This is a genomic window from Bacteroides sp. OM05-12, assembly GCF_003438995.1.
In the GTDB taxonomy this organism is placed as follows: Bacteria; Bacteroidota; Bacteroidia; order Bacteroidales; family Bacteroidaceae; genus Bacteroides.
Genome location: NZ_QSUN01000001.1, coordinates 173,015 through 230,685, shown reverse-complemented (window position 1 = coordinate 230,685; position 57,671 = coordinate 173,015). Strand labels below are relative to the sequence as shown.

29 protein-coding genes and 1 pseudogene (2 of these 30 running past the window's edge) are annotated in these 57,671 nt (G+C 38.6%); 10 read left to right on the top strand and 20 right to left on the bottom strand.

Translation table 11 applies throughout. The features are described from left to right. The 14 genes from DXB63_RS00800 to rpsO form a co-directional block, all read right to left on the bottom strand. Positions 1-304, bottom strand: the 5' portion of a protein-coding gene (locus DXB63_RS00800) for a hypothetical protein (RefSeq protein ID WP_122124463.1). Its footprint begins 242 nt before the window's first position; only the first 304 of its 546 coding nucleotides appear in the window; it begins with the start codon at positions 302-304; its stop codon lies off the left edge, out of view. 72 nt (positions 305-376) lie between these two features. Continuing rightward, on the bottom strand, positions 377-1,249 hold the full coding sequence (locus tag DXB63_RS00795) for a hypothetical protein (RefSeq protein WP_122124462.1): 873 nt from the start codon (positions 1,247-1,249) through the stop codon (positions 377-379). 26 nt (positions 1,250-1,275) lie between these two features. Next, positions 1,276-1,839, bottom strand: a complete 564-nt coding sequence (locus DXB63_RS00790) for a hypothetical protein (RefSeq protein ID WP_122124461.1) — start codon at positions 1,837-1,839, stop codon at positions 1,276-1,278. A gap of 23 nt (positions 1,840-1,862) precedes the next feature. Next, positions 1,863-2,441, bottom strand: coding sequence for a hypothetical protein (locus DXB63_RS00785; protein ID WP_147332239.1), 579 nt, complete (start codon positions 2,439-2,441; stop codon positions 1,863-1,865). A 274-nt stretch (positions 2,442-2,715) separates the two neighbouring features. After that, the gene (locus DXB63_RS00780; RefSeq protein ID WP_122124459.1) at positions 2,716-3,072 is read right to left on the bottom strand and encodes a DUF3244 domain-containing protein; all 357 of its coding nucleotides are present in this window, start codon (positions 3,070-3,072) and stop codon (positions 2,716-2,718) included. A gap of 226 nt (positions 3,073-3,298) precedes the next feature. Further along, positions 3,299-5,068, bottom strand: coding sequence for a tetratricopeptide repeat protein (locus tag DXB63_RS00775; RefSeq protein ID WP_122124458.1), 1,770 nt, complete (start codon positions 5,066-5,068; stop codon positions 3,299-3,301). A 686-nt stretch (positions 5,069-5,754) separates the two neighbouring features. Beyond that, positions 5,755-6,891, bottom strand: a complete 1,137-nt coding sequence (locus DXB63_RS00770; RefSeq protein WP_122124457.1) for an OmpA family protein — start codon at positions 6,889-6,891, stop codon at positions 5,755-5,757. 15 nt (positions 6,892-6,906) lie between these two features. Continuing rightward, entirely contained in the window at positions 6,907-8,385 is a 1,479-nt protein-coding gene (locus tag DXB63_RS00765) for a hypothetical protein (RefSeq protein ID WP_122124684.1), read from the bottom strand. Between the two features lie 5 nt (positions 8,386-8,390). Beyond that, a complete protein-coding gene (locus DXB63_RS00760) occupies positions 8,391-18,239 on the bottom strand; it encodes a LamG-like jellyroll fold domain-containing protein (RefSeq protein ID WP_122124456.1) in 9,849 nt (3,282 codons plus the stop codon). 15 nt (positions 18,240-18,254) lie between these two features. After that, positions 18,255-22,661, bottom strand: a complete 4,407-nt coding sequence (locus tag DXB63_RS00755; protein ID WP_122124455.1) for a hypothetical protein — start codon at positions 22,659-22,661, stop codon at positions 18,255-18,257. Between the two features lie 1,225 nt (positions 22,662-23,886). Continuing rightward, complete coding sequence (locus DXB63_RS00750; RefSeq protein ID WP_122124454.1) at positions 23,887-25,464, bottom strand: S41 family peptidase; 1,578 nt, start codon at positions 25,462-25,464, stop codon at positions 23,887-23,889. A gap of 18 nt (positions 25,465-25,482) precedes the next feature. Continuing rightward, a complete protein-coding gene (coaD, locus tag DXB63_RS00745) occupies positions 25,483-25,935 on the bottom strand; it encodes a pantetheine-phosphate adenylyltransferase (RefSeq protein ID WP_122124453.1) in 453 nt (150 codons plus the stop codon). Between the two features lie 4 nt (positions 25,936-25,939). Beyond that, positions 25,940-27,841, bottom strand: a complete 1,902-nt coding sequence (locus tag DXB63_RS00740) for a DNA topoisomerase IV subunit B (RefSeq protein WP_122124452.1) — start codon at positions 27,839-27,841, stop codon at positions 25,940-25,942. Positions 27,842-27,968: 127 nt separating this feature from the next. Then, complete coding sequence (gene rpsO / locus DXB63_RS00735) at positions 27,969-28,238, bottom strand: 30S ribosomal protein S15 (RefSeq protein ID WP_122124683.1); 270 nt, start codon at positions 28,236-28,238, stop codon at positions 27,969-27,971. 154 nt (positions 28,239-28,392) lie between these two features. On the opposite strand from rpsO, the gene typA reads away from it, so the two are divergent. Further along, on the top strand, positions 28,393-30,189 hold the full coding sequence (gene typA / locus DXB63_RS00730) for a translational GTPase TypA (RefSeq protein ID WP_122124451.1): 1,797 nt from the start codon (positions 28,393-28,395) through the stop codon (positions 30,187-30,189). Between the two features lie 69 nt (positions 30,190-30,258). Here the strand turns inward: typA and DXB63_RS00725 are convergent. Both DXB63_RS00725 and DXB63_RS00720 read right to left on the bottom strand, forming a co-directional pair. Then, positions 30,259-32,395: pseudogene (locus tag DXB63_RS00725) on the bottom strand (alpha-N-acetylglucosaminidase). Positions 32,396-32,454: 59 nt separating this feature from the next. Next, entirely contained in the window at positions 32,455-34,053 is a 1,599-nt protein-coding gene (locus DXB63_RS00720; RefSeq protein ID WP_122124450.1) for a DUF6377 domain-containing protein, read from the bottom strand. Positions 34,054-34,302: 249 nt separating this feature from the next. On the opposite strand from DXB63_RS00720, the gene DXB63_RS00715 reads away from it, so the two are divergent. The 8 genes from DXB63_RS00715 to DXB63_RS00680 all read left to right on the top strand — a co-directional run bounded on the left by DXB63_RS00715 (position 34,303) and on the right by DXB63_RS00680 (position 49,426). After that, a complete protein-coding gene (locus DXB63_RS00715) occupies positions 34,303-36,147 on the top strand; it encodes a glycoside hydrolase family 13 protein (RefSeq protein ID WP_122124449.1) in 1,845 nt (614 codons plus the stop codon). A 206-nt stretch (positions 36,148-36,353) separates the two neighbouring features. Continuing rightward, a complete protein-coding gene (locus DXB63_RS00710; protein WP_122124448.1) occupies positions 36,354-38,564 on the top strand; it encodes a glycoside hydrolase family 97 protein in 2,211 nt (736 codons plus the stop codon). A gap of 30 nt (positions 38,565-38,594) precedes the next feature. Then, the gene (locus DXB63_RS00705; RefSeq protein WP_233522713.1) at positions 38,595-41,711 is read left to right on the top strand and encodes a TonB-dependent receptor; all 3,117 of its coding nucleotides are present in this window, start codon (positions 38,595-38,597) and stop codon (positions 41,709-41,711) included. A gap of 12 nt (positions 41,712-41,723) precedes the next feature. After that, positions 41,724-43,121, top strand: a complete 1,398-nt coding sequence (locus DXB63_RS00700; protein WP_158563602.1) for a RagB/SusD family nutrient uptake outer membrane protein — start codon at positions 41,724-41,726, stop codon at positions 43,119-43,121. 6 nt (positions 43,122-43,127) lie between these two features. Further along, complete coding sequence (locus DXB63_RS00695; protein ID WP_122124445.1) at positions 43,128-43,583, top strand: DUF5004 domain-containing protein; 456 nt, start codon at positions 43,128-43,130, stop codon at positions 43,581-43,583. A gap of 29 nt (positions 43,584-43,612) precedes the next feature. Then, complete coding sequence (locus tag DXB63_RS00690) at positions 43,613-44,749, top strand: hypothetical protein (protein WP_122124444.1); 1,137 nt, start codon at positions 43,613-43,615, stop codon at positions 44,747-44,749. A gap of 24 nt (positions 44,750-44,773) precedes the next feature. Further along, a complete protein-coding gene (locus tag DXB63_RS00685) occupies positions 44,774-46,405 on the top strand; it encodes a SusF/SusE family outer membrane protein (RefSeq protein ID WP_122124443.1) in 1,632 nt (543 codons plus the stop codon). A gap of 273 nt (positions 46,406-46,678) precedes the next feature. Further along, positions 46,679-49,426 (top strand): alpha-amylase family glycosyl hydrolase, encoded by a 2,748-nt coding sequence (locus DXB63_RS00680; RefSeq protein ID WP_122124682.1) that lies wholly within the window; start codon positions 46,679-46,681, stop codon positions 49,424-49,426. A gap of 109 nt (positions 49,427-49,535) precedes the next feature. Here the strand turns inward: DXB63_RS00680 and DXB63_RS00675 are convergent, their stop codons facing one another. The 4 genes from DXB63_RS00675 to dusB all read right to left on the bottom strand — a co-directional run bounded on the left by DXB63_RS00675 (position 49,536) and on the right by dusB (position 56,524). Continuing rightward, positions 49,536-52,700 (bottom strand): T9SS type A sorting domain-containing protein, encoded by a 3,165-nt coding sequence (locus tag DXB63_RS00675; protein ID WP_122124442.1) that lies wholly within the window; start codon positions 52,698-52,700, stop codon positions 49,536-49,538. A 108-nt stretch (positions 52,701-52,808) separates the two neighbouring features. Continuing rightward, positions 52,809-54,530: an AraC family transcriptional regulator gene (locus DXB63_RS00670; protein WP_122124441.1), complete on the bottom strand. Its 1,722-nt coding sequence runs from the start codon at positions 54,528-54,530 to the stop codon at positions 52,809-52,811. 260 nt (positions 54,531-54,790) lie between these two features. Beyond that, on the bottom strand, positions 54,791-55,522 hold the full coding sequence (locus tag DXB63_RS00665) for a bifunctional 2-polyprenyl-6-hydroxyphenol methylase/3-demethylubiquinol 3-O-methyltransferase UbiG (RefSeq protein WP_122124440.1): 732 nt from the start codon (positions 55,520-55,522) through the stop codon (positions 54,791-54,793). Positions 55,523-55,531: 9 nt separating this feature from the next. Continuing rightward, on the bottom strand, positions 55,532-56,524 hold the full coding sequence (gene dusB, locus DXB63_RS00660; RefSeq protein WP_122124439.1) for a tRNA dihydrouridine synthase DusB: 993 nt from the start codon (positions 56,522-56,524) through the stop codon (positions 55,532-55,534). Positions 56,525-56,602: 78 nt separating this feature from the next. On the opposite strand from dusB, the gene DXB63_RS00655 reads away from it, so the two are divergent. Further along, positions 56,603-57,671, top strand: the 5' portion of a protein-coding gene (locus DXB63_RS00655; RefSeq protein WP_122124681.1) for a peptidase U32 family protein. Its footprint extends 191 nt past the window's final position; only the first 1,069 of its 1,260 coding nucleotides appear in the window; its start codon is at positions 56,603-56,605; its stop codon lies off the right edge, out of view.

Sequence of the window (57,671 nt, the reverse complement as noted above, 5' to 3'; positions counted from 1 at the left end):
ATATTTGCATCATCATGTAATAATGTTTGCCACTGCTAGCTTGCAACGACATCCTAGTATATTCTGAAAATTTATGCCAATCTCCATTTACGAAAAAAGATTCTTCTTCTTGATAATATCCCTGTGCGGCTATTAGTTTTCCATTAATATAATATCCAAATGTATTTGCACCAATACTTGTTTCTTTCGGCATCTGATTAAGATATCCAGGTTTTGGTTTATCTGGATCATACCAATGAATATCACAGCTATAGATATTTAGAATTAATAAAATAATTCCTATTAGTTTTGTTGATTGTTTCATAATCTATTTTTTAAGGTTGTAGAGAGTTTTATTGTATTTATATTGGTTGTTTATTTATGTGTGAGAATAAAATTAAAAGATCTTTCCCACTAGTCGGAGAGATATAACAGGTAAAATAGACCAATCTAAGAAATTTGTTATTCGTGGGTCTTCAATATAATATTTACTAGCTATTTTTTGTTTTCCTAAAAATAAAGCGCCCAAATCAAATTGACAACCAATTCGTTTATGAGGAACAGCTCGGCCAAAGCCAATACCGATATAAGGCCGTATGGGAGTGATTTGGCGTGAGTACTTGACTTTTCCTGACTGGGAAGCTTCTACTAAACAGTCATTTATTAAAAAATCTCCTCTCCAAACAGCCGGCATGAATTGAGTATTCCCAGGAAGATATTGATTTATCACATGAATAGCTGCAACATACTCTGAAGGTAATTGTCCTTTAGAAGTGATTATATTTCTACTTCCAAAATATATTCCTGTCGTAATGTGAAAACGATCTTTTAAAAAAGGATAATAATCAATTAGAATTTTTCCATTATATAGTTTAAACTTATCCGTCATTGGTATCTTTTCGGCTATTTCCTGAGATGAAGTTGGAAGTTTCCTATCTTCTAGTGCAGTTTTTATTTGCGGAATTTGTCTAACAATATCATTAAAAAGATTATTTCCTCCTCCATAAAAATTGATATAGGCATCTCCTGATTTTTCTAAAAAAGGAAAGATAACAAATCCTGCCCGAAGCATAAAATTAGGATGTAGTGTTGTGGCTACTTCAAATCCGAATCCTGTTGTTCCTGCCTCTATGCTTACGGATAAATGGTCCATAAACTTGACTTTCTCCATCTTTTCTTTTGAAATAATATCTACGTCCTGTGCCTGCAAGAAATTAAAACTGAGAGATAAAAACAATATAATCCCTGCAAATTGTCTGAAGCGTTTCATGATAGTATTATTTAAAAGGTTAATGATTAGAAGTTCTGACCGTATTTTATATCGAATTGACCATCTGTGAGATGAACTATAGATTCTGGAAATTGCATTGGAATTGTGATGTCATTAAAACGGCCAGATATAATATGAGAGATAGTATCAAATTTGAGTATATCTATACTCGTCGTATCAATACTTCCAGATCCTTGTGAGACTGATTGAAGACTTAAATAGAAGGAACAATTATTATCTCCTAGATGTGGGCATTTATGCAGATGTATATAAAAGGTAGCTTGTTTTGAGATAATATGTAGTTTTAAAGTAGTGTCGTTTTTATACTTCTCCCAAAAGCCGTTGACATAAGATCCAAGATGTGGTGCTATTCCTTCTTTTTGAAATCGACCTCGTACGGCTTCTAATTTTCCATTTACATAACATCCAAAGGTATTGGCACCGATATTCGTTTCTTCCGGCATATAATCCAAATAAGCAGCTTTAGGTGGCTTATTGGGATCTTCGGGGAAAAATTCACAACTAGTAATAGTAAATAAACATAAGAGAACGAATAACATAATTTCAACTAAGTGTCTGGAGTGTTTCATAATCTATTGTTTTTTGGGGGTTACTAAAAGTTTGTTCCGTATTTTATATCAAATTGTCCTTTTGAAATATATACTATAGAATCCGTAAATTGAATTGGAACTGTTATGTCATCAAATCGTCCGGATATAACATGCTCAATTGTGTCGAAATTTATAATGTTAATAGTATTGTCAATATAGCCATATAATGTTTTGGGGCCACGAAGTTCTAAAATAATAGAACAATCATTATCCCCTAGATATATAGTATCATAAATTTTTATATACATATAGTATAATTCGCCATTAGCCTGTAAATTCATGCAAGTATAAATATTATTTCCATCTAATGATTTAGAATATTCACCCCAAAATCCGTTGACATATCTTGTATATGCTCCCCAGAAATTAGTTGCTATACCTTCTTGTTGAAAAAAGCCTTGAAGAGCAGCTAACTCTTCATTAATATAGCATCCAAATGTATTTGCGCCAATACTTGTTTCTTCCGGCATCTGATTAAGGCATCCGGGCTTTGGTTTATCTGGGTCATACCAATGAATATCACAGCTATAAATATTTATGATTAATAAAATAACCCCTATTAGTCGTGTTAATTGTTTCATAGATTTGAGATTTTAGTTTGGTTGTGATATAAGAGAGTTAGTATCTTATGTTATGGTGAAAGTGAAGGGATATTTTGTGGATGTTTCATAATATTTTGTATTAAAAGATTATTAATGAGTAACTAAAAAATAGTTTGTTAAGTCTGGTTCAGTTTTTTAAATAGAGATTTATGATTTAGAGATAAAAGCTATGTAGCATTACATATAATATTGAACCTGACCTGATTTCATTTCTACATAATGTACATAGCTTTTTATATTGGAATTTCAACGTTTATTCTTTTTCATTCGTAAAATCTCCGGTAGCTTCATTTCCTTTAGCATCCTGAATATATATAGTATATTCTCCTTCTTGATGTGGCGCCAAGTTTACATAAACAGATTTTGCTGTTGTAGAAGTTACTTTTTGTTGATAGACCACTCCTTCCGGTCCGGTTACTGATACTGTTGCATCACTGGCTTTCTCAAAATGAATGCCCAATAAAGAATCATTAATACCTGCATGAACAGGAATTTCAAATTGTGTACCTTTATTATTGGGAGTCTTATGCAGTATAACATTTCTCTCGTCGGCCCAAGTATTGGAAAAAGAAACTAATATTACAACTATGATAATTAGGATTTTTTTCATTTTTATTTCCTTTTAATTAGTACTGTTTTACATAATCGTTTGATGCAAATGTAGTACGTATCTTTTGGGAAACCAAAAAAAAGGATAAAAATGAGGGGGACATTTTGATTCTTGTCAAAGATGATAAACTGTTGATTTACAATATTATAAATGATTTATGAAAATAAATTTGGGGGACATTTCATTTTTATGGTTAAAATACAGGTATAAAATCGCTATTTCTTGCTTAATAATTATATAAATATTCTTCTAAAGAAAGACCATCCTTGTCCAGATTCATTTTTTCACACTTAATACGATATTTCCGTTTTTTCAATGTACTTTCATTGATTCCTACTAAAAATAGAATGTCTTGTGTGGGTACTTTCAGTTTAAGGAGACAACAAATATAGAGATCTACCTTAGTGAGTAGTGGATATTCTTTGGAAAGTCGTTTAGCAAAATTCTTGAAATTGATATTAATGGCAGAAATCATGTTGTCAAATTCCTGTTTAGATAAGACTAATTCATCTTTTGAGTTTATTTTTTTGCAAATATCCATCCTCCTAATGGTTTCTATTTTTTGTATGACTTCATTGGTCTTAAATATCTTATCTCTCAATTCTTGTTGCTGTTGCATATAGTGTTGCAGTTCATCCTCTTTACCGGAAATATCTTCCTGCAATTCTTTTTCTTTTAAGATATATGCCCTCAAATTATTTTCTTTTTCTTGCAGTTCCTGCCTGCTTAGCAGTAATTCGTTTGTTCTTTGCTGCAACTGCCTGACATTTTGTTGTAATAAAGCATCTTTTGCCCGGATGATATTTTCTTTTCTGTTTTTTACCTTATTATATAGAAAGAAGAAAATAGAAATGAAAATGATTAATGCGATAACGATTATCAGGGTAATGATTTTGTGTGTCTGATTTTTTATTTTTAATTGATGATTGTCATTTTCTACCTGTGAATAATTATATTTTTTCTGCAAGTCCATCAGATTTTGATCTCTTTCCGAATGTTCAATGGAATCAATATAAGTGCAATAGGCATTCCGATGTTCTAATGCTTTCCGGTAATTTCCCAGTTTCTCTTCTAAGTTGGACATATCATTGTGATAGTTGGCTATGGCATAAAAGTCACGGTCGTTTTTACTTATTTCCAGATAATATTTAGCAGAATCAAGTTGATTTAATTTAATGAATAAATCTCCTTTGATGGATAAAGTAGGTAACATATTGATGGAATCAGTTTCATACGCAAGTGATTTATCGGTATATAATAAAGCTTTTGACAGCTGGTTATCCATTCTGAAAGACATCCCTAAATGGTGATATAGTAAGGATAGCATAGAATTATTTTGTACGGTTTGCGCCAATTTTATTCCTTTCTCGAAATAAATTCTAGATTCTTTGTAATCCCCTTTCCATACATAGCTCCAGCCTAGATCACTCAATGTATAAATAATATCTGAGGTATCTTTTCGAGATTCCGCATTTCCCAACGCTTTTTTAAATTTTTGTATTCCTTCTTCGTAGGGTGCTTGGTCTTGAAATAATCTTCCCCAATGATGATAGATTAAGAATGACAATCTGCTGTTTTCATCATCCTTTGCGGCGATGGCTGCTTTCTGAAAATAAGCCAATGCTTTTTTCTTTTCATTCATATCCCGAAATACTTGTGCTATATAAAGATAGGTCCATGCTTTTCGGGTAGAGTCTTTGCTCGTTTGGTAATATTGTTCCGCGAAGCGTATGAGCGAATCATTTTCTACCGGAATTTCGTTTTTATATTTTGCTTGTGTAAGTAACAGGGCGTACAAAGCGAGGTTTTCTTTCTGAAAATTTTGTGGATTTTCTATCCTTTGCAGAATATGTAGTGCACTGTCAGGATGCTCTTCCATGAGTTTATCAGCCAGTAACAGATTGTCATGTATTTGGCGGTTGCTGTGATGTATGTATAGAAAGGCGGCTATGACGATAGCTACCGGAAGCAGTGAAATTAGGATTGTTTTTTTCATTAAAATGATATTATTATGCAAAAATAAGAGATTTACTTGTGATACGCAATAAACATCCTTATGTTTGAAATAATCATCTTTATATTTATAAAAACGTCTTGGTGTTTTATTACCCGATATTTATTGGGACTAAGCATCTTTCATCCTTCAGCTTACAAATTTATACTTGATTCATAACAAGTTAGGCTGAATGATGCTATCTTTCAGCTGAAGAATACGGTATTGTCTTCGACTGAATATTGCTGAATCTTTTTCATGGGAAAGGTTCAGGATAATGTACTGATAATCAAACAAGAATTTACATACTGAAGGATTGAAGGATGGATGAGAACAATATGTTTTTCTATACTGTTTTCACTTGCAAATTGATAAAAATATCAGTAAAGTCTACAGGAATCTACCTTAATGTTTTCTGAAAACACCTTGATGTTTGTAAAAAACTCTAAGGTCGTTTGTAAATGAACATACGGTCGATTGTTGGCAAACGATAGGAGTTCGTAGACAAAGGACCGTACGTTTGCATACAATCGACCGTATGTTGAATAGCATATTAGCAAGGAAAAAGAACTGAACCGAGAAATACATGATTTTATGAACAAACTGATTTAGGCTTATCCTATTAATAAAAAAGACCATGTCCGAAATTATATTCGGCATGGTCTTTCTGGTTTGTATAAGAAATAATTTTATTTGATTAATCTTATGATAGCTACACAGTTCCAAGTAGAATCGTCGTCATAAAGCTGTTCGTTGTCACCGATGCTTATTGTCTTAATCTGGTCTGCATTAACACTGTGTTTGTCTACAAGTATTTGTTTTACTCTATTGGCACGTTTCTGTCCTAACTCTTTGTTATAATGGCGTGAACCGGAAGTAGCATCGGCATAGCCTTCAATTCGGATGACTGCATCCGGATTATTATTCAGGAAGCGGGCAACTTCTATAAGCTGAGTTTCTTGACCTTTTCTCGGAATATAATCATTCAGATCGAAACGAATGGATGCCATTACGACATTAGCTCTGTTTGCAAGTACTTTTTCGATAACCTTTTCTTTGCCCGGAACTTCCCGTACGAATATTGTATCGTTTAAGTAGCGAACGGCTTCTACCGGAACATACATAACCGGTTTGCGGAACGTCCTGTGTCCAAAATAGAAACTTACTCCTGCATTTACTGCCAAAGAAGTTGCATATTTTCTTTTGACCGGATGCATATAATTGTCGGAAATTTGTCCGACAAGATCAAGATTAATATCTATGTACCGATTTATACTGAAACGGTTACGTAATCCCAAATGCCCTGTCAGCATATTCTCTTTGGTAGTTCCACGATAAGGGAACATATGCATATAACCGAATCCGATGAAAGGTACCAGATCATACAATTTATCCGGACGTTCTTTACTTGCAATCATATTGAGCAGGCTAAACTGAAAGTCAGCTCTTAATCCCATGTAGCGTAGATAATAACGGAATGTTCCATCATAATCCAAATCGACATTGTTTAATGGAGAGAAAGGCTCCATTTCACCTAAAGGAGTAGCTCTATATCCGTTGTAACTGTATCCGTAAGCGGATAAGTGAATTCCCCAAAAAGGATTTATCCATTTACCTATGCCTAAATGAAAAGAAGGAGTCAGTTGTTTTCCAAACGACAGTTCTTTCCAATCGGATGTAAAAAGTGTTTGTATACCTATGCCGCCATCTACATAGAGATTATTATCAAAGTCTTTCCAAATGGAATAGTCTTTTTCGTTTTGGGCTGAAATGCCCGCTCCTGTAATCAGGAGCAGAGCAATTATGATTATTTTTTTTATTTTCATATGTTTAGCCTGTTGTTATTCGATTACTTTCAATGTGATTCCTTGTGGAACATCCTTATTCCCTAATTTACTGCCGACTTCGAAATCGAAAGCTCTTGCGCAGGTAAACATATATTGATTTTCAAGATGATAATATTTTAAAGTAAATTGTTCATTTACTCCTAATGTTCCTAATATATCCATTTCAAAGATTAGATTTCCTTCATACATTTTCCCTGTTGCTACCCCGCGACATTCTTCATTGATGAAAGCCGCTATTAAGTCTCCTTCGGTCAATTCTGTGTTGATTGCCTTATAACTTTCCACCATAAATACAGCTTGCATATTCACCAATTTATAATCGGTTTTTAGCGGAAGCACTTGATAGTCGGTAGCACTTCCCCATGAAGAGGCATCAGTATAAGAGGTACAGTTTTCTGTTGTGAAGATATATTTCAGTTTATCGCAATAATAACGGAAAGAAACTTTATCTCCATTGCTTCCTTTCATCTTTATCAGATATTGTCCGTTAAGCTTATCCTGTATGATACTGCATGGATAGTCGTTCACAAAAGCTGCCAGATTATCGTTGTCTGAAACATAAGGTAATAAGACTTCAGGCAAACTGACATACATATCCATATAGCCTTGCTCATTTAAAGACATGGTGATATTCTTTTCTTCCGTATGTCGGAACTCTATTTTTTCTCCATATACGTAAGTGTCTTTAAGGGCTGAAGTATAATATTTCAAAGTCAGTTTTTCATTTTTATCTTTAGCCCATGTTCTGAAACTGAAAGTATATTTCCCATTCTTTTCCAGTGCATTTCCCACACCTCTGCATTCATCTCCGACGAATGCCGCGATAATATCGTCGGCAGTAACGGCACCTTGATCGAAAGAGCTCAAATCGACATCTACATTTAAATCCATGTAGTAGGGGAGATCGCTTTGTGAATCCCATGTCAAGGTCTTGGGATTGTCCACAGTACCTAAGGTAATATCCGATTCGAAGGTAATTTTGTCGGCAGCGATAAATAATTCTTTAGTGGCATTACAATAATATCTGAATTCCACATTTCTCATTTCGCTTGGCTCTCCTTTAATTTGTATCAGATAGATACCATTCCGATAAGAAGCTATTCCCCGGCATTCCTCCCCGATAAATGCACCTAATAGATCTGCGCTACTTATAGAAGGTTGAATATAATCGGACATCCGGATGATGGCAGTCATACTTGCCGGATAAATGTGCATATCAGGTACAGTCCATGTTGGTCTTTCCGCAGGAGTAGCTGCCAATTTTTGCCATTCAGGCATATTCACCCCTCCGGTGAACTCAACAGTCCAATCGGTAGGTGCGGTAGCGGGAACCGGTCCCGCTGCCACAATCCATTCCGGATTTTCAAATTTTGTATATTCCGGTACTTTAACTTTGTTGTCTTCTTCCGTACAATTGACAAAAAGAAGCGAAGCCAGACCGTACATAGCATATTTTAAATTTCTAAACTTCATATTCATCAAATTTTGATTTTAGTTACTTTATAGATATTGTTTTCGCCGTTTACATTGATATTAACGATGTACACACCCGGAGTGCAGTTAGCTGCATTTGTCCAATGGATATTTACCTGTCCGTCTTTATTACAATTTTCGAAGATTGCAATGACAGAACCCTTCACATCGCTGATTGTTACAGTGACGTTATCATCTTCGGCAACTTGCTTCCTGATGAAGAGTTCTGAAACAAATGGAGAAGGATATACCGTCATGTTGTTATTATCGACGAATGTAATTACTACCGGTGTTTCAAACGAACCTTCCACTTTATCAGCATCGAATGTAGCTGTACCGCTTGCTGCTGCGATAACTTTACCATTTCTTTCAATCGTTACGTCAATATTTTCAGGAATATTACCCGCAATAGAAAGATAGAATAACGGCTTTTCATTTTCATCACTACAAATGATCGGTGACTCACCGCGAAGTTCTCCGTTCACATAAGCCTTCAGTACATCACCTTCATTAACCTCTACTCCAGCAACAGTGGCAACCATTGACATGGTACGTGAATAATTACTATTTTCGTATCCAAGATCTTCCATAGCCTCATCTTTACTTTCGATAGCTCTTGTTGCAGCACGGTTTGTCTGTGTCTTGGCAGAAGGATACTGTAATGTAGCATCTGTTGTGCCGACACGTTGTAACATATATCCACGTCCCGGTTGCATATAAGTGAGACTACCTATCCAGCCAAGATTATTGTTGTACATTGCAAATCCGCTTTGACTCTTGATAACGTCGCCTTCATTGGCTTCGTAACCGGCAAGTGCTTCGTTTAATGTCAGATTATTCTGTGCCAGATATGGGATATAATTCCATACAGCTATTTTGTCTTTATTGACGCTGTTGATTGTAAGTATATTCTCTTCCTCTGTTACATCTACCGGTGTACCGATTACGCTTAATGTCTGTGCATAAGACGAACGAATCATAAACATACCCTTATTGTCGAATGATCGGAGTGAGTCGGTTACCCAACCGGTTTCTGTTCCATAAGTGGCAACTCCACCGTCTTCGCGCTTCACTTCGTCACCGGCAAGCCATTTGTTGTTTTTGAGTACATTTGAAATCTGTTCCATATTCTTGTTCGTCACATTAAACGAAGTCCATGTCCAACCATTGTTCAATGCAATATCTAATTGAACTAAATCAAGGTTCGAGAATACAATCGGATCAACCGGAGTACCGATAATTGAATTTGCTTTGAAGGAAATCTTCTTTTCCGGCATTGCTACATAAGTAGTTCCGGTAGAAGCATCCCACATCTTGAAATCGAGACTGTCTCTTGATGCCACATTGCTGTAGATAGTAAGCAGAGCATAATAGGTGTCATTTACCTTAATATATTGGTTGTTGGCAATACCTACACAAGTGTCATTGACAAAAGCAGCAAGTATATCTTCCGTATCATTCGAGAATTTATCATTAATCTTCATTTTACCGTATACGTTCATATTGAACTTGTAATCGGCAGGATTAACGCTCCAATCAGGTTTGATACCGTTTACTTTCAGTGTCAGGTTAAGTGGTTCGGAAACACCTTCGCTGTTAGTCAGGTAAATGACTTCGTTATAGGTTCCGATATTAACACTTTCATCAACAGTAAACTTAATAGCTTGCGATTTTGTAGCGGTGAGGGTTCCATTAGTAGGTTCTACATCCATCCATGACGGATTGTTGGAAATTGTATAATCTTCCGTGTAACCTCCCTTATTAACTGCATCGACTGTGAAAGTAAGAGGCTCGTCTACATTCTTGACAAGGCTGATTTCATCTTCACCCCATTTCAATTGGTTACGGTCAATATATGCCGTCCAAGTAATCGGTGAGGAGATGCTGTTACCGTTCAGGTCACGTACATCCGATACGGTAATCGTAACGGTGGTCTTTTCAATCTTGGCAGCATCTTCCTTGAGTGTAACAATTAAAGCATCATTGTTAACAACAAAGTCGAACAACAAATCTACTACGCCACCCTTATCTTTCACCGGAGCAATGGCCGATGTCATAAATGCATCTTCCACTGTAAGTCGGTTACTTTCGGTAATAGAAGCAAATTCTGTTTCTCCGATTACTGCGGTAGCATCAGGTGTCTTAGTCGCTGTTGCAGCAGGAACTTTTGCATCTTCCAATGAGAAGCGTACTACAGGAATGTTCTGTGAAGTAACTGTATGTTTCTCGAACGGGTAATAAGCCAACAGACCCATTTCTGATCCATCAAGTTTTGTTGTCATTCCTTCTTTTACGGAAGTTTCGTTCTTATACAGATTCCAGAAGCGTACATCATCTATGCTACCGTTGAAGTAGTTTACATAAGTATTATTCATTCCGTTAATGGCAAGAGGGGTGACACCGGCATAAATGTATGCAGAACCGATCTTACCGTATGCTGTAGCATCGGCATAAGCGGTCAAGGTTCCGTCTACATAAAGTTGTGCACGACTGGTCATTCTGTTAACAGCTACAGCTACATGATGCCAATTATCATCCAGATAATTACCTTTTCCTGTCAGATTCTGAGTGTTACTCCTATAAGTAAGTACTCCGTTCTCAAATCCCAGGAAGAACAAATTCTCAGAACCGCCCCAATCCGTACCATCGGCTTTTCCGTTGGCAAGAAGTGTTGCATCACTGTTTGTATTGTCTCCCTTGAACCAAAGCTCAATTGTATAATCGTTATCCGAATCAATAACGATAGAACCTCCAGAGTTAATCTTCAAATATGAATTCGTTCCGTTAAGTACGGCACTTCTTCCTTCCGGTAATATCCACGTACCTCCGGTCATTGCCAGATTCAAGCCTCGTGCTTTATCTTTCAGTACAGTGCCCATCGCTTCGTCCATCGGATAGTAAGAGAGTAAGTTCTCTTCATTTCCACTCAACAACTGATTGCTTTGTACTTGAATTTGTCCCGAAGAACGCGCTTCCGTCCAAATACGGATATTGTGTATCTGTCCGTTCAACCTGTTAGCTATGCTGTATGTGGAAGTCTGCGTGTAAGCCGGTACTCCGGTTACTTCCAGATAAGATACGAAATTGCAGTAAAGTGTAAGTTTTCCTGTTGAAACTCCGTCTTCTTGCTGATCCAATACCATGGCTACATGTATCCAATTGTCCAAATAATCATTGGTCGTAATTATTTCACTTGTATAAACTTTGCCATTGACGGTTGCTGTCAGTTGACGTTGTGCTGTGATACCGAAACTCAATGATTGGTCATCGTCCTTGCCATGCTTGAAGAATGTTGCATTTTGATCGACAGGTAGTTTTACCCATGCTTCGAATGTGATGTCTTTTGCACGGAAGCTTCGGTTCAATTCACTTACGAAAGTATCATTTCCATCTACCTCTACAGCAACAGAGTGATCCGTTGTTGTTCCATTCTTAATTCCGGTTACTTCGAAATTATTTTCCGTCAGATAACCGGCAGCAATAGATTCGTTGAAAGTAATCTTCGCATCATCGTTGATTGTCAGGATTCCATTAGACGGCTGAGGTGTACCAAACAAACGCGGACGGTACATATCTTTCACTCCAGAGTAAGTAGGAGAGAAGTTTTCTACATCCACATTATTAATATTACATACGGTAACGGCACACAAATCATAATTCTGATCCGGCATATCATCCAAATGCCACTTGTAAGTAATGGTTCCCTTGTCTTCCGATTTAATCATCTCGGCATTCAAACCATTCTTGACAGCTTCGTTGTAATATTCTTCATTATTGAAGTAATTCATTAACGTAATCCAATTTTCATCAGAATTACTGCTCGGCTTATACATCAGTTTGATTGACTTGAAGTTATCATAGTTCACATTGAAATCTGTGATTTGTACATTCATATAATGTTCTTCAATACCGGCACTGTTTGTCTCAGTTGGCATATTTGTATTATATGTCCAGTTATTAGCCGGAGTTTTTAAGGTAACATTCGAACAACTCGGCGTGAAGTGTACGCTGAAACTAACGGTATCTGCGATAGCCGGGAAATTGCCTGTCGGGTCACCTTGACATTGTGAGGCAAGCACCAACTGCAGGTTATCGTAATTCAACCCCGGACCTTTTGTTACTTCAAGTATTTTGGTCAATGTTTCACCGGCAGGAACAAGAATTGTACGTCCGTTTCCGATAGCGGCACCATCCATTTTCAATCCGGCTCCTAATTGGTTGGCTTGGTCGTCGATAATCAGATCAAACCATCCGTCTTCATTGATAGCGGAGTTGTTCCGTAAATACAATGTTACATAAGCCGGTTCACCGGAAGGAACATTATCAATAAATTCATTTTCCACTGCAATTTCCGGAACTTCTATTTGAAGTGTCTTCTCGCTGATAACCGTTCCCGGTTTATAGAATTCAGTCACTTCTTCATCTTCGTACGGACAGCTGGTTGCTCCGGCACGTGTGCGGAAGATAAAGGTAGATAAGTTCAGGTCCTTTGAGTTAATATCCTCAAAGCCGGCCTCTTCATTATCACCTCCCGGTTCCCGATATACATCGACAGTAAAATAATCATTTCCACTATCGGCAAGCGTGAAGCCCACAGTTGTTGTCGCTTCTTCTTCTTTTTCAAATTCACCACCTTGTGTAGTAGAAATTTTTTCTTCAAACTCAAATACAAAGCCCGTACCAAATGCATTAAATTCCGTATCGTTGGCAAATCCGCCTCCGATTACAATATTAAATGTATTGGTTCTGTTATCTACATTCGAGTAACCTTTGGAATATTCGATGGAGGCTCCGGCTTGCAAGGAATAATTTTGTAAAACTTCTCCATTAGTTATAGCCTCTACTTTCGCTTTCTCATTATCTTTCAAACGTTCTATCCATTTATCCATGGATTGGTTCAGGAAGTTAATCGTATCGCTTCTTTGTTCTGCGTTAGCTGGATAATAGATCTTGTAACTAGGCCCATCAAATACGCTTTGCTCCGGCTTGGTATAATAGTTATCTTCATTTTTAAATATTTCGTCAAGATTACTTTTGCCGTAATTTTCATCATCTGCAGGTAGCTTGGATACATAAATCGGCTTTCCTGTAGCATTGGCTTCAGCTTGGAAGCGAGCTTCGGACATTTCGCCCTGTGGATGCAGGAAGCTGTTACGTAATGTTTCCATATTCGGGAGCAAATAATCCTTTATATACATCTGAGGATATGCAAACATTGTTCCGAAGTTGGTTCCTGCCTCAAATGCACTGGTCTGTACTAATACATAATCACCGACTTCTTTATATACAATTGGATAGAAGCTCGGATCTGCATTGTATTTTTCTCTTGACACTAATGTAATTGCATCTGCAGATCCATAAGATATATTGGTTGAATATCCTACGAATACATCTGCCATAGCACCCACATAATCTTCTTCAGCGCTCGTAGAAATAGTGGTTGAAGTAGTGGTTGTTGATGATTTGGTATGTGCATTGGTCCATTCTTCCGAATGTTCGATTTTAACTTCACCGGAATTAGTTTGTTCTACTGTTTGAATAGTACCTACTCCGACCCCTGTGAAAGTGGTCAGTTCGTAACCAATGTTTGTTTTAAGGTTTTCATTACCTTCCTGTGTGATTCCTCCTGTGTATTGAGAACTTTCGGTGAAAGTTGTTCCTTTTTCTAAGAAGGAGAACGAGTTACTTCCCGGTGGGTCACGCAACACAGCCAAGACTTTATCCGGTCCTCCAGTAATGAAGTTGTTTCCTTTACTTACCGATCCTTTTGCAATGACAAGGTTATTCTCGTTAAACGGACTGGTCCATGCAATAGATGTAGCATTATCACTATTTCCTACCGTTGCCTTTACATTAATGTTGGCACTGGCACTTGTCAGATCGACTTTACTTGCTACAAATGTCCAATAAGCAACACCTGTGGAGTCTGCTTCTATTTCTTCGAAATCATTGGAACTGCGCATAGTAGCCTGAAAGTTGAGTACAGCATCCTGACTCGGAACCTTGTCAGTTTGTTTATCTTCATCTATATCGCCATTACTTTTGTAATATGGATATTCTTCGTATACCGAAGCCTTTAACTTATAAGTATTGCCTTGTGTGAATAATGGCAATCCTAGTAGATATTTACCATTCTCATAAAGTTTGACGCTACCGGAACCATCTGATCCTAAGAAAGAGGTTTGCTCATCGCCGAAGTATTCAAGTGGAGTAACTCCATCAACTTGTTCTACATTAATTGTAGGTTTCACACGAGCGATGAACTGTTGTTTCTTATTATAGGTAACCGTATCGTTGTAATTAGTTACTTTATATTTGTTCTTTTCTAATATAGAATCAACATAACTGTTTATTTCAGACTGGCTTACAAAAGCATCTGCCAAATTGAGTTTGGAGTTGTTGCCGGAAATATTACTATACCCCGGAACGTTTACTTTTACGGCATAACTGATCGGAAGCAAATCTGCTACGAATTCACCGGTTTCAGCATTCGGAGTAATTGTAACAACATTGCCTGAGCCACGATAGGATACAGTATTTGTATTCGCCTGTTTGTGTTCATCCTTCCAATTTCCCGGAAGGAAATGAGTTTTCACCTCAAGGCTATCAGATGGATTGCTGTTTAGTTTGTAAGCTGCATTTTCATACGTTAATTGGATGGTGATATTATCTGCCAAATTATTTTTCGACAATGAATGTCCCACCTTCAGTGCTTCTTGTACTGCACCTCCGGCCACGCGACCAATATATCGTACGGTAGTGTTATCTGTAATTTTCACAGTGGAATAACGATCATCCTGATAATTGATATCATTTCCATAATCGTCCACTAGTCTACCTTCATTTGCAAATACGTGGTTTGCTAAATGAGCTTTCACCTCGTGTGTACCTACCGGAACGGAAATTGCAAACTTTCCTTTTGCATCACTTGTGACAATGTTTCCTTTGCTGTCTGAACATACTACACCGTCAACATAGAATTGTACGCCTTCTACCGGAATTGTACCTCCTTTATAAGTAATTGTACCACTTACCGGAAACGAGGATTTGTCCACAAAATTTGCGCTATGGTTCACATTCCCTGCACTTAGGGTCACTTGTGACTTTGTCGGTGAGAATTCATGCACTCCCAATCTTGGGATAATAGAATAAAGTGTTCCATTTCCCACATAGGGGATTCCTGTAATATAATAGGAACCGTCATTGTTCGTATAATCTTTGTAGCCTAATTGATTGAGTGACGGGTTGTTTTCTGCTTTATTGGACAATTCGGCATTTTCAATAAATATAGCACCACTGCGAATTTTACCATCATTCATATAGAATTTGGTTCCTTCATGTGCAAAGTCATAGAATTCCTTACTAGTTGCATAATTGAACGTCCAATAAGCAATTAGTCCCTCTTCGTCACCTGCGAGATAACGGTCGAAGGTCTTTTTAATCTCTTCCTTACTTAATGGCTTGTTCCATACACGTACTTCATCTAAGTAGCCTTTCAAGCTCTTTCCCATCGTAAATACATTAGAAGATGCTGCTAATTTTCCTGTTGTACGTTGTACTTTCCCAATGTTTTCTCCATTTGCGTAAAGGAACAGGGAATCACCGGCACAAATAGCGGTTATTTGTATAAAACTGCTATTAGCTGTAAGAGCTGTTATGTCCTTGGTCGCATCTAAGGTTTGGTTACCTACATTGAAATGCAATTTATTGTTTTGGGCATATAGTTCATACATTCCTGCCTTTTCCAGCAATGACATCTTTGAGCTCGGTTGAGTTTCAAATTTCACGAATAACTGGAATGACAGGCTGTCTGTTTCCGTATCAAGGAATTTCGAGTCATTCACTTCGAGGAAATAGTCTCCTTTGAAATGATAACTTTTACCAATGATATTTGTTGTCGTTTCCAAACGTACTTCCGCATCTTGTACAGCTTGTCCGTTCTCACTGTCGAAAGTTATACGTCCGTAGATATTACCCGTAGGTGTACAGAATCCGTAACTGTAATTTTGAGTCTTTACCTCTTCATTGGCACATTCTTTTGTTCCTTCTATCAGATATTCATACATTACACCCGGTACGGCCTTGGTGTCTGTATATGAATAATAGATGATACCGTTGGAGGTATCTACCGTACCGATCTGAATAAACGGATTCAATGCGGTATCTGTTTCCCCGTATTCGCGACGTTGAACGGAGAATACATCCAAAGAACCGGAATTTTGATCCAATTTCCAGTCAAGTTCCACACGGTCGCCATAGTAGCCATGTGAAGAATTGAAATATTCCAGACTGGCCACTTCTTTATCATTAATACCTTCTGTGGTTTCATTAAACTGACCTTCTATTGGTTTACCTGTCAGCGGATCTTTTTTAGTAATATAATATTTTAAGACCTTTAATTCCGGTTCTGAACTGTAAGTCTCTCCCGGTTTAAGTTGGATTTTCCATTGATAAAGCACACAACTTTGAGGAATGGAAACCGTATCGATACATATTTCAGAGTTCTTAAATTTGTCACATTCTAATTCTATCGTTTCATCGACATTAAAGTTTTTCCCATCAAGAGAGATTTCGCGAATCAGGATGAATTTAGATTTAGGAGTCAATACCGTATTAGTACTTTTTTCATCGTAATTCCATTTCCATCTTAATTCTACATTTCTTTGAGTTAACAATTTACCACTGGTAAACTCTGTAACTTTGGCATGCTTTTGACCGGTCTTATCTATCTCAACTTCTTTAGCCAGATAGTCAGTCCATGGTTTAGACCAATAAATTTTATAAGAAATCTTTTCCGGTGTATTTATTGTCTCATTATCAGTATCTGTAAACGTAGAATTATTAAGTGTTTTAAATTGTTGATAACTACCCGTTCCTACTTTTTTCATCAGAATGAATTCACCGGTGTCTTCTCTAGGTGTTATATCGTTTTTTCCTGCCAATCCCCATTCCAGCTTTGTACTACCATTAGGACCGTTCGTGGCTTTAAAAGAGTTAATATGACGATACTGTGGTATTGCAAAAGATTCTGTCCGCCTTATTGTTCTATTTTCACTCATACGATATTCAAGGTAAATCGACTTGTTTTGTACATCTTCTGTAACTGTATAAGTTTCTTCAAAACTAGTGCGCTGGGCTAGGCTACCGCTTTCTCCTATATACACCCTATTTGCGTCATAGCTGTTTCCGCTTCCTCCTGTTGCTCTTGCTGTGACCTTTTTCTCTCCGGATGTTCCTGTATTAGTTAATGCACCTACATCTAACGTAGGAATACCATTCATTTTTATCGACGTGGAGCTGGCATCCAGATCATAGTCACCATTGCTATTATTCTTATCAATTCTCAAATGTACCTTAAAAGTTGCGCTTTTTTCCAGTACATTAGCGTTCATATAAAATTTTAAATATGCAAATGATTTGGTGCTACCATTTTTATCAGAATTAACTTGTGTATAACCATCTCCAATAACTACTTCATCATTGCCATCACCTTTAGCTGTCATCTTGGTGATAGCTTTATCATATCCTTGAGTTTTTTTAATTTTCACCCAATACCAACTGGCAGATCCCTGAGGATCTCCATCGCCCTTGAAAGAATACATCCGACAAAGTTCTATTGGGTTCCCATTGTTAACACCATCAATAGTAACATTAATGTATGAATTAGCTTTGTAATCCAAACCTTCATCTGCCCCATCATCATCATAAATCGGAATTCTTATTTCTAATATACCATCCGATGTATAGAATGAACTAATTTGGATATCACTTGTGTAGATATCGTTTGCCTGTACTTTTGATATACCTAAAAGCATCAGTAGCAAACATAACCATTTAAAATACTTGTGTTTCATATACTTATTGTTTTATTATTTTGCATGAATATATACTTTCTTACCATCTACGATGTATACACCGTCAGGTATGTTCCGGAACGGATCGTTATCCGATAGTTTCACCCGTTTCACAAGGAATCCTTGCGTTGTATAGATTTCGACTTCCTTATCTTCTATATTTATAGCATCGATGGAAGTAGCGATTTCGATCAATTTGCGCACCCTCTCCATTTCTTTTGCCAAAGCTGTAATCTGTATGGTCAGTTCCGAATATTTGGTTGAGGCAGCAGATGTCTTTCCCGCAGCGGCAAATGCTTGCTCGGCTGTAGTTATTGCATTTTGCAGTATTTCATCTTTCATTTTTGTCAATAATAAACGGGCTTCTGCAATGGAATCTCCCAGTTCATAAACTGCATCATCATATCGAGTGCTATTGTCAGTATAAGTTTCTTTCAACGAAGGACAAATAGAATCTATGGCAAGGATTCTTCCATCCAGACGGTAGCGGCAGTCAGATGCGACTTTGATTATTTCCGCAAATTCCGCATCTTCCATCAGTGTAGCCAATGGGCTTGACTTGCGGATCAGATTATCCAGTTCTGCTTCTTTCTGTGCACAACTCACGGAAGCCGCTGTATAACTGTTGTTTACAGAATCAATCATAGCAAGTATATCATTCAGATTATCGGACTCCAGATAGGCTTCCGACTCTTTATACACTTCCATTATTTCCGATTCGGTTTCTTTTATTCCATAATAAAGATTGTGTTTAGCCAGAGCTTGTTCGCGTGCCTGAACTAAATTGTTATGCGCTTCCTCCAGCTTCTTTCCTATTTCTTGATTGATACTCTCCACGATTGCTTTGAGCGATTCGTTAGCATCGGTCAACTCTTTGTAAGTGGAAGCCTTCGTACTTGTCTTATCCGCTTTGTTTGCAATGGCTTCGGCTTCTGCTATACCTACCCCCAATGCTTCATTCGCTTGTTTGCCCAATAACTCTTTTGCGGTTGTTAATGTCGCCTGCAAAGCAGTGATTGCATCATCATATTTTTGGCATTGCAAATCGAATGCTGTTTGTAACGATTCCAAGTGTATGCCTATTGCCGAAATACGTCCGTCATTACTGTATCGGGCATTGACAGCTTCCGCTATCGTTTCATCAAATATTTCGTCAGCCATCAGTACATTCAGTGTATCGGCCTGATTTATCAATCGTTGGATTTCCAACTCTTTTTCCGTACATATTCTTTCAGCTTCTCTATAACATTCGTTGAGTGTCGTGGTCATAGCCTCTAACTGTCTGATAAGAGTTACAGTGAGCAGTTGTTCGGCTTCATTATATGCAGTCATAATTTCTGACTCAGTGACATTACTTCCATAATATGTATTATGTTTTGCTTTAGCCGTATTGCGGGCAACTTTCATGGTGGAAAGAGTATTTCTATATAGCCGTTCTGTCACAGCCATGGTATCTTTCAGGGCAAAATTGCTGGTTTCGATAGAATCCAGACAGAAACTTTCTTGTCTTGCCCATGTTGCACGCTCAATGGCTTTATCTAATCCGGTTTCCGATTCATCACCGTAATATTTGGTTTTGTATTCTGTCGCATTCAGAATAGTAGTATCCAACGTTGCAGCTACTTTACAAAATAGCAGATAGGCTTCTTTCACCTGCTTAGCTTCATTTACAAATTCAGTAAGTTCATTTAATGAATAGATAATGGTTTGTCCTTTCAGTTCTTCAAACAGATCGTGATTTTCATTTAAATAAACCTTAGCATTAGAGGTATTCGGAGATTTTTCGTCCGATCCGTATGTCTGAAAGTTTGCATCAATTTCGTTATATTCTTTGATAAATTGGTCTGCAATATTTCTACGGTCGGCACTTTCTACCGTAGCCAATGCCAGATCCAAGTTTTTTTGTAATTGCTGTACTGAAGCAATCGTTTTGTAGTCGTCATGAATTTTATCATATTCTGCCCGAGCATCTTCAATCGCCTTTTTCAGGATTTCGTTATCCGGATAATTTGAACTGAATTTAAGGTCTGCTTCAAGAATTGCATCCCAGAAATTGCTTATGGCTTTGTTCCATTGAGCATCGGTATCCGACACTATATTTTGAAGATAGCTGTAATAACCTTGCAGCGTCGGGATATCCGTGCAAACTCTTTCATCTTCATCGCCACTTTCTTCTTTTGCCGCTAAGTCTGCAGCTACTGCTTCCAGCTTGTCTTTATATTCTTGAGGTATATCTTCATCAGCATACCGTTCTTTTATTTTTGCATTCGTTACTTTATACTGTGTATCCAGACGCCCTATAATTATTGTGTATTGTTCTTTGGTTGTCTTGATTTCTTTTTCTAAAAGTGTGAATTGTTCTTGCAAAATATATTTTGTATCACTGTTTTTATAACTTTCCGCTGTCCGGATGACTATTCCCAAACTTTCGTAGTTATATTTAGCATAACATTCTTTAGCTTCATCGATTTTTCTGATAAGATTCTGACGCGCTTCAAAGGGGTCTGATTCTCCTCCTAAACGTATAAATACTTCATTCAATGCAGTAAATGCATCACTTAGAGCTTTGATATTTCTTTGATTTTCCTGGCTATTGTCAGTTAATATGTTTTGAGCTTGTTCATAAGCCTCCTTTAGCTCTTCCAAATCTTTAATGGCTCCGCTATTGGTGTAGTATGCTTTCGAGGCTTCTATTTTGTCTTCAAGATTTGTCTTTGCCGTTGTCCATGCCTTTTCCGTATCAGTAATCTTTGTATTTATTCTTAAAATTAAATTCTCAATATCAACAATAGTAGCAGCATTATTTGCTTCTGTAATTAGAGTTGCCATTGCGTTATCCTCGTCACCATATATACTTTGGTAGGTTTTCAACGTATTAACTCCTTTATTCATTTTGAATTTGCTGTCGGCCAATGAGGTTGCGTCCTGCAGTCGGGTAGTAGAGTTGACTATTTCTATCTCCGCTGTTTCTATTGATTTTGCTTTCTCCAAAATTCCTTCTGCCGTTGCTATTTCTGTACCAAGTGCAGCATCCGACCATATTTGATTATTAGTCTTGGCTGCATCTGTTACTGTTTGGAGTTGTTCTACCAAACCGTCATAATAGTTTTTTGATTCTTGGTAGACTTTTTGGATAGCTTGGATGGCATTTTGATAAGTTGAGAGGATTTTCGTAGAGGTCGTTGCTTCTTTTTCGGCTTCAGTAATGGCTTTATTTAGTTTTTGATATGAACTTTCACCATCCTCCGAACTTTTTAATTGCATATATAGTCTTTTGGCTGTATTGATAGCTTTCTGCAACTCTGTTTTAAAATCGGACAGTTTATTTTCCAATTGAGTTGCTATGTTGAGAATTTCAGCTTGAGCTTCATTCATTTTTTTCTGCATATCTATTAATGAAGAATAGATAGTGTCGTTAAATGTATATTGACCGGAAGCCGGGTTTATTTCCGCTCCGTTTATTTTTGTTTCGAAGTTATTAACAGCTTGAATAGCACCTTTCCATGCTTCGTTTGATTCTGTTTGTTCTTCTTCTGTAAAATAGCTGTTAGTTTCTTTTTCTGCTGAAGTTATGGATGATAGATAAATTGATTTTAAATCAACAAAGCTGATTTCGTCATTTATATAATTAATATACAAAATGACACTTGTCAGGTTATGATCGGTGTAAGAAAAGTCTGGTTTACTAGTATACCACCCTTTAGGGATTGTATAATTTTCTTTATTTCTAATTTCATTGTATTTTTTGTTACCATCAATAGTGTCAATTCGGCTTTCTAAGGTTGCTTTTTTATTCGTAAATAATGCTGTTATGTCTCTGCAGTCTTTACTCTGTTGTATTATTCCCGGCTTTCCGGGAGTTATTGTTGGCTTACCGTTATCATCTAGTTTATCTTCATCTATTATGTCTTCTCCACCATCAATTTCCTCATCATTAATATTTTCTTCCTGTCCTTGATAGTTGGTTAAAATATTATCTGCTGTTTCTTTTAAAATTTTAAAGTCCGATTCATTCCACACTTTCATATAAGCAGCATAACCTGTCGGATCTGATGCTTCAACGGGCTTTTCTCCATAATATGTTTCATACCAGGTATCAATGTTTGCAAGTACGTAGTCAAATGGAGCTTTCTTGATTGCTCTATTCAACGTTAATGTTGCATTCTCAACCTCTACTTCGGTTGCATCAGTTTTCTCGTTTATCGTAGCCGCATCCTTATATGCTTCCCAACTATCGAGTTTCGGATAATACTCTTTTTTATCGGTATCTTCTGTTTTTTGCTTTGCTAATGCCAGCGCATCCGTTAGTTTGCTTTTATCGACAGGATTATCATCTCCCGGCGAATTGTTTGTCAGTGAGAAAGCGCTGATGCCTCCTACGAACAATAAGATTAAAGTTACGAGTAATTTTTTTGTTTTCATAAACAGATATATTAAAATTTATTCTTTGATTTTCTTTTTTGAATATTTGAATTATATAGAGGTAGGAAGACAATAATGCTTTTTTCTATCGGATAAAAAAGTTATGGGAAACCATTTTTTGTTTTTATTTCAGGTAGCAATAATTCCGGTACATTCTTACATCCTTTGTAGTAAAAACATTTTTTACTAAACAATGCAATGATTGCAAGTGGAAGTATCGGGATGGTTATTAAAGAAGCATTTCCCATGTAACGAATATTAATAATTAAGCACATTTCTTACTTGACAGTTTACACTATTTTACAAAAGTAAAACTTATTAAAGAAATAAAACTTAAAACAAGTTTTGTGTTGTATAATTCAGTCCAAAAGTTGTATAATTTAGTCATATATTACTGATTTATATATCAGTACATTACAATTATATTACTTATTAATGCACATAATCGATTGGATGAGCAAGCTAAAATGCCTAAGGGAGTGATGTCTTACGCTCCAGTAGATGTAGGCTAACGCTCCCTTAAGTGGAAGGTAACGCCCCCTTATGTGATTCATAAAAGGGTCTACCCGATATTTTATTGCTTGATACCTATTATTCAGCATATGGTCGATCATTTGCAAACAATAGGAGTTTGTAATCAATCGACCGTATGTTTGTCTGCAAACGTCCTGATGTTTTTTTCAATCAACCTGATGTTTGTGAAAAACATCAAGGTGGATTTTACAGACTCCGGTGATGGTTTTAGGGTTTATTTGACGTAATTAAAAAAGGTTGAAACTACCTTCATTCCTTCACGGTTTGAACGTACAACGTTGATACATAATAAATTGCGGTGAATACATATTTTTTACTGCCGTTTGTGATAGTAAAAATGGGAGAGCAAAAAGAACTTTCAATTCTCAACTCTCCATTCTTAACTAAAAAAAAGTACTTTCACCGTAACTTGCTATTCAGTAGATATTTATGTCCAACCGTGAAGGGTGAAGGCAACCTGAATGCAATTGTGAAAATATGCACAGAAAGAGATTTCCATGTTTGTTATCCTATAAATATCAGGTGAAGACTGATTGCTATTTAATATTTTTGTATACTATATATCTTAACATGATAATGTTGGACTTGAATAAAAAATGAAAGGCAGAGATAAATCTAGTCTTATCTCTGCTTCTCAAATCATTGGAAAAGGGAAGATTCTGAATATCCCTTTTTGTTATATCTTGAAATCTTATTTCTTCTTTTCCAGCATAAAATTTTTAGATTCCAATAATTCCACAGCTTTTGTCACGCTTTCATTGGCTTTATTTATTACGCGGAAGTAGGCTTCCATATCCCAAAGATCTCTTGCTATCAATGCCTTGAGCTGTAGTTTGAGCAATGGAAGAGATTTCTGATATTCTTCTTCATTAAATTCTATTTTAGCGTCTGTTGCCATTGTAATCAATTCATCCAGCATCGATTGGGTTATTTCAAACTTTTTATCGAAATCTTCGAATTTGTTGTATTTGCTTTGCCATGCTTTGCGATTCTTCTCGATAAATTTCAGATTTGCTTGTAGAATAATACCTTTATCTCTTAACTGACGATGATATTTGGTAAAACGTGTCGTATCAATAGGGACAAAATAGTCCGGCATAATACCGCCACCGCCATAAACCGTTCGTCCTAATCTTTTTGTTGTATACTGTAGAGAATCCGGGAAATGGATGCTATCGGCATTAGACATTTCACCTTTATTATATCGGTCTATTAAATCTTCGTTGTATTTTTCAATGTTGGTATAGGGCTTTTGGATACATCTTCCGGATGGAGTGTAGTAACGGGCAACCGTCAGACGAATCATTGAGCCATCCGGCAGGTCGACAGGTCTTTGTACCAATCCTTTCCCGAAAGAACGACGTCCTACTACAATTCCTCTATCCCAATCTTGAATAGCCCCGGTGACAATCTCACTGGCAGAGGCGGAAAACTCATCTATCAATATGGCAAGTTTCCCGTCTTGGAACTGGCCATTACCCTTTGCATAGAATTCACTACGTGGATTGCGTTTTCCTTCTGTGTAAACAATTAAATCTTTTGTATTTAGAAACTCATTAGCCAAATCAATGGCTGCATTCAAATAACCGCCACCGTTTCCTTGCAAATCAAGAATCAGGTCTTTCATGCCTTGTTTCTTTAGTTTTGTCAGTGCATCGGAAAACTCTTTTGAGGTAGTTGCCCCAAAACGGTCGATACGGATGTAGCCGATTTTATCTTTAAGCATATAAGCTGCATCGATACTATAAATAGGAATACGGTCGCGTTTGATGGTGAAAGGAAGTAGCTCATTGACCCCTCTACGAAGTACTTTGAGGTCTACTTTAGAACCTCTTGGTCCCCGTAGTCTTCTCATGATTTCTTCTGTACTCATTTTTATTCCGGCAATGGTGGAGTCGTTGACAATTACGATACGGTCTCCGGCTAAGATACCGACCTTTTCAGAAGGTCCTCCGGATATTGTTTGTACAACAAAAAGCGTATCTTGTACCATATTGAATTGTACGCCGATACCATCGAAGTTACCTTGCAATGGTTCATTTAATTTCTTTACTTCTTCGGGATTGGAATAGAGCGAATGCGGATCAAGTTGTGCCAGCATTTTAATGATAGCTTCTTCCACAATTTTGTCTTCATCAACTTCGTCTACATAAAGGTTTGCGATAGCAAATTCTGCTAATTGTAATTTCCTTGCAGCCGATGAACCATAATTTTGCGCCTGCAAGCTTAATGCGAACAGGCAAAAGAGAGATACGATTATTTTTCTCATTTGTTCTTTGTATTCTTTTTATATGCCCATACCTTCGGGTACGAAACGACTGATATCTTTCCCGTAAGTGAGTAGTTCCCTTACAATAGTAGAACTGATACAAGTCAGTTCCGGTTCTGTAAAGAGTAGAATAGTTTCTATTCCGGCAAGTTTACGGTTGATGTCGGCTATTGTTTCTTCGTATTCAAAATCACTGACGGTACGGATGCCACGAATGATGAATGCGGCTTCCACCTGCTGGGCAAAGTCAATTGTCAGGCAGTCATAAGCTTGAACTTTTACACGAAGATCGTCTTTGTAGAGCCTGCGTATCATTTCTACCCGTTCTTCGGTTGGAAAATAAGTTTTCTTATTCTCGTTGATACCGATGCCGATAATAATTTCATCCATAAACGTTAACGCTCGTTTTACAATGGAGTAATGTCCGATCGTAAACGGGTCGAACGTTCCGGGAAATATTGCTCTTCTCATTCTTTTATGCTACGTCTTCTTCTATAATCAGATTATCTATAATAAAACTCTGTCTTTCCATCGTATTCTTACCCATATAGAATTCCAAAAGTTCTTTAACTAAGTCGTTTTTACGCAAAGAAACCTGCTCAAGACGCATATCTTTGCCGATGAAATGTTTAAACTCGTCCGGTGAAATCTCTCCCAATCCTTTGAATCGAGTAATCTCCGGATTCGGATTCAGTTTCTTTATCGCATTTTGACGTTCCTCGTCCGAATAACAATAGATTGTTTCTTTTTTATTTCTCACACGAAACAGAGGGGTCTGTAAAATGTACACGTGTCCTTTCTTGATTAAGTCGGGGAAGAACTGGAGGAAGAAAGTAATGAGAAGCAAGCGAATATGCATACCGTCTACGTCGGCATCCGTAGCCACAATTACTTTGTTGTATCTCAATCCTTCCATACCTTCTTCAATGTTTAAGGCAGCTTGAAGAAGGTTGAATTCTTCGTTCTCATAAACTACTTTTTTGGTCAGGCCGTATGAATTTAGGGGCTTACCACGTAAACTGAACACCGCTTGGGTGTTCACATCGCGGCTTTTAGTGATAGAACCGCTTGCAGAATCACCCTCCGTGATAAAAATACAAGATTCTTCTTGCTTGTCTCCTTTGTTGTCGTTCAGGTGGAAACGGCAGTCACGTAGCTTACGGTTGTGAAGGTTTGCTTTTTTAGCACGTTCACGAGCCATTTTCGTAACTCCGGCTATGGCTTTGCGTTCTTTTTCCGACTCCTGAATCTTTTGTTGCATGACTTCCGCAATATCGGGATTCTTGTGAAGGAAATTATCCACATGACCTTTAACGAAGTCACCGACAAACTTGTTGACACTTACACCGGACAATGAATAAGGACGTCCTTCAGAATCTTTTTCCGGAGCCATGGAAAGCGAACCTAGTTTGATTTTGGTTTGACTCTCAAATGTCGGTTCTATGACATTGATGGCAATGGCAGCGACTAATCCGTTACGAATATCCTGCAATTCCATGTTTTTCCCGAAAAACTCTTTGATGGTACGTGCTATGTGCTCTTTAAAAGCACTTTGATGTGTACCGCCCTGTGTGGTATGCTGACCATTGACGAAAGAATAATATTCTTCTCCGTATTGAGAAGTATGTGTAAATGCTATTTCTATATCTTCACCAATCAAATGGACAATCGGGTATAACCCGGGCGCAGTCATATTGTCGTTCAAGAGGTCTTCCAGACCGTTACGGCTAATGATGCGGTGCCCGTTATAGAAAATTGCCAATCCGGTATTCAGATAGGTATAGTTACGCAACATCGTTTCTATAAATTCTGAATTGAAATGATAGTTCAGAAAAAGAGTGTTATCTGGTTCAAAGAAGATGTAAGTTCCATTTTCTTCATTTGTATCGGTAGTAGTATCACTGATTAATTCTCCGCGTTCAAATATAGCTTCACGCATCTGTCCGTCACGGATGCTTCGTGCAATGAAACGGGAGCTGAGAGCATTGACGGCTTTGGCGCCGACACCATTCAAACCTACGCTCTTCTTAAAAGCCTTAGTATCGTATTTTCCTCCGGTATTCAGCATGGATACGGCATCGACCAAACTTCCCAGCGGAATACCGCGTCCGTAGTCACGGACAGATACACGCAGATTATCTTCTATGACAATCTCGATTCGTTTGCCCGAACCCATTTTAAATTCATCGATACTGTTGTCAACCACTTCTTTGAGCAAGACATAAATACCATCTTCAGCTTGAGAACCATCGCCCAAACGTCCGATATACATACCCGGACGTACACGCACGTGTTCCATATCGGAGAGGTGACGGATGTTCTCTTCGGTATAAGTTACTTCCTGTTGATTTATTTCTTGTAGATTTAATTCTTCCATCTTACATTAATATATTATGCAATGCTACAAAGATATATTTTTTTTCGGAAAAGGAGAGTGCCGGAAAAGAAATAAAAAAGCCGTTCCTTTTAAAGGAACGGCTTTTAATACTTTCGCTAGTAATTTCTTACTTTCTAAGTCCAAGCTCTTTAACGATAGCACGATATCTTTCGATATCTCTATCTTTCAGGTAGTTAAGTAAACTACGACGTTTACCTACCAACATGGTTAAAGCTCTTTCTGTGCTATAATCTTTTCTGTTGAGCTTCATGTGCTCAGTCAGATGAGCAATACGGTATGAAAACAATGCTATCTGGGCCTCAGCTGAGCCAGTATCAGAGTTAGACTTTCCGTATTTGCCAAAGATTTCTTGTTTTTTAGCTGCGTCTAAATACATAATGTTTTTGACTTTGTTATTAAATATATAATTCTTTTGAGCGTGCAAAGATACATATTATCTTTTAAATCACAAGGTTTTGAGAGAAATAAATAATAAAGAATATACAATTCCAGATTTTATCGTAACTTTGCACCCAAATTATAGGTATTGTATGCAAAATATTAGAAACATTGCAATTATCGCCCATGTCGACCATGGGAAAACGACGCTAGTCGATAAAATGATGTTGGCGGGACATTTATTTCGTAATGATCAGTCAACAGGTGAATTGATGCTGGATAACAATGATTTGGAACGTGAACGGGGAATAACGATTCTTTCAAAGAATGTTTCAATCAATTACAAAGGTACAAAGATAAATATCATTGATACTCCGGGACACGCGGACTTCGGTGGAGAAGTAGAGCGTGTGCTTAATATGGCAGATGGATGCATTCTTTTGGTGGATGCATTTGAAGGTCCGATGCCTCAAACTCGTTTCGTACTTCAAAAAGCACTTCAAATCGGATTGAAGCCGATTGTTGTGGTAAATAAGGTAGATAAGCCGAATTGTCGTCCGGAAGAAGTCTATGAAATGGTGTTTGATCTGATGTTCAGTCTGAATGCGACAGAAGATCAATTGGACTTTCCGGTTCTATACGGTTCTGCAAAGAATAATTGGATGAGTGATGATTGGAAAAAACAGACAGAAGACATTACTCCGTTATTGGATGCCATTGTGGAATATATTCCTGCTCCAAAAGCTTTGGAAGGTACTCCGCAGATGTTGATTACTTCACTTGATTATTCTTCATATACGGGACGTATCGCAGTCGGACGTGTTCATCGAGGTACATTGACCGAAGGTATGAATGTAACCCTTTCGCGTAGAGACGGTTCTCAGGTGAAAGCGAAAATTAAAGAGCTTCATACTTTTGAGGGGATGGGACGCAAGAAGACCGATAGAGTTTCTTCGGGAGATATTTGTGCCGTTATCGGTATTGAAGGTTTTGAGATCGGTGATACAATCTGTGATTTTGAGAATCCGGAACCATTGCCACCAATCGCAATTGACGAACCTACTATGAGTATGGTGTTTGCTATTAACGATTCTCCGTTCTTTGGTAAAGAAGGTAAGTTCGTAACTTCCCGTCATATTAACGACCGTTTGGAGAAAGAGCTTGATAAGAACTTAGCTTTGCGTGTTGTAAAAAGTGCTGATTCGGACAAATGGACGGTCTTCGGACGTGGTGTGCTTCACTTGTCCGTGTTGATTGAGACTATGCGTCGCGAGGGATATGAATTGCAAATCGGCCAACCGCAGGTAATCTATAAAGAAATTGACGGTGTGAAATGTGAACCGGTAGAAGAACTTACTATCAGCGTGCCGGAAGAGTATGCCAGTAAAATGATTGATATGGTAACTCGCCGTAAAGGCGAAATGGTTTCTATGGAAACGCAAGGTGACCGTGTTAATTTGGAATTTGATATGCCTTCACGTGGTATAATCGGTTTGCGTACGAATGTGTTGACTGCTTCGGCAGGAGAGGCAATTATGGCCCACCGCTTCAAGGAATACCAACCTTATAAAGGGGATATTGAACGTCGTACCAATGGTTCTATCATTGCAATGGAAGGAGGTACAGCCTTTGCTTATGCGATTGATAAGTTACAGGATCGCGGGCGTTTTTTCATTTTCCCGCAAGACGAAGTATATGCCGGACAGGTTGTAGGCGAACATGCAAAGGAAAATGATTTAGTAGTGAACGTAACTAAGTCTAAGAAACTGACAAATATGCGTGCATCCGGTTCGGATGATAAAGCGAAGATTATTCCTCCGGTAGTATTCTCGTTGGAAGAGGCATTGGAGTATATCAAAGAAGATGAATATGTAGAAGTTACTCCGAAAAGTATGCGTATGCGTAAGATTATTCTGGATGAAACAGAACGTAAACGTGCCGGAAGATAAATCTATCTATATAAAGTGAGATAAGAAAGAGGAGGAAACATAAAGTTCTTCCTCTTTTTTATTTCCGATTTAATTTTGAAATACTTCCTTGAAGATACGTTTAGCTGTTGCGATACAATCACCTTCCGGATCAGCAGAATAATAGTTGGATGCTTTGGCCCATGATTCCTCTAAAGTATAAAAATCGATTTCTTGTGGTTGCTTACCATCCATTTTTTGGAATAAGTAGTCGAAGTACTGTTTCCAGCGTACATAATAGAGATCTTTCAGGATACCGTTCCATTCTTTGTGTGCATAATCTCGGAGTCCGCCTTCATTGGCGGCTATGCGATTGCCCCATGTTGTGATTTGCACTCGGGCGTTCCATTCATATAATGCTTTTTCTGTTGGTGTATTGCCTAATGCGCGTGCATTACTTATCCATTTGCCTACTTTAAATTCGGGGCGTGTTGCCAATAATTCATCCTGCAAAAGAATTAGTTGTAGGAAATGTCGGGATGCCATGGTAAGCTGCGGTAACAGATTTTTGCATTAAACGTCCTTTTTCTGCAATAGCTTGGCGTAGGATATCGGTTAAATCAAATTCAAAGTTATTATTTCCTTTGTATTTATCAGCGATGGAAATCATCAAGCGGGCTGCTTCTATTACTTCTTGAGGATTATAATAATCTTTCATCTCCGACCAACTTGATACTTGATAAACATCTTCGGCAGGGCGGGCGCAGAATACAGATTCGTGTGTACCTTGTTGGACAAGATTCTTCGGACTGTTATAAATACCTTTTCCCAATAATAGCCATACTTTGTTTATTATTTCATCTTCCACACCATAACGAGCTTTTACATAGCTGTTCAGCCAGTTTTCTTTCGTGAAACGTTCTGCTCTCCAAGGCAGTTCCATTGTCAGTTCGTACATTACCGGATTGTTCTCAATACCTTCCGGAGTTATACCGACTCCCCGCAAAGTTTGTCCGGCATGTGTGTCATTTTTTGCATCGTAAAATCCGTTTATTACGGCATCCATTTTCCCATGTAATCCGACATTTCCGCCAAAGTTAAGTAGCATGCAGTATATCCAGTTGTGTTGCCCGTAACCATTTTTTCTATACCATTCGGAAGAAGTATCTCCCCATTGAGGTCGGCATTCACTGTGTAAATCGAGTATTAGTAAATCTCCTGTTTTCAGATTTTCGATCATCTTGGTACGTGGATTATCTTGCCATGCCTGAGCTACCCATACGGCTTTCGGATTGATCTTTTTCATAGCATTCATAATTGCTTTTCCGGCAATATCCAAATTTACTCCTTGTGTGCTCCCTCCTTCGTGGAAAGGATCGATAGCATAAAAGTTCGCCTTGCCATACAGCTTTGTCAGTTCCTTGTAATATAAAGTGGATATTTCTTCGAAACGTTTATCTCCCGGTTGCAAGAAAGCAGGGCGACGATAGCTGCACCATCGTCCGGGATCTGATACGTTTAATCCTAATTTTTCTTTGGCATTATTGGGTACCATTCCGGCATATCCCGGCAATATAGGCTCAATACCATATTCACGCATCCGTTTTACAATTTTTTTTTGAAGTGTTTCTTGTTGTGTATACCAACTATCCGGATTAGGGCCACCCCATCCTTCCAAATTATTCATAAGCCACCACGCAAGAAAACCTGGACCAGAAATGAATTCATTGATATTTTGTTTGTCATAACCTAACTTATTAAGAACGTTATACCATACGCTTTCTGTCCCGGTGAGTGCTAAAGCAAGATTAATACCGTGCAATGCCATCCAGTCTATCTCTTTTTCCCAACGCGGCCAGTCCCAGAATGCCATCGAATATGAGAAAGTGCAGTAATTGAGATCATAACGGTAAGGCAACATACTTTCATGTCTTTCTTTTTTAGTAACAACCGGCAGTGTGACAGGTAATTTAGCAGTCATGCCATTCCATGAAAGATGAATACCTGCATAATATTTCAGATACCAGTTTAGTCCTGTAGCAATACTTACATAGTTATTGCCTCGAATAATGATCTTGCCATCTTTCTGATCTAATTCAAAGAAATCTTTGTCGGAGAGTTTTGTTTGTTCGATGATAAATTTCTTAGATGCTCCCTTGTCAATGCGCTCCAGTAAGTTTGTGATAGGAGAAGCGAATGAGAAAATATCTATAAAAAACAAGCTTAATAGTAGTAATAGTGTTTTCATAATAATATGGGATATGATTGAATAAATGGTTCAGCCTCTTTCGGGAGTATGTTATGTTCTTATAGATTGGTAATATCCTGTTCGAAAGTATTTTTGTTTATAGCTTTGTTTCTGACTTTACTTCGATAATTATAAATGGTGGTCAACGAATAGTCAAGGAAGTGGGCAATACGGTTACTGTCTGTAACTCCTAGACGTATTAAGGCAAAGATGCGTAATTCGGTAGATAAGAGTTCTCCGGCTTTTGGGTGTATTTGTTCTTCTTTGATTAATAAATTATTAAATGACTGAATGAAATTCGGGAAGAGGTTTAAGAAGGATTTATCGAATTCACGATAAAATTCATCCCGTTCATCATTAATGAACTGTTCGGATTTTATAGCCTTGAATAATTCTTCTACGCGAGAAGCCATTGCTAGTTTTATTAAAGAACGGCGGTAGTTATCCAATTTTTCTAAATATATAGCACATCTATCCAAATAACGTGCTATGTACTCTTCTTTAATTTTTCCGGTTTGTATCAACTCTCGGTTTACCGCTTTCATTTGTTGGTTAGCTACACTCAATTCTTTCCGTGCTACCGACAGTTTCTTCATCTGTTTGTATAAATAGAAAATGGTAATCAGTAAAAGTAAAGAAAGAATCCCGGCACTAAATAAAAGGATGTCGGTTATCTTCTTCTCCCTTTTTTCCTTTAATTTATAGGCTTTATCAATGATGGGGAAGAAATTCGTAACTTCAATGGAGCGCAATCTTGCATTGGAAGCAACAGCATCTTCCATGGAGCAGTTCAAATACTTATAAGCTCGGTCTATATTCCCTTCTTCAAACATCAACAGTGCCAGTTTTTGCAGTGATTCGTATTCCCTGATGGCAGATTCAATGTCGATAATTGCTGTTTCTGCCAAATAATAGATTCGCTTTTCAATATTTCCTTGACAACCATAAGCATCTGCCAGGTTATAAGTTATATATCCTTTTTGGCGTTTGTCGTGACTATTGGGAAGTGCTTTGTTTAAAATGGCAATAGCTTTATCACAATCTTCATTTATTATTAGTTTGTCGGCAAGAACAATATCGCGATCAATGCCATCTTCAGTGATATTCAATATAGAATCCCGATAGAAATCTGTCAATTTCTGGTATTTGTTTTTATTGTTGGTATTGGTATAATCGGCGGCCCATCCGTAACAAGCACGACAAGCATGATAATAATATAAGAGTAGGTTATCGGGTAGAGTCTTCGCATCAATATGTTTAAGCATTTCCAATGCTTCATTATACATACCCATAACTCCCATTACCTCGATTTGATTAATTAACACTTCGTCTTTTAGAGATGGATTGTTCAATAAAGGAATAAGTTCTTGTTTCTTTTTGACATAATGAAGAGCTGAATCTGCCTGATAGTGCAGGTAGATATCATATAGTGCATTATAAGTTTCTAACTTGTTCCGTGCGGAGGTTGTATATTTTAATGAAGTGGTTAAACTGTCGATTTTTCTTTCTCTTTGCGTATGATATTGGCTTTTTTGTTCAATAGCTTTGTCTAATTGCTTAAGTATGTTTTCATTGGAAATGTTTTTAGGAATAGCAAACGATCTGTTTACGGGATTGCAACAGATGAACAAAACTAATATAGAGATTATTTTTTTCATTTGACTAGGTTTTCAGCAAATATAATGATTCTTTACGAAAAGAAATAGAAAAGACTAAAATATGCTTGTTTTATGTTTGAAAGCTATTCCTATCCGTTTATATTTTTGTCAGTCTTTTATTTGATTATTATAAAGATTATCAGTATGTTATAATTCTAAGCGATTTATAATTTCTTTCTATTTCTTTCAGAGACATCATAGAACCTTTTATATTTGTGACAGTTGTTTAATCAATCCAAATCTAGTAATATGAAACATTTAGCGACACTCTTGGTATTTATCTTTATTTATATGCAAACGCTGCAAGCAACTTCGTTGCAGAAAGTGGAACCCGCTTTCTGGTGGGCGGGAATGAGAAATCCGGAATTGCAAATCTTGTTATATGGGGAAAATATTGCTTCTTCAGAGGTATCGCTCTCTGCTGAAGATGTGCATCTAAAGAGGATTGTAAAACCGGGGAATACTGATTATTTATTATTGTATGTGGATTTATCGAAGTCTGTACCTCAAACATTTGATATTGTGTTACAACAAGGTAGGGACCGTATGGTTGTTCCGTATGAGTTGAAAAAGAGAGATACTGGATCTGCGAATAGGAAAGGGTTTAGTTCTGGGGATGTGTTATATCTTATTATGCCTGACCGTTTTGCTAATGGCGATACATCGAATGATGTAATAAAGGGTATGTATGAAGCAAAGGTAGACCGAGAAGATCCCTCCGCACGCCATGGTGGAGATATAAAAGGTATAAACAATCACCTTGATTATATTTCGGATTTGGGAGTAACAGCCATTTGGCTCAATCCGATTCAAGAAAATGATATGCCGGGTGGTTCTTATCATGGTTATGCTATTACCGACTATTATCAGGTAGACCGTCGGTTTGGAACAAATGAAGATTTTTGTAAATTAGTTGACAGTGCCCATGCCAAAGGATTAAAAGTGGTAATGGATATGATTTTTAATCATTGCGGAAGCGAAAATTATCTGTTTAAAGATAAGCCCTCCAAAGATTGGTTTAATTATCCGGATAATTATACGCAAACTAATTTTCGTACGGCGACTCAATCGGATAAATATGCTTCGGATTTCGAAAAGAATTTGGCGTTGAATGGATGGTTTGCCGAAGTAATGCCGGACTTTAATCAACGAAATGAAGATGTAGCTACTTATTTGATTCAAAATAGTATTTGGTGGATTGAGTATAGCGGTATTAATGGCATCCGTCAAGATACATATCCGTATGCTGATTTTGATGGAATGTCACGTTGGTGCAAAGCAGTTATGGATGAGTATCCCGATTTTAATATTGTCGGTGAAACTTGGCTGAATAACAATATATTGGTTTCTTATTGGCAGAAAGACAGCCGTTTGGCGGCTCCCAAGAATTCAAACCTTCCTACGGTAATGGATTTCCCGTTGATGGAAATTATGAATCAGGCTTTTGATGAAGAAACTCAAGATTGGGGAGGAGGTCTTTATCGTATATATGACTATCTGACACAAGATATTGTATATGCTAATCCGAGTAACTTATTGACTTTTCTGGATAATCATGATACTTCCCGTTTTTATAGAACCCGGGAAAGCACGAGTAATTTGAACCGTTATAAACAAGCACTTGTATTCTTGTTGACTACACGTGGTATTCCCCAAATTTATTATGGAACAGAAATATTAATGGCAGCTGATAAGGCTAATGGAAGTGATGGTTTACTTCGTGCGGATTTTCCGGGTGGATGGAAAGGAGATAAACATAATGCTTTCTCTATGACTGAAAGAACAGCTCGGGAAAATGAAGCTTACACTTATCTCCGGAAATTGCTTCAGTGGAGAAAAGGGAATAATATTATAGCGAAAGGCACATTAAAACATTTTGTTCCCAAGAATGGAGTATATGTTTATGAACGGAAATATGAGAATAAATCGGTGGTTGTATTTTTGAATGGTACAGATAAACAGCAGACTTTGGATTTATCTTCTTATAAAGAAGTGTTACCATCAATAACTGCCATAGATTTTGCAGGAAAAGAAGTTCATTTAGATAAGAGTTTGACATTAAAGGAACGTGAAACATTGATTCTAACATTCTGATATAGTTCACAATGGTTTATATTTATTTGTTGAATGTTTAACGATAAATAGTTGATTATCAAATATATAATTGTTTTGAATAAGTAAAATGATTTATATTTTCATTCTTGTTTAATTAATTACTATTTATCACGCTTACATTTGCGATGTCTGATACGAAATGATAATCGGATGTTTGTTGGCCTATTAATTAATATTATAATAATATGAAAAAGCACTTTTTAATTTCAGTATTTCTTTGCATTTCATTTATTGCAAATGCTCAAAAGCTACTTTCACCTAATGGTAATTTGGAAATGAATTTTAAGTTGGATGCTCAGGGTACTCCTACTTACGATTTGACTTATAAAGGTAAGACGGTAATCAAACCCAGTAGCTTGGGTTTGGAGTTGAAAAAGGAAGATGCTGATGCCGCTGTAGATTTTGAGTTCAAGATGCGTAAGGACATAAATAGTCTGGATAATAAAACAAATTTATATAGTGGTTTTGAAGTAAAGGATATAAAAACTTCAACGTTCGATGAAACTTGGAAACCCGTATGGGGAGAAGAAAAGGAGATACGTAATCATTATAATGAGTTGACTGTAACCTTGAATCAACCGATGAATAATAGGTATATCATCGTACGTTTTCGTTTGTTTGATGATGGTTTAGGTTTTCGTTACGAGTTTCCTCAACAGACGGAACTTAACTATTTTGTAATAAAGGAAGAGAAATCACAATTTGCAATGGCAGGTGATCATAAAGCATTTTGGTTACCGGGAGATTATGATACACAGGAATATAGCACAATGACTTCACGTCTGTCCGAAATCAGAGGGCTGATGAAAGAAGCTATTACTCCGAACTCTTCACAAACTCCATTTTCACCAACAGGAGTTCAGACGGCTTTGATGATGAAGACGGACGATGGTTTATATATCAACCTACATGAAGCTGCATTGGTGGATTATTCGTGTCTGAACCTGAATTTAGACGATAAGAATCTGGTTTTTGAGTCATGGCTTACTCCGGATGCAAAGGGAGATAAAGGGTATATGCAGACGCCTTGTGTTTCTCCGTGGCGTACAGTGATTGTCAGTGACGATGCGCGTGATATTCTTGCATCAAGAATTACCTTGAATTTGAATGAACCTTGTAAATTGACAGATACTTCTTGGATTAAACCGGTGAAATATGTCGGTGTTTGGTGGGATATGATTACCAATAAAGGTACGTGGGCTTATACAGATGAACTGACAAGTGTAAAACTTGGTGAGACGGATTATGCAAAGACGAAACCGAACGGAAGACACTCTGCCAATACAGCTAATGTGAAGCGTTATATTGACTTTGCTGCGGAACATGGATTTGATGCAGTTTTGGTAGAAGGATGGAATGAAGGTTGGGAAGACTGGTTTGGAAAAAGCAAAGATTATGTTTTTGATTTTGTCACACCATATCCTGATTTTGATGTGAAGGAAATACATCGTTATGCAGCATCTAAAGGAATTAAAATGATGATGCACCATGAAACTTCTGCTTCGGTACGTAATTATGAACGTCACATGGATAAAGCTTATCAGTTTATGGTGGATAATGGTTATAACTCTGTAAAGAGCGGTTATGTAGGTAATATTATCCCTCGTGGGGAACATCATTACGGGCAATGGATGAATAATCATTATTTGTATGCTGTGACAAAAGCCGCTGATTATAAAATTATGGTTAATGCACATGAGGCCACCCGTCCTACGGGGTTGTGTCGTACTTATCCTAATTTAATTGGTAATGAGTCTGCCCGTGGTACAGAATATGAATCTTTTGGCGGAAACAATGTAGACCATACGACGATTCTACCTTTTACCCGTTTACTTGGTGGTCCGATGGATTATACTCCGGGTATTTTTGAGCCACATTGTAATAAGATGAATCCTTCCAATAATTCACAGGTACGAACAACATTGGCACGTCAGTTGGCACTTTATGTAACGATGTACAGCCCGTTGCAAATGGCAGCCGATATCCCTGAACACTATGAGCAATTTATGGATGCTTTCCAATTTATTAAGGACGTGGCTATTGATTGGGACGAAACAAGATATTTGGAGGCCGAGCCGGGTGATTACATAACAATAGCCCGTAAAGCAAAAGGGACGAACGATTGGTATGTCGGTTGTACGGCAGATGAAAATGGTCATGTAGCTAAATTGACATTTGATTTTTTAGATCCGGATAAGCAATATATTGCGACTGTATATGCTGATGCGAAAGATGCTGATTGGAAAGATAATCCGCAGGCATATACGATTAAGAAAGGTATTGTTACAAATAAATCGAAACTGACATTGCGTGCAATGAGTGGAGGAGGATTTGCAATCAGCATCAAAGAAGCCAAAGATAAAAGTGAGTTGAAAGGCTTGAGTAAGATGAAATAATATAATTTGTTAACTTTAATATTATAATGCATGAAGAGAACTAATCTTAGAATCTGTAGAATGGTTCTGTCCCTTTTCTTGGGGATATTCTTTACATTGGGTGCTTTTGCACAACAGACCGCATTGAGAGGTCATGTAAAAGATGTACAAGGTGAACCGGTTATTGGTGCTAATATTTTAGCAAAGGGTACGACTAATGGAACTATTACCGATGCTGACGGTAATTTCAATTTGCTGTTGGCAGATGGTCAGAATGTGATTGTGGTGTCTTTCATAGGGTATGTTCCTCAGGAGAAAAACGTAAAAGGACTTTCTGAAGTGACGGTAACTTTGCAGGAAGAATCCGAGCAACTCGATGAAGTAGTTGTGGTTGGCTATGGTGTTCAAAATAAACGTGAAGTAACCGGTTCCATAGCCAAGGTTGCGGGTAAGGATTTGATGGGAGCACCTAACTCTTCTTTTGATGCAACACTTCAAGGACGTGCTGCGGGAGTACAGGTAACCCAAACTTCAGGTATGGCAGGTGCGGGAGCTGCCATCCGTGTCCGTGGTGTAGCTTCTATTACAGCGGGGGGTGATCCATTGTACGTTGTAGATGGAATGCCACTTCAAGGAGGAGGTACAGACCGACCTGCCGGTATGAATGTTAATCCGATGTCCTCTATTAACCCCAATGATATTGAGAGTATCGAAATACTAAAAGATGCCTCGGCTACTGCCATTTATGGTTCTCGCGGAGCAAACGGCGTTGTTTTGATTACCACAAAAAGGGGAAAGAAAGGGAAACCGGTATTTAACTTCAATTATCGTTCCAGCCTTTCTACTATTGTGAAAAGAATGGATATGCTAAATACCGACGAATATCTTACTCTTTTGCAGGAAGGGTATGAGAATGATATTATTTATGGTACAGGTACCTATGATGGACCGCATCCGAAGTTAGCCGGTGGTCTTTCATGGGATCAGGCCAAGAATATAAACACGGATTGGCAAGATGAAGTCCTTCAGGTAGGTTGGTCTAACTATGGAGACTTTTCTATGCAACAAGGTAATGACAAGATTAAAACGTATTTCGGACTTTCTGCAAGTGATGAGAAATCTTTTTTGAAAGAAGATGATTTCAAACGTATCAGTTCCCGTTTGAATTTGGATTATAATGTGACTAAAAACTTCACAATGGGTCTGAATGCATCTTATACTTATACTAATCAAACGAATGTACCGATGGGATGGGAAAAAGGCGGTATCGGAGATGCTTGGTCAATGGCATTACCTTACTTCCCCGTTCATGCTATTAATGACGACGGAACTTATTCCGATGATTATTTTAAGTTTCCATCGAATCTGAATCCGGCAGTGGGTATTCATAACCGTCAGTGGAAGACGCGTAATTCGAGAGTAATGGGTAGTATGTATTTGAATTACGAAATATTGAAAGGACTTTCCGTTCGGGCGGAAGGTAATGTGGATTATTTGAATTCCAATCGGTATTTCTTGGCTACCCGCATTGTGGAAACTAGTCCTTCAGCTAATAAAAATAGAAGTAAAAACTTCAATTGGAATGCCAAGGCATTAGTTAATTATGATTTAAAGATAGCGGATATACATAGCTTTAAGTTTATGATAGGTACGGAGTTTATGAAATCTACAACGGATTATACTTTCCATAATGTTACTTTTGAACCGGGCAAGGAAGACTGGCTGTTCAATAATCCGGAACTTCCGGAAGTAGGTGCAAGTAATAACTCAGGAAAGAACCCTTCTCAGGTATATTCTTTCGTCTCTTTCTTCGGACGTATCAACTATGCTTTGATGAATCGCTACTTATTGACTTTGACCTACCGTCGTGATGGATCGTCTCGTTTCGGTGCGAACAATAAGTTTGGTGATTTCCCTGCTGCCTCTATCGGTTGGGTGCTTACGGAAGAAGAGTTTCTGAAACATCAAAAGGTAGTAAGCCTATTGAAATTGAAAGCAGGATATGGATTGACCGGTAATGCGGAGATTCCTAATTATGCGCAATGGGGAACTACCAATATGACTTCCAACCAAATTTATTATATCAAAGATAGTAACAATCAGAATCCGCAGAACCTTCATTACTGGAAAATAGATGGCTTGGCTAATCCTGATTTGAAGTGGGAAACTACCCGTACGTTTGATGTCGGTTTGGAATACGGATTTATAAATAATCGTATCAGTGGTGAGATCGGTTATTATAACAAGCGTTCAAAGGATTTATTCCTTGAAGTGACAACTCCCAAATCATCCGGTTGGGGAACTATTCTGAAAAATATCGGTGAGATAGAAAACAAAGGTTTCGAGTTCTCTATAAAATCCCGTAATATCGTTACTCGTGATTTTACTTGGACTACGGACTTTAACATTGCAAAAAATATAAATAAAGTTTTGGATGTAGGGAATGCCGGAGCTGATGCTTTGGGTGGAGCAGGAGATACCCGTGTTATTAAAGGTGAACCGATTGGGGTAAACTACTTGGTAAAGAAACTGGGAGTAGATCCTGCCGATGGTATGCCTATTTATGAAAAGTTAGATGAGAACAAGAAGGTGGTAGGGGTAACTAAAGAGTATAACCCGGATAGAGACCGTCAGGTGGTAGGACATCCTTATCCGGATTTTGTCGGAGGATTTAATAACGACTTTACATTTAAGAACTGGGATTTAGGAATCCTGTTTACTTTCCAGATAGGTGGTAATATCTATGATGATTCCGGTAAATTCCAAAGAGGAAACTTGGGTGGATGGAATTTGACGAAGAAAGTGCTTGACCGTTGGAGACAGCCGGGAGATATTACGGATGTAAATCGTGCAACACTGGGTAACAGCGGTATTGCGACGACAGCCAATACAACCGAGGATTTGTATGATGCTTCTTTCCTAAGATTGAAATCGTTATCAATAGGTTATACTTTACCGGAAGCATGGGTAAAGAAAATGAGATTGAGTAGTGTTCGTTTGGGGTTAACCGGAACAAACTTATTCTGTATTACAGGATATGATGGTCTTGATCCTGAAATCTTCAGGGATATGGAGAATGCTCAACAGAAGAACTTGAGTGCGAATGTCACTTATCTGTCTTTGCCTCAATCCCGTAATTTTACTTTTAACTTGAATGTTACATTCTAAAATCAAATGACTATGAAATATATAAAATTATTAATATTGATGTGCTGCATGGTTTTATCCATGACATCATGTGACGATATGAGCTTTTTGCAGATAAAGCCGGATGATTTGGTATTGACGGAGGATTCCGTAAAGACTCCCGAGCATTTGCAAAAGTTTATGGTGGATGCTTATCAAAGTATTCGCGGTGCCGGATTTATGGGTGGTGAGATGCTTGTTGCCCAAGATGTGATGGGAGGAGATGCCATTACGTTGGAGAACCAATACGAATGGACTCAGATTTCTTCTTATACGACTGATTTATTTAATGCCGTGGGTAATACGGCATGGTCGGATACGTATGCATCTATTAATAAAGCTAACTTTGCTGCTTTCAGTTCGAAAGCCGATGAAATTCTGGCCGGTGCGAATGAAGCAACGAAAAACCGATTGGAAGCTGATGCTTGTTTTATTCGTGGGTTAGGACATTTCCATTTAGTTCGTATCTGGGGATTGCCTTATGATGATACGACGAAGGATGTAGAAGGTATGGGAATACCGGTGAGATTGAGAGGTACAGTTTCTATGGACGATGCCTTTATACCAGTTCAACGTTCTACGCTTGAGGCTACCTATACTCAGATTATTACAGACTTGAAGTTTGCTGCCGACAATCTTCCGGAAGATCGTACTTGGGATTGCGGATTTGCTACAAGGGACGCGGCAAATGCAGTTTTGGCTAAAGTATATTTTTATAAGGGAGATATGGATAATGCGGCGACTTATGCCGGTAAAGTAATAAACAAGTATGACTTGGATGATGATTTGAAAGCAAAGTTTGCCCGTGCTTCACAAGAAGGAGCCACAACGAAAGAAGTTATTTTTATGATTCCGAGTACCGGAAAGAGTAATGACTCTTGGGGAGCTATCCGTGCCAGGTATCGTACGGATGACCCTGCTGCTTCAACCCGTTGTATGCCTTCTTCCGATTTGTTTAATACGATCAAAGCAAATAATGGTGATAAACGTTTCGATGCTTTCTTTAAAGAGGAAAATGGTACTTATTATACCACAAAGTTTGATTATGATAATATGGATTGCATTGTTATTGCGGAAAACGAATTATTGTTGATTTATGCCGAAGCTGCCGCTAAAACGGATAAAGCCGGTGCTGTTGCCGCTCTTAATAAGATAGAAAGACGTGCTTACGGTGCACCGAGGACATCGGATGCTGCTTCTGCCGAAACCATTATGGCAAATGCCCAAATGGAAAGACGATTCGAATTGGCATTTCAGGGAGAGCGTATCCATGATTTAAAACGTCAGCATAAAAATGTGAATCGTTTTGAATGGAATGCACGCCAACTACTGTTCGAAATTCCGAGTGCAGAGTCTAATGGTAATCCTGATATTATTAAAAACAAAAACTAATATATTATGAAGACTATAAAATATATATCATTATTGCTTATTGCAATTCTGGGCTTATCCTCTTGTCAGGATGATGATTATGAAGTAGGTACTCCCTTCAATAAAGTGGAAGGGGTGATGGGCGATTGGTCAGTAAAGTCTGTATTACTAATGAATGAGGCCGGAGAGCAAATGGACATAACTTCCTATTTTGATTTTGCTACTTTCAAAATCAATTTTAAGGATGATAACACGTTTGAGGTGACAGGCAATGCGCCCGATTTTATCGGAATGGCTACCGGTACGTGGAGTCTGGACGATGCTGAAGCCCCGATGACAGTCTTGTTGAAGAACGGTGATGCTAAATCACAATTTGGTCTGGTTGCTCCTCCTCGTAAAGGAACTAATTTGAAAATAAAGTATGTGAGAATGGTAGGAGATGAGGCTATAGCCACTTATATCTATGAGCTTTCTCAAAACTGATTCCTTATGATCTAATAAATTAAGAAGATATGAAAAAGTATAGTTTATTTATAATCGGAGCTTTATTACTGATAACAGGCAGTCTGTTTGCACAAGCTCCTAAAATATATACCATTCCGGCAGCTTTTGATGTAAACGAAGATATTACACTTTATCTGGATGTTACCGGAACCGGTTTGGATGGTGTGGAAGGCAATATGTTCCTGTGGTCTTGGTCGGATGCCGGAGATAATATCCATAACGGTGCTTGGGGAACTTCTTTTACCAATGCTCTTACAAAAGTCAAGGATAACCTTTATTCGGTTAAGGTGAATATGGGTAAGGATTATCCTGCCGGATCTACTAAGTTTCAGGGGTTGGTTGTTTTGCAAGACGGTACTGTAAAGACTGATGATTCGGCTGAGATCTTTCCTTATGATTTCGGTAAGCTAAATAGTGTAAACGGAGCTATTTATCCCGAACTGTTTACTGCCACTACTTCGCTTTCTATTATGGTGAATCTAAATAACGGGGGAACGATAGACTTGAATACTCCTGCCGTATATATGCATTCCGGTCTGGATAATTGGTTGGGCGTCAATGTAGCTTTCGATTCGGATAAGAACAAAACCGCTTTGTCCAAAGTGGAAGGTCATGAAGGCATTTGGCGGATTAACTTAATTCCGACAGAGTATTACGGTATTGAGGAGACGGCTAAGATAACCAATATCATGGCGGTATTCAATAATGGAACGTGGGATCAGAAGATAGATGCCGGTGACGGTGACTTCTGCTTTATCCCGAAAGTGGCGGAAGAGGGTCCGACTGCAGCAAAATTCTTCTTGGCGAAGTTTACAGCAAACGATGTATTGCCCATAGTTGTGAATACTACTGTCTTTGCTCAGGCTGTTATAGATTCCGAAACGGGTGAGGAAACGACTCCTGCCGATCCTTTATTGGGATACAATGGAAGTACGATTGAATATATCATTACGTTAAAGAACGGAGATGAGAGCCTTGAAACCAAGAAGTTCGTAGCAAAGAAAACGGCGGATTACACTTATACGCTTGTCCTCTTGCCGGTAAGGCAGTTTGCTGCTGCGGCAGATGCTACGGATATTGAAGTTCGTTTCTCAAGTGGCAATATGGAATCGGAAACGGTCTTAAAAGGGAGTTTTATCAAGTAATTACGAACCTTAAAAAAGAGAAATATGAAAAAGATACTATTTATTGTATTGACGATATGTTCTTTAGGCTTGCTGGGTGCATGCGATGAGAATGAATATATGCTGGATGATATTACCACGATTACCCCGAAGATAGAGATACCGGAGGATGCGCTGTTGTTGCAGGGTAATAATGGAGAGACCGTGACGCTGAAAGCTGCATTGTCTAACCCTGCCGGGATTGAAACCGTAGAATTGGTATGTGATGCTTGGGGGTTAGACGAGAGGATAGAAGTGAACGCTTCTTCTTATGAATTGAATCGGGAAGTAACGGTTCCGGTATCGGCAGTTACCGGTCTGTATGTGGTAAAGGTGACTCTGAACAGTAAAAACCAACTTACCCTGACAAAAGAGATAAACGTATTGGTCGGTATGAAAGATGAAGTAGCCCCTACCTTTGTTTTGTCTTCTGACACGGAGCTGCAATACAAGGCTTCTTTCGATATTGTTTTGAAATTGACGGATAATGTAGGATTGAAGTCTTTGAAGATATGGTCGGATGAGGAAGCATCTGTACTCGACTCTATCGAGTTGGAAGGATTGCAAAACTATGACTATACAAAAACAGTTACTTTGCCTGCAAGTTACCGGAACAAAACGATTGCCATTCAAATGGCATTGACCGATTTGGTCGGCAATGTCACCACTAACTCGGATGCTCCTTTTGTATTTAAGGTAAATGTATTGCCGGAGACATTGTATTTGGTTGGCGGGGCTACCGAAGCCGGATGGACAGAAACGGCTGCAATTCCTTTTACCAAAGTAGGTGAAGGCAAGTTTGAGATTCTCGCCCGTTTGAAGACAGACGGATACGGATTCAAATTCATTGCAGAGCGAGATTGGGATCATGGCGTATGGGGATTGGAGGAAGAGATTACCGAGCCGTTACCATCGGAATATCAAGGTGCTTTGTATGAGGGTACAGACTCGAAGAATATTCCTCCGGTAGCGACGGAAGGAATGTATAAGATTGAAGTGGATTTGGATGCTTCGACTTTCTCCATCAAACCGAATAAAATTCCGGAACAGCTTTATCTGGTAGGAGGTTCGTGCATTGCGGATTGGACTCCTGCAAATGGCATTTTGTTTGAAAAGAGAGCAGAAGGTCTATTCCGTAATTACTCCTATTTGGTTGCAGCCGGAGGCGGTATCAAGTTCTTAGGGCAGACCACAGACTGGGGTCCTGATAACTGGGGAAAAGGAGCTACGGAAAACAGTTTGCTTTTTGATAGCCAGACAAATATCGATATGCCGGAGGGTGACGGATTCTATTCCATCGATGTGGATTTCAATGCGTATTCTTATACATTGACCAAGCAGGTATGGGGTATTATTGGTGATGCCACTGCAAACGGTTGGGATAACATTACTCCGATGACGTTGGAACCAATGGACAAAGGTTCTTATAAATGGGTGTTGAAAAATACACCGGTGCTGGCCGGAGGTCTTAAGTTTAAGACCGATGCCTCGAATTGGGATTATAACTTTGGCGGAACAGGATTGAGTGGCGAGGCTGTATCGGATGGTGGAAATATAACCATTACCGAAGCCGGAAACTATGATATAGAGTTGGATCTTACTCCCGGAAATTATACTTATTCCATAGTGAAGAAGTAAACCGAGAGGTAAGATAGGTAGGAAGATTGAGAAGGATAACCTATTTCTTCTTGAAGAACAAGTCTTTTCATCCGGGTGAAACTATTTTTTCATCCGGATGAAACAACTTTTCCATTAGGGTGAAACAATAGTTCCATCCGGGTGAAACAACTTTGTCACAATAGTGAGGAAACTTTATTGTGGTTGCGATAAGATTTGTGCATCAGGAAGAACAGGCGTATTCGTCCGTTACTTGCTCCTGATTCCTCAGTAATTAATAAACAAAAGAGTCTTATGAAAAAAGGTTTCATCTATATCCTGTCCTTTTTGTTTTGCTTGTCTTCTCATGCGCAGATATTGACTACCGAGCCTGATTTTGTGACCGAGAGTGGGAGCATAAAGGTCGTATTCGATGCATCCCAAGGGAGCAAAGGGTTAATGAACTATAACGGTGATGTCTATGCTCATACGGGAGTGATTACCGGTAGCAATGATTCCCGCTGGGAATATGCATCTACATGGGGAGTCAACTCCGATAAATATAAGATGGCTTCTTTAGGGAATAATAAATGGGAACTCACCCTGTCACCGGATATCCGTACGTATTACGGAGTACCTGCGGGCACACCGATAAAGAAGTTGGTTTTCGTATTCAGAAGCGGAGCTAAATCCGGCAATGACTATCTTACGGGAAAGGAAACCGGAGATAAAGACATTTATTTGTCTGTTTATGAATCCGGTTTAAATGTAAAGTTGGATAGTCCTGCCAAAGATATGGTGGTGGAGAAAGGCACTTCCCTCACGTTGACGGCTTCATCATCGGTGGCAGCCGATTTGCAACTGTCTGTTAATGAAACGGTAGTTGCCACGAAGAATCGTGCTACAGATATATCCGCGTCCTATGTCTTTTCTTCACCGGGTACTTATACCGTGAAGGCTACGGCTACGTTGGATGGTGCCATCGGTAGTGCAACTCGTCTGGTCAGTATCCTTGAACCTTCTGTTTCGGCTCCCTTGCCGGATGGAGTACGTCCCGGTATCAACTATGTCAGTCCTACGGAAGTCACACTGGTGCTGCAAGCTCCCGGTAAGACAAGTGTCTATGCCATCGGTGATTTCAATGCGTGGAATCCGTTGCCCGATTATCAACTGAAAAAGGATGGAGAGTATTTCTGGATAACTTTGCAAGGGCTTACACCGAAGCAGGAGTATGCCTTTCAATATTTGGTGGATGGGGCGATAAGGATTGCCGACCCGTATACCGATAAAGTACTCGACCCATGGAACGACGGTGATATTACGGCAACCACCTATCCCGGACTGATGGCTTATCCCACAGGGAAGACCGAAGGTATCGTGTCTGTGCTACAAACAGATCAAACCCCTTATACATGGAAAAGCGTTGGATTTGATAAACCGGCAAAGGAGAAGCTGATTATCTACGAACTTCTGTTGCGCGACTTTACAGAAGAGCATACCTTCAGTTCGGCACGGGAGAAGATTTCCTATTTAAAAGGTTTGGGTGTAAATGCCGTTGAACTGATGCCTGTCAATGAGTTTGAAGGTAACTCCAGTTGGGGGTATAATCCGTCTTTTTATTTTGCTCCCGATAAATATTACGGTACGAAGGATGATATGAAAGCTTTCGTGGATGAATGTCACCGAAACGGTATTGCCGTTATCATGGATTTGGTGCTGAATCACAGCTATGGACAATCACCGTTCTACTTGTTGTATCGTGATGCCGACGGTACACCGTCTGCCGATAATCCGTGGTATAACCGGCAGTCCAATATTGCTAATCCGTCTTTGAGTTGGGGTTATGATTTTAACCATGACAGTCCCTACACCCGTGCATTAGTGGATAGTGTGGCAGCTTATTGGATGAATGAGTATCGGGTGGATGGTTTCCGGTATGATTTTACGAAAGGGTTTTCTAATACCATCTATTCCAATGCCAATGATTATGCGTCTGCGTATGATGCTTCCCGTATTGCCAACCTGAAACGGATGGCAAGCGAAGTGTGGAAACGTAATCCTGATGCCTATGTCATTTGCGAACATCTTGCGGATAACACGGAAGAGAAAGAACTGTCGTCTGCAGGGCTGATGCTTTGGGGGAATATGAACAACAATGCTTGCGAGGGGGCGATGGGATTTACTGAGAACTCTAAGTCGGATATCTCCGGTGCGGTTTACAAGAAACGTACATGGTCTGCTCCCAATTTGGTGGGTTACATGGAGAGTCATGATGAAGAACGTATGGCTTATAAGCTGAAAACGTATGGTAATGCCGCAGGCGGATATGATACGAAAGACCATACTACAAGCATGAATCGCCTGAAAATGTCCGGATGTCTGTTCTTCCTTATTCCCGGTCCGAAGATGATTTGGCAGTTCGGTGAATTGGGGTATGATTATTCTATCGATTACAACGACCGGGTAGGCGAGAAACCTGTTTGTTGGAATTATCTCGAAGATGCCGATCGTAAGTCTGTCTATAACACATGGGCTCAGCTGTTTGCTATGAAAACCCAATATCCGGTATTCTCTACGAGTGATATTACCTATAAACTGTCCGATGCCTGCAAGTACCTGGTTCTGAAGTCTTCGGATATGAATGCCGTGATTGTGGCGAATTATGGTGTAACGCAAGGTAATGTAGCTGTAACTTTTCCTGCTACCGGAACATGGTATAACTATTTCTCTAAGACAACAGAGCAGATAACCTCCGCGAGTAACACTATAACATTAGCTCCGGGAGAATATCGGTTATATACTGATAAAGAGATGATAATCTCTACTTCGTTGAGTGAGTTTCCTGAAAGTTCGGTTTCGGTTTATCCTAATCCTGTTTCGGATATTCTAAATGTTTCCGGTGAAGATGTCTCGCGTATTTCCGTTTACTCTCTTCATGGTGTGTTGCTGAAAGAAGTTCGGGACAGTAATGCGGTTTCTGTACAGGAATTGGCTAAAGGAGTTTATTTGGTGAGAATAAGGACCGGGAGTTCGGAAATCATAACGAAGTTCGTAAAGCAATAGAGTTTGTTTAGGTTTTATAAATATCCCCCCTGATACAGTCTGTATCAGGAGGGATTTGGAAAGGATTGTCTCAATTTTGAGACAATTTCATTTTGCATAATCAGTCTTTCTATCTCTTAATCATAACCTTTTCTGTGTGAATAGCATCGCCGTTTTCTATTTTCAGGAAGTAAACCCCTGCAGGAAGTGATGAAACAGAGATTATTGCTTCTGTTGTTGATAATACTACCTGTCCGTTGATATTCAATAACATTGCTTGGTTGAAATCTCCCGGAATGTTAATGCAATCAGTAGCAGGATTAGGATAAATTGCCCAATTGCTATTATTTGTATGATCATCTATCGATGAAGGAGGTAATTCCCCAATACAATATTGAACGGAATAGTCAGATATTGAGCCATCAAGATAATAAGCTACTACTTCATAACAACCATTATCTATAGGAGTTGTATCTATATATCTAGGTTGCAGGTAATAAACCAACCGGCTATTAATCTTTTCTCCATTACGGAAAACATTATAAGCCATCAGATTGTTGTCCATTGCGATGTCCGGACTGACTGTCGATTCGTCTGTAACGTTTCCGGTGATCTCCCAACAACAATATCCATCCAACTCGTGTCCTTCAACGGTAGAATAAAAATCAGAAAGTCTCTTCCAAGTCCTACCTTCGTCTTGTGAGTACAAGTCACTCTTTCCTGCAATGAAATTGCGTGTATTATGATAGGTAATCGGTATTTGACGTTCGTCATAATTAAAAATCTTTAAACCAATTTTTAGTTCTTTCGTTACATCTATCTTCACAGGTTCCTTCAATATAACAAGATTCTCTTGATTATACTTTATCGCATCAATCTCTTGTTCTCTTATTAATGTCCCGTTTTCATAAACAACAACAGATGCATGTGTGTCTTTAGAATCTTCTATACTTGTATCGTGATTAATGAATGCTTTGATAGAAGTCAAATATTTTTCATTAAATAAGGCTAAATCATCCGGTTCGAAAGAATTTGCGGCTATAAATGTCTTACCTTCATCCCCTATTGCTAAATTAAAGACTTCCCAACCATACGGGTTATCCAGATAATTCAGTTCGTAAGCATTGATCGTATTTTTCCAAATTAAGCTTACTTTATCGGATTCTACTTTTCCGGTAAGATCTTCGGGAGCTTCATTCTCAGCTTTGTTTCCTACCTTAAAAAGATCAAAGTACCAAAGTAATTGCGCTAATCCTTTGCCATGTACGTGTAATCTTACTTGGAAAAGTGTATGTGCAACTTGTTTGGTTACATTGATTGATTCAAAGTTCCATACCCCTGCCTCTTCTGTATCGAGAGCATATGCTTTTACCGGAATCCATGTATCTCCGTCATTTGATACTTCCACACTTAATGTGTCACCGGTTAAATCCCAATCTTCACTGTTCGCAAATAAATATCGTTTTGTATAAGAAATATACACATTGTCCAGTTTTCTTGCATCTAAAGGTCTGGAAACTAAAGCATTCGAATAAGGCTTGCCGTCTGTTGTTACAGCTACATTTAAAGCAAATGAGCTATTAATACCTAAATACATACCAGCTCCCCAGTAGAATTGAGTAGGGTTTTCCATTAAGTCTTCTATTGTCCAATAATTGCTTTCGATGGCACCAGTGTCGAAATTATCGAAAAACGGCATTTCAAATGTCTTTGCTAAACATACTTCTATGGGGTTCGATTTTGGAGCTTCACGCATTTCGGTTCCTTCCTCTTTTTGGAATACACTTGTCACCGAATATTTGTGATAACCCGCGTTCACATTGTTATGTACAAAGCTTTCGGTAGTTGTATTGCTTGCCGAATATTTTAAAGGTTCTATGCCACCGTCTCCATCACCGCTTCCATCACCATCGGATTTAGCTTCTACATTACCAACTAAATTTCCGTCACAATATACGTTATAAGATTTAAGAACATATTGGAAAGGAGCGTAAGGGACTTTATCCCAAGTCACCGTTATTTGCTCAAGGTCTGTAACCTTAGCTTTGATATTTTGTACATCTTCAGGTATTATTGTATATTCAGCCTCTGTTTGCAACACCCATGTTTCATATTTATTATACTCCGTCATGTTATTACCCATGATGATCTTTCCATCTGCCGAAACCGCATGCGGATTGGAAGTGACTTTGTGTTCGAATGTGAAAGACAGAGGGATTTCAATTTCAGGGGTATAAAGGTAGATAAAATAATCAAGACCTACTTCTCTTAATGTATTGAGGGAATACCAGAACGGACGTGTATATTGTTCTGTCCAATAGTTACCGTATTTATAACAACCGAATATATCTCCATTATTGGATATTGCCGGTACATCAAGACCGGTAACATCTTTATAAGCACCTAGCTTTACATAACGATTTTCATTCGTGAAATACATACAAGGAAGATTATCATTAAAGTTGAAAGAGATATATTGACCGTTGGGACTTACTCCATAAGCACAATTCTTATTATAATCTTCATTGTATTTAGTATCATCATCAATCATGTTCTTAATTCCTTCGATGATTGTATATTCACCATTCTTCCAAAAGGCAGCAACATCCCGGTTTTGATAATAGATGGCACCGACTGCTACACCGCCATCATCCGATACAGCCAAAACTTGTCCCCCCTTGGCATCGGAAGGATACTTGCAACGCGTAAAATTCCATTTCCGGTTAGCATCATCATATTTCCACATACAAGGATACGAATAGGCAAAGTTTCCGACCGCAACAAAACCTACCACCGTTTTACCGTCGTTAGAAATAGCCGTAGCATAACTTCCATCATTGAAATTATTGAAAATGCTAAGATCGAAATCACCAATACCGAGACTTGTCACATTACCGTCTTTCCATATGGCAGCCACATTCACCGGTAATGTAACATCGCCTTCCCATTCTGTAACGGTTATCGGGTAATCAGGATCTTTGAAATAACCCGAAATGATTTTATCATCCGTCACATCCGTAAAATAACCGGTTTTTCCAGGATTAACCTGGTCTGCTTCGGTTATCCAAGTAAGAGTCTTTGCATCCGCATCCCATAAATAACTTTTAAAACCGCTCATGATTTCTACACCGTACTCGACAGGAGTCGGATCCACACCTACTACATATTTGCCATTAGATGACATACCTGTACCTATACTATTGCAATTGGTACTGATCATGGTGAATTTCTTTTCTGCTTGTGCATTGAATGTTCCTAGTAGGACACACAGTGCTAAAAGTAAACCTTTCTTCATATTGTATTATTTTATTTGGTTAACACACAAACAAAAGTATATGACAGATTGTAGAAAGACAAATCGTGTAATTTCAAATTCTAGAATTTGGTGTTAATTCAATACTTATCAGCTCTCTTTTGCTAGTTTCTGATAGATAGAAGGGTTAATTCCTGTTGTTTTCTTAAAGATATCGATAAAACTTGTGTGAGATTTATAACCAACGCTTTCTGCTATCGCCTTAATTGTATAATTCCCATATTGTTCGGTATTCATTAGGCGGCGACGTGCTTCTTTGATACGATATTCATTGACAAAAGCACGGAAGTTTTTGTTATATGTATCATTGATGATTTGAGAAACATATCGTGAGTTAGAACCGATAAGTGCTGCAAGGCGTTCCAGACTAAAATCGCAATCGCAATATTCATTGGTATTTTCCATCACTTTATTTATATCTTTAATGAGGTTTTCTTTTTGTTCATCGGTCAATCTATTGGCAGAATACATCTTTACTTCTTCGTTTTTGTTTTCTATTGTATTGTTGTCCGGTTCTTGGCTTGTGAAGAATGCTTTTGTTTGTTGCTCTAACTTTTTATACTGTTCTTTTTCTTCGGCAAGTTTATTCTCATACTCGATTCTGAGGTCTTTTATCTGTAAATCGGATTGAAGTATTTCGCTATTCCGGTTAAACAAGTCTTTGTAAGCATGGTGGAGCTTTTTTTTATGGATGTAGACGATTATAAGTAGAATAATAAAGATAAGTAATCCGGCCGATATGACGATAAGAAATCGTCTTTGGTTTTTTATTTGCATTTCTTTATGTTCTTTTTCTGTTGTAAGTGAAGTTATCTTTCGATAGTTTTTGTCCATTTCGTAAAAAAACTGGGCGTTTTTTATCTTGTTCAGTTTGTCCATACTGAATAATGAATCGGAGACAGCCAAGTAACAGCTTTTGTAATATAAAGATTTGTTTTCATCACCTTTTTGTTCATATAAGCGTGCGAGAGCCTTCAGACTCTCAATGAGCATATACATCAGGTTATGTTTTTGTGTATAAGTAGTATTGACATGAAAATAGTATAATGCGGAATCCTTTTGCCCCATTTGTTCATAAAGTTTGGCAAGTTCTCCATATACCGAACCCATATATCGAGGATCTGATAGGTTACGGGCGTATTCTGCCGATTTTTCAAAATAACGGACAGCGTCATCATATTTTTTTTCATTGGTTAATATAAGTGCTTTATCCAGATAACCGAAGTACTTAATGAGTGTATCTTTACCTGCAAACTTCATCATTTCATCATAATATACTTTTGCTTCTACCGTTCGGTTTTCATAGCAGCAAATACCTGCAAGGTTCATCAATATTTTTATTTCAATCGAGGTGTTACCATATTTTCTTGCATAATCAAGTCCTTTTTTATGGTATTCAATCGTCTGTTGGAAGTCCCCAAATACGCTGTATATATTTCCCATGTTTTTATAGAGTTCGGCCATTAATTCTCCGAAATCATTTTTCTCGGCGATGGTTATTCCTTTGAGGTATAAATCGAAAGCTTTCGAATAATTTTCTTTTTGAGTGTAGATTAGTCCGGCTGCATTGCATGCCATTGCGCATAGATACTTGTCTGCTTTATCCATACCGTTGTCATATTTACCCGCAAGGATGATATAATACCCCATTGCAGTGTCTACATGATTGAGCTTCATGTGTTTGTCTCCATATTGGTACAACTCGGAGACTGGTAGTTTGGCAAGTTCTTCATAGTTCAGCATCTCGTGGGAATAAATATTTCCAAACGAAGCGAATAAAACGTATAGGGCTAGTAATAAGTGTTTTGTCATTTTAAGCCAGATTAATAGAAGCTACAAATTTATATATCTATTGCTAAAGATACAATAACTTTTTCTTCTTTCCTCTCTAAATTAGGATTATTTTTATTGTTTGTTGTGTTTCTCGTAATACATATAAAACTCTTTTATGATATTTTCTTGTCAAGAAGACTCGTTTAAGAATATTAGTGTATTTTAGATATTTCTATAGGTAAATGTGAATTGCTTAATAGAGAATGAGAATATGAAAGTGATTGTATTGGATGTCTTTTTTAGTTCTTGCTGATTCGTGCAAGGTAGTCATAGTGTCTGCCTTCATGAATCATTTCCACTTTGAATCCGGCTTGTGCGGCATAGTAACTCAGTGTTTGGAAATCGGTGTACAGCCAGTCGAAACTGTCGCCTTTGATACTGCCATACTGCATCTGAAAGTCTACCTCTCCGTAATAGTCGGCATTAAGGTCAATGTCGAAGCTCCCGTCTTCATTCTCAAATAGATAACGAAGGTCGCTTGAGTCCATCAGCACACAACCGTTCGGTGCTAATAGAAGTTTCAGCTTGCGGAAGAAATCGGGCAGATATTCTACCTTACCGATAATGCCGGAGCCGTTCATCAACATCAGTATCGTATCAAATTCCCCTGCAAACTGTTCATGGAAGAAGTTTTGTAGTTGTGCGTTCTTCACACCCCGTTTCTGCATTACCTCTACGGAGAGTGGGGATATATCAATGGCGCAAACAGCCTTACCCATTTCTTGTAAAGCAAGCGAATGGCAACCGCTTCCACCTCCCACATCCAGTATTCTTCCCTCGGCAAGGTGCAATGCTTTTTGTTCTGCTACGGGCATCTCCTTTAAACCTCTGAACAGTTGCTTTACCGGGATTTCGTCTTCATCGAACATGGAAGATAGAACGCGCAGTTTCCCTGCTTTTCTGTTTGAGAAATAATCGGCAATGGCTGCGCCCATCGGGTCTTTGTCTGGTGTAAGGAAATTCTTGTTCATGATGATGATTTATAGTTCTGACTGACGGTTCATTTCAATAATGCGGTCGAAGATGCGGAACAGTTCTTCTACTGATTCTGTTCTTAGCATAGCGATACGTGTATCTCTGAAGTTAGGAATACCTTTAAATAAAGGTGTAGCGGCAAGATGCCGGCGTATGTGTATGATTCCTCTACGTTCGTCCAAACGGGCAACGCTATTCATCACTTCTTCGCGCAACACATTCATTTTCCATTCGAACGGAAGCGGTGGAAGTTCCTCTCCGGTTTCGAGATAATGCTTTACCTCTTTGAATATCCAAGGACGGCCGATACTGCCTCGCCCTATCATAATGGCGTCCACGCCATATCGGTCAAAACATTCTTTGGCGCGTTGCGGCGTAGTGACGTCACCGTTTCCGATGATAGGAATATGCATACGGGGATTCTTCTTGACTTCACCGATTAACGTCCAGTCTGCTTCGCCTGTATACATTTGGGCGCGCGTACGCCCATGAATCGTAAGTGCGGCAATGCCACAGTCCTGTAAACGTTCGGCAAGGTCTACGATGATTTTATGGTCGGTATCCCATCCGAGACGGGTTTTTACGGTAACAGGTATTTTAACTGCCTCGACTACGGCTTTGGTTATCTCCAGCATCTTAGGGATATTCTGGAGCATTCCCGCGCCTGCGCCTTTCCCTGCTACCTTTTTGACCGGACAACCGAAGTTGATGTCGAGTATATCGGGTTTGGCTTCTTCTACGATTTTGGCAGCTCCCACCATCGCTTCCGTATCCTTACCGTATATTTGTATGGCAACGGGACGTTCTTCTTCATAGATAGTCAGCTTTTGGGTGGTCTTATTGACCGAACGAATCAGTGCGTCACTGGATACAAATTCGGTATATACCATGTCTGCTCCGAACTTTTTGCACATCAGGCGGAAAGCCGGATCGGTTACATCTTCCATCGGAGCCAGAAAAACAGGGCGTTCCCCTAAGTCTATGTTGCCTATTTTCATATTCTAACAGTTCTTTGGCTGCAAAAGTACGTAAAAAACCGTACCTTTGCATAATCAATTATGAAATTATATAAAGGTATGTACGATATAAAAGACTTTGAGATAATGGCTCCTGTCGGTTCCCGAGAATCATTGGCGGCAGCCATACAGGCGGGTGCGGATTCTATTTATTTCGGTATCGAGAGTCTGAATATGCGTGCCCGTTCGGCAAGCACGTTTACAATCAACGATCTGAAAGAAATAGCGCAGATATGCAATGAGAACGGGTTGAAAAGTTATCTCACCATCAATACGATTATCTATGATAATGATATTGTGTTGATGCGCACCATTGTGGACGCAGCCAAAGAAGCCGATATCTCTGCGGTGATTGCTGCCGATGTTGCGGTGATGACCTATTGTTGCAAAGTAGGGCAGGAAGTGCATCTTTCCACGCAGCTGAATATCTCCAATGCTGAGGCTTTGAAGTTTTACGCACAGTTTGCCGATGTGGTGGTACTTGCCCGTGAACTTAATTTGCAGCAGGTCGCAGAAATCTATCGTCAGATAAAAGAGGAGCATATATGCGGGCCGAGCGGAGAACTGATTCGTATCGAGATGTTCTGTCATGGAGCTTTGTGCATGGCAGTGTCCGGCAAGTGTTACCTTAGTCTGAATGAGATGAATGCTTCTGCCAATAGGGGGGCTTGTATGCAGGTGTGCCGCCGTGCTTATACGGTGAAGGATAAGGAAAGTGATATTGAATTGGAAATTGACAACCAGTATATCATGTCGCCGAAAGACTTGAAGACCATTCATTTCATGGATGAAATGATAGAAGCCGGTGTACGTGTATTCAAGATAGAGGGACGTGCCCGTGGTCCTGAGTATGTGCGTACGGTTGTGGAGTGCTACAAACAGGCTATCCGCTCTTATCTGGATGACACATTTACCGATGAGAAAGTGAAGGAATGGGATGAACGCTTGAAAACAGTATTTAACCGTGGTTTTTGGAATGGCTATTATTTGGGGCAACGCCTTGGAGAATGGAGTAAGAATTATGGCTCGGAAGCTACGGAACGTAAGGTTTATGTGGGAAAGGGCATTAAGTTCTTTTCAAATATCGGTGTGGCGGAGTTTCTTGTAGAGGCTGCGGAGATGAAAGTGG

Coding starts and splice junctions, on each gene's coding strand:
- DXB63_RS00770 (WP_122124457.1), bottom strand. CDS start 6,891: ATGAAAATAAAAAAAATAATCATAATTGCTCTGCTCCTGATTACAGGA.
- DXB63_RS00775 (WP_122124458.1), bottom strand. CDS start 5,068: ATGAAAAAAACAATCCTAATTTCACTGCTTCCGGTAGCTATCGTCATA.
- DXB63_RS00710 (WP_122124448.1), top strand. CDS start 36,354: ATGAAAAAGCACTTTTTAATTTCAGTATTTCTTTGCATTTCATTTATT.
- DXB63_RS00670 (WP_122124441.1), bottom strand. CDS start 54,530: ATGACAAAACACTTATTACTAGCCCTATACGTTTTATTCGCTTCGTTT.
- DXB63_RS00675 (WP_122124442.1), bottom strand. CDS start 52,700: ATGAAGAAAGGTTTACTTTTAGCACTGTGTGTCCTACTAGGAACATTC.
- DXB63_RS00685 (WP_122124443.1), top strand. CDS start 44,774: ATGAAAAAGATACTATTTATTGTATTGACGATATGTTCTTTAGGCTTG.
- DXB63_RS00690 (WP_122124444.1), top strand. CDS start 43,613: ATGAAAAAGTATAGTTTATTTATAATCGGAGCTTTATTACTGATAACA.
- DXB63_RS00750 (WP_122124454.1), bottom strand. CDS start 25,464: ATGAGAAAAATAATCGTATCTCTCTTTTGCCTGTTCGCATTAAGCTTG.
- DXB63_RS00705 (WP_233522713.1), top strand. CDS start 38,595: ATGAAGAGAACTAATCTTAGAATCTGTAGAATGGTTCTGTCCCTTTTC.
- DXB63_RS00795 (WP_122124462.1), bottom strand. CDS start 1,249: ATGAAACGCTTCAGACAATTTGCAGGGATTATATTGTTTTTATCTCTC.
- DXB63_RS00790 (WP_122124461.1), bottom strand. CDS start 1,839: ATGAAACACTCCAGACACTTAGTTGAAATTATGTTATTCGTTCTCTTA.
- DXB63_RS00665 (WP_122124440.1), bottom strand. CDS start 55,522: ATGAACAAGAATTTCCTTACACCAGACAAAGACCCGATGGGCGCAGCC.
- rpsO (WP_122124683.1), bottom strand. CDS start 28,238: ATGTATTTAGACGCAGCTAAAAAACAAGAAATCTTTGGCAAATACGGA.
- DXB63_RS00755 (WP_122124455.1), bottom strand. CDS start 22,661: ATGAAAACAAAAAAATTACTCGTAACTTTAATCTTATTGTTCGTAGGA.
- DXB63_RS00740 (WP_122124452.1), bottom strand. CDS start 27,841: ATGGAAGAATTAAATCTACAAGAAATAAATCAACAGGAAGTAACTTAT.
- DXB63_RS00765 (WP_122124684.1), bottom strand. CDS start 8,385: ATGAAGTTTAGAAATTTAAAATATGCTATGTACGGTCTGGCTTCGCTT.
- DXB63_RS00760 (WP_122124456.1), bottom strand. CDS start 18,239: ATGAAACACAAGTATTTTAAATGGTTATGTTTGCTACTGATGCTTTTA.
- DXB63_RS00680 (WP_122124682.1), top strand. CDS start 46,679: ATGAAAAAAGGTTTCATCTATATCCTGTCCTTTTTGTTTTGCTTGTCT.
- DXB63_RS00695 (WP_122124445.1), top strand. CDS start 43,128: ATGAAGACTATAAAATATATATCATTATTGCTTATTGCAATTCTGGGC.
- DXB63_RS00780 (WP_122124459.1), bottom strand. CDS start 3,072: ATGAAAAAAATCCTAATTATCATAGTTGTAATATTAGTTTCTTTTTCC.
- DXB63_RS00700 (WP_158563602.1), top strand. CDS start 41,724: ATGAAATATATAAAATTATTAATATTGATGTGCTGCATGGTTTTATCC.
- dusB (WP_122124439.1), bottom strand. CDS start 56,524: ATGAAAATAGGCAACATAGACTTAGGGGAACGCCCTGTTTTTCTGGCT.
- typA (WP_122124451.1), top strand. CDS start 28,393: ATGCAAAATATTAGAAACATTGCAATTATCGCCCATGTCGACCATGGG.
- DXB63_RS00785 (WP_147332239.1), bottom strand. CDS start 2,441: ATGAAACAATTAACACGACTAATAGGGGTTATTTTATTAATCATAAAT.
- coaD (WP_122124453.1), bottom strand. CDS start 25,935: ATGAGAAGAGCAATATTTCCCGGAACGTTCGACCCGTTTACGATCGGA.
- DXB63_RS00715 (WP_122124449.1), top strand. CDS start 34,303: ATGAAACATTTAGCGACACTCTTGGTATTTATCTTTATTTATATGCAA.
- DXB63_RS00720 (WP_122124450.1), bottom strand. CDS start 34,053: ATGAAAAAAATAATCTCTATATTAGTTTTGTTCATCTGTTGCAATCCC.